General features: G+C 58.8%; 47 protein-coding genes and 1 rRNA gene (1 of these 48 running past the window's edge). 25 read left to right on the top strand and 23 right to left on the bottom strand.

Annotated features, from left to right (window positions below):
• The first annotated feature begins 75 nt into the window (after positions 1 to 75).
• The 3 genes from rrf to HMPREF2787_RS06025 all read left to right on the top strand — a co-directional run bounded on the left by rrf (position 76) and on the right by HMPREF2787_RS06025 (position 1705).
• Positions 76 to 192 (top strand): 5S ribosomal RNA (rrf, locus tag HMPREF2787_RS06015).
• A 208-nt stretch (positions 193 to 400) separates the two neighbouring features.
• A complete protein-coding gene (locus HMPREF2787_RS11410) occupies positions 401 to 1171 on the top strand; it encodes an SDR family NAD(P)-dependent oxidoreductase (protein ID WP_070858751.1) in 771 nt (256 codons plus the stop codon).
• A gap of 90 nt (positions 1172 to 1261) precedes the next feature.
• Positions 1262 to 1705 (top strand): DUF2871 domain-containing protein, encoded by a 444-nt coding sequence (locus HMPREF2787_RS06025; RefSeq protein WP_070642574.1) that lies wholly within the window; start codon positions 1262 to 1264, stop codon positions 1703 to 1705.
• A gap of 112 nt (positions 1706 to 1817) precedes the next feature.
• Here the strand turns inward: HMPREF2787_RS06025 and HMPREF2787_RS06030 are convergent, their stop codons facing one another.
• Genes HMPREF2787_RS06030 through HMPREF2787_RS06040 form a run of 3 tightly spaced genes read right to left on the bottom strand, consistent with a single transcriptional unit; the run spans position 1818 to position 6307 of the window.
• Positions 1818 to 4442 carry an ABC transporter permease gene (locus tag HMPREF2787_RS06030; RefSeq protein ID WP_070642577.1) on the bottom strand — a complete coding sequence of 875 codons (2625 nt, stop codon included), beginning with the start codon at positions 4440 to 4442 and terminating at the stop codon, positions 1818 to 1820.
• Between the two features lie 21 nt (positions 4443 to 4463).
• A complete protein-coding gene (locus HMPREF2787_RS06035) occupies positions 4464 to 5258 on the bottom strand; it encodes an ABC transporter ATP-binding protein (RefSeq protein ID WP_172954627.1) in 795 nt (264 codons plus the stop codon).
• Positions 5259 to 5275: 17 nt separating this feature from the next.
• Positions 5276 to 6307: a pseudouridine synthase gene (locus tag HMPREF2787_RS06040; protein ID WP_048731288.1), complete on the bottom strand. Its 1032-nt coding sequence runs from the start codon at positions 6305 to 6307 to the stop codon at positions 5276 to 5278.
• 297 nt (positions 6308 to 6604) lie between these two features.
• On the opposite strand from HMPREF2787_RS06040, the gene HMPREF2787_RS06045 reads away from it, so the two are divergent.
• The 3 genes from HMPREF2787_RS06045 to HMPREF2787_RS06055 all read left to right on the top strand — a co-directional run bounded on the left by HMPREF2787_RS06045 (position 6605) and on the right by HMPREF2787_RS06055 (position 9140).
• Positions 6605 to 7504 (top strand): universal stress protein, encoded by a 900-nt coding sequence (locus HMPREF2787_RS06045; RefSeq protein WP_005510554.1) that lies wholly within the window; start codon positions 6605 to 6607, stop codon positions 7502 to 7504.
• Between the two features lie 344 nt (positions 7505 to 7848).
• Positions 7849 to 8142, top strand: a complete 294-nt coding sequence (locus HMPREF2787_RS06050; RefSeq protein WP_049171710.1) for a GlsB/YeaQ/YmgE family stress response membrane protein — start codon at positions 7849 to 7851, stop codon at positions 8140 to 8142.
• Between the two features lie 377 nt (positions 8143 to 8519).
• Positions 8520 to 9140 carry a TetR/AcrR family transcriptional regulator gene (locus HMPREF2787_RS06055; RefSeq protein ID WP_048731284.1) on the top strand — a complete coding sequence of 207 codons (621 nt, stop codon included), beginning with the start codon at positions 8520 to 8522 and terminating at the stop codon, positions 9138 to 9140.
• A 53-nt stretch (positions 9141 to 9193) separates the two neighbouring features.
• Here HMPREF2787_RS06055 and yidC read toward each other — a convergent pair whose 3' ends face one another.
• The 4 genes from yidC to HMPREF2787_RS06075 all read right to left on the bottom strand — a co-directional run bounded on the left by yidC (position 9194) and on the right by HMPREF2787_RS06075 (position 14148).
• Complete coding sequence (gene yidC, locus HMPREF2787_RS06060) at positions 9194 to 10552, bottom strand: membrane protein insertase YidC (protein WP_049171708.1); 1359 nt, start codon at positions 10550 to 10552, stop codon at positions 9194 to 9196.
• A gap of 196 nt (positions 10553 to 10748) precedes the next feature.
• A complete protein-coding gene (locus HMPREF2787_RS06065; protein ID WP_069359719.1) occupies positions 10749 to 11102 on the bottom strand; it encodes a histone-like nucleoid-structuring protein Lsr2 in 354 nt (117 codons plus the stop codon).
• 348 nt (positions 11103 to 11450) lie between these two features.
• Positions 11451 to 13208 (bottom strand): alkaline phosphatase D family protein, encoded by a 1758-nt coding sequence (locus tag HMPREF2787_RS06070; protein ID WP_239272148.1) that lies wholly within the window; start codon positions 13206 to 13208, stop codon positions 11451 to 11453.
• A gap of 160 nt (positions 13209 to 13368) precedes the next feature.
• Positions 13369 to 14148, bottom strand: a complete 780-nt coding sequence (locus HMPREF2787_RS06075; protein WP_070595664.1) for a DUF6474 family protein — start codon at positions 14146 to 14148, stop codon at positions 13369 to 13371.
• A 173-nt stretch (positions 14149 to 14321) separates the two neighbouring features.
• Between HMPREF2787_RS06075 and HMPREF2787_RS06080 the strand changes: the two genes are divergently transcribed.
• On the top strand, positions 14322 to 16142 hold the full coding sequence (locus HMPREF2787_RS06080; protein WP_070858753.1) for a ribonuclease H-like domain-containing protein: 1821 nt from the start codon (positions 14322 to 14324) through the stop codon (positions 16140 to 16142).
• Between the two features lie 4 nt (positions 16143 to 16146).
• Here the strand turns inward: HMPREF2787_RS06080 and HMPREF2787_RS06085 are convergent, their stop codons facing one another.
• The 3 genes from HMPREF2787_RS06085 to HMPREF2787_RS06095 all read right to left on the bottom strand — a co-directional run bounded on the left by HMPREF2787_RS06085 (position 16147) and on the right by HMPREF2787_RS06095 (position 19871).
• Complete coding sequence (locus HMPREF2787_RS06085; protein ID WP_070858756.1) at positions 16147 to 16992, bottom strand: crotonase/enoyl-CoA hydratase family protein; 846 nt, start codon at positions 16990 to 16992, stop codon at positions 16147 to 16149.
• A 169-nt stretch (positions 16993 to 17161) separates the two neighbouring features.
• A complete protein-coding gene (locus HMPREF2787_RS06090) occupies positions 17162 to 17758 on the bottom strand; it encodes a superoxide dismutase (protein WP_005510435.1) in 597 nt (198 codons plus the stop codon).
• A gap of 136 nt (positions 17759 to 17894) precedes the next feature.
• Positions 17895 to 19871 (bottom strand): alpha/beta-hydrolase family protein, encoded by a 1977-nt coding sequence (locus HMPREF2787_RS06095; protein ID WP_070858758.1) that lies wholly within the window; start codon positions 19869 to 19871, stop codon positions 17895 to 17897.
• Between the two features lie 111 nt (positions 19872 to 19982).
• Here HMPREF2787_RS06095 and HMPREF2787_RS06100 point away from each other — a divergent pair, with 111 nt between their 5' ends.
• From HMPREF2787_RS06100 to HMPREF2787_RS06115, 4 genes are all read left to right on the top strand, one after another.
• A complete protein-coding gene (locus HMPREF2787_RS06100; RefSeq protein ID WP_070858761.1) occupies positions 19983 to 20930 on the top strand; it encodes an L-lactate dehydrogenase in 948 nt (315 codons plus the stop codon).
• Between the two features lie 138 nt (positions 20931 to 21068).
• Positions 21069 to 23030, top strand: coding sequence for a pyruvate kinase (locus HMPREF2787_RS06105; RefSeq protein WP_083326668.1), 1962 nt, complete (start codon positions 21069 to 21071; stop codon positions 23028 to 23030).
• 127 nt (positions 23031 to 23157) lie between these two features.
• The gene (locus tag HMPREF2787_RS06110) at positions 23158 to 24036 is read left to right on the top strand and encodes a hypothetical protein (RefSeq protein ID WP_070858763.1); all 879 of its coding nucleotides are present in this window, start codon (positions 23158 to 23160) and stop codon (positions 24034 to 24036) included.
• Positions 24037 to 24084: 48 nt separating this feature from the next.
• A complete protein-coding gene (locus HMPREF2787_RS06115; RefSeq protein WP_048731261.1) occupies positions 24085 to 25002 on the top strand; it encodes a DUF5926 family protein in 918 nt (305 codons plus the stop codon).
• Positions 25003 to 25106: 104 nt separating this feature from the next.
• Here the strand turns inward: HMPREF2787_RS06115 and HMPREF2787_RS06120 are convergent, their stop codons facing one another.
• Positions 25107 to 26510 (bottom strand): LCP family protein, encoded by a 1404-nt coding sequence (locus HMPREF2787_RS06120; RefSeq protein ID WP_306295414.1) that lies wholly within the window; start codon positions 26508 to 26510, stop codon positions 25107 to 25109.
• A 131-nt stretch (positions 26511 to 26641) separates the two neighbouring features.
• On the opposite strand from HMPREF2787_RS06120, the gene HMPREF2787_RS06125 reads away from it, so the two are divergent.
• Positions 26642 to 27451: a fructosamine kinase family protein gene (locus HMPREF2787_RS06125; RefSeq protein ID WP_049193137.1), complete on the top strand. Its 810-nt coding sequence runs from the start codon at positions 26642 to 26644 to the stop codon at positions 27449 to 27451.
• Here the strand turns inward: HMPREF2787_RS06125 and HMPREF2787_RS06130 are convergent.
• Entirely contained in the window at positions 27448 to 28836 is a 1389-nt protein-coding gene (locus HMPREF2787_RS06130) for an amidase (RefSeq protein ID WP_070858768.1), read from the bottom strand. The two genes, HMPREF2787_RS06125 and HMPREF2787_RS06130, sit on opposite strands and share 4 nt — an antisense overlap.
• 33 nt (positions 28837 to 28869) lie before the next feature.
• Here HMPREF2787_RS06130 and pheA point away from each other — a divergent pair, with 33 nt between their 5' ends.
• A complete protein-coding gene (pheA, locus tag HMPREF2787_RS06135; protein WP_070602311.1) occupies positions 28870 to 29805 on the top strand; it encodes a prephenate dehydratase in 936 nt (311 codons plus the stop codon).
• 3 nt (positions 29806 to 29808) lie between these two features.
• A complete protein-coding gene (locus HMPREF2787_RS06140; protein WP_070602313.1) occupies positions 29809 to 30600 on the top strand; it encodes a histidine phosphatase family protein in 792 nt (263 codons plus the stop codon).
• A 35-nt stretch (positions 30601 to 30635) separates the two neighbouring features.
• Here the strand turns inward: HMPREF2787_RS06140 and HMPREF2787_RS06145 are convergent, their stop codons facing one another.
• The 3 genes from HMPREF2787_RS06145 to HMPREF2787_RS06155 form a co-directional block, all read right to left on the bottom strand.
• Positions 30636 to 31181 carry a DUF1707 SHOCT-like domain-containing protein gene (locus tag HMPREF2787_RS06145; RefSeq protein ID WP_083296870.1) on the bottom strand — a complete coding sequence of 182 codons (546 nt, stop codon included), beginning with the start codon at positions 31179 to 31181 and terminating at the stop codon, positions 30636 to 30638.
• Between the two features lie 74 nt (positions 31182 to 31255).
• Entirely contained in the window at positions 31256 to 31600 is a 345-nt protein-coding gene (locus HMPREF2787_RS06150; RefSeq protein ID WP_016421667.1) for a metallopeptidase family protein, read from the bottom strand.
• Positions 31601 to 31631: 31 nt separating this feature from the next.
• Positions 31632 to 32879: a septum formation family protein gene (locus HMPREF2787_RS06155; RefSeq protein ID WP_246822179.1), complete on the bottom strand. Its 1248-nt coding sequence runs from the start codon at positions 32877 to 32879 to the stop codon at positions 31632 to 31634.
• A gap of 134 nt (positions 32880 to 33013) precedes the next feature.
• Between HMPREF2787_RS06155 and HMPREF2787_RS06160 the strand changes: the two genes are divergently transcribed.
• Positions 33014 to 33664, top strand: a complete 651-nt coding sequence (locus HMPREF2787_RS06160) for a LysE family translocator (protein ID WP_049181857.1) — start codon at positions 33014 to 33016, stop codon at positions 33662 to 33664.
• A gap of 47 nt (positions 33665 to 33711) precedes the next feature.
• Positions 33712 to 34983, top strand: coding sequence for a serine--tRNA ligase (gene serS / locus HMPREF2787_RS06165; protein ID WP_048731242.1), 1272 nt, complete (start codon positions 33712 to 33714; stop codon positions 34981 to 34983).
• A 319-nt stretch (positions 34984 to 35302) separates the two neighbouring features.
• On the opposite strand, the gene HMPREF2787_RS06170 is transcribed toward serS, so the two are convergent.
• The 6 genes from HMPREF2787_RS06170 to HMPREF2787_RS06195 all read right to left on the bottom strand — a co-directional run bounded on the left by HMPREF2787_RS06170 (position 35303) and on the right by HMPREF2787_RS06195 (position 42424).
• The gene (locus HMPREF2787_RS06170) at positions 35303 to 36145 is read right to left on the bottom strand and encodes a DUF5808 domain-containing protein (protein ID WP_070858771.1); all 843 of its coding nucleotides are present in this window, start codon (positions 36143 to 36145) and stop codon (positions 35303 to 35305) included.
• The gene (locus HMPREF2787_RS06175) at positions 36142 to 36477 is read right to left on the bottom strand and encodes a PadR family transcriptional regulator (protein WP_049190945.1); all 336 of its coding nucleotides are present in this window, start codon (positions 36475 to 36477) and stop codon (positions 36142 to 36144) included. Before HMPREF2787_RS06175 ends, HMPREF2787_RS06170 begins: the two co-directional genes overlap by 4 nt.
• Positions 36478 to 36735: 258 nt before the next feature.
• Positions 36736 to 37908 carry an alpha/beta hydrolase gene (locus HMPREF2787_RS06180; RefSeq protein ID WP_048732793.1) on the bottom strand — a complete coding sequence of 391 codons (1173 nt, stop codon included), beginning with the start codon at positions 37906 to 37908 and terminating at the stop codon, positions 36736 to 36738.
• Positions 37909 to 38050: 142 nt separating this feature from the next.
• Complete coding sequence (gene glpK, locus HMPREF2787_RS06185) at positions 38051 to 39607, bottom strand: glycerol kinase GlpK (protein WP_048732791.1); 1557 nt, start codon at positions 39605 to 39607, stop codon at positions 38051 to 38053.
• An 84-nt stretch (positions 39608 to 39691) separates the two neighbouring features.
• Complete coding sequence (locus HMPREF2787_RS06190; RefSeq protein ID WP_187404451.1) at positions 39692 to 40441, bottom strand: MIP/aquaporin family protein; 750 nt, start codon at positions 40439 to 40441, stop codon at positions 39692 to 39694.
• 246 nt (positions 40442 to 40687) lie between these two features.
• On the bottom strand, positions 40688 to 42424 hold the full coding sequence (locus tag HMPREF2787_RS06195; RefSeq protein ID WP_016421655.1) for a glycerol-3-phosphate dehydrogenase/oxidase: 1737 nt from the start codon (positions 42422 to 42424) through the stop codon (positions 40688 to 40690).
• Between the two features lie 428 nt (positions 42425 to 42852).
• On the opposite strand from HMPREF2787_RS06195, the gene HMPREF2787_RS06200 reads away from it, so the two are divergent.
• Together HMPREF2787_RS06200 and HMPREF2787_RS06205 are read left to right on the top strand one after the other, a co-directional pair.
• Complete coding sequence (locus HMPREF2787_RS06200) at positions 42853 to 44502, top strand: 1-acyl-sn-glycerol-3-phosphate acyltransferase (protein ID WP_070858774.1); 1650 nt, start codon at positions 42853 to 42855, stop codon at positions 44500 to 44502.
• A gap of 6 nt (positions 44503 to 44508) precedes the next feature.
• Positions 44509 to 45342 (top strand): HAD family hydrolase, encoded by an 834-nt coding sequence (locus HMPREF2787_RS06205; protein WP_049190951.1) that lies wholly within the window; start codon positions 44509 to 44511, stop codon positions 45340 to 45342.
• A gap of 52 nt (positions 45343 to 45394) precedes the next feature.
• Here HMPREF2787_RS06205 and HMPREF2787_RS06210 read toward each other — a convergent pair whose 3' ends face one another.
• Both HMPREF2787_RS06210 and HMPREF2787_RS06215 read right to left on the bottom strand, forming a co-directional pair.
• A complete protein-coding gene (locus HMPREF2787_RS06210; RefSeq protein ID WP_070858779.1) occupies positions 45395 to 47848 on the bottom strand; it encodes an N-acetylmuramoyl-L-alanine amidase in 2454 nt (817 codons plus the stop codon).
• A gap of 85 nt (positions 47849 to 47933) precedes the next feature.
• Positions 47934 to 49439: an N-acetylmuramoyl-L-alanine amidase gene (locus HMPREF2787_RS06215; protein WP_070602322.1), complete on the bottom strand. Its 1506-nt coding sequence runs from the start codon at positions 49437 to 49439 to the stop codon at positions 47934 to 47936.
• A gap of 329 nt (positions 49440 to 49768) precedes the next feature.
• Between HMPREF2787_RS06215 and glf the strand changes: the two genes are divergently transcribed.
• The 7 genes from glf to HMPREF2787_RS06250 form a co-directional block, all read left to right on the top strand.
• Entirely contained in the window at positions 49769 to 50965 is a 1197-nt protein-coding gene (gene glf, locus HMPREF2787_RS06220; RefSeq protein WP_042388989.1) for a UDP-galactopyranose mutase, read from the top strand.
• A 36-nt stretch (positions 50966 to 51001) separates the two neighbouring features.
• Positions 51002 to 51931, top strand: a complete 930-nt coding sequence (locus HMPREF2787_RS06225; protein ID WP_246824229.1) for an EamA family transporter — start codon at positions 51002 to 51004, stop codon at positions 51929 to 51931.
• 182 nt (positions 51932 to 52113) lie between these two features.
• Positions 52114 to 53127 carry an alpha/beta hydrolase gene (locus tag HMPREF2787_RS06230; protein ID WP_049171829.1) on the top strand — a complete coding sequence of 338 codons (1014 nt, stop codon included), beginning with the start codon at positions 52114 to 52116 and terminating at the stop codon, positions 53125 to 53127.
• A 200-nt stretch (positions 53128 to 53327) separates the two neighbouring features.
• Positions 53328 to 55388: a glycosyltransferase gene (locus HMPREF2787_RS06235; RefSeq protein ID WP_070858781.1), complete on the top strand. Its 2061-nt coding sequence runs from the start codon at positions 53328 to 53330 to the stop codon at positions 55386 to 55388.
• Complete coding sequence (locus HMPREF2787_RS06240) at positions 55372 to 55962, top strand: phosphatase PAP2 family protein (RefSeq protein ID WP_049190962.1); 591 nt, start codon at positions 55372 to 55374, stop codon at positions 55960 to 55962. The genes HMPREF2787_RS06235 and HMPREF2787_RS06240 overlap by 17 nt, the downstream gene beginning before the upstream one ends.
• Before the next feature lie 29 nt (positions 55963 to 55991).
• Positions 55992 to 57011 (top strand): decaprenyl-phosphate phosphoribosyltransferase, encoded by a 1020-nt coding sequence (locus HMPREF2787_RS06245; protein WP_049193199.1) that lies wholly within the window; start codon positions 55992 to 55994, stop codon positions 57009 to 57011.
• A gap of 470 nt (positions 57012 to 57481) precedes the next feature.
• On the top strand, positions 57482 to 57671 hold the beginning of the coding sequence (locus HMPREF2787_RS06250) for an alpha/beta hydrolase (protein ID WP_049193152.1). It continues 854 nt past the right edge of the window; 190 of the gene's 1044 nt are visible here — the first part of the coding sequence; it begins with the start codon at positions 57482 to 57484; its stop codon lies off the right edge, out of view.

Here is a 57671-nt window from a genome sequence, read left to right on the forward strand (position 1 = left end):
CGCGTCCGTTATTCAGTGTCTGGCATGACACCTCCCACCCAAAGTTGTGGTGGGGATGGTTGTTGCCTGGTTTTTGTCGGTGGTGTTAGCGGTGGGGTCACGCCCGGTCCCATTCCGAACCCGGAAGCTAAGTCCACCAGCGCCGATGGTACTGCACTCGGGAGGGTGTGGGAGAGTAGGTCGCCGCCGGCGTAATAATCTTGTTTTGTGGGTCGTGGTAGCCAGTTCCCGTGTGGGGTGGGCTGCTGCGGCCCACTTTTGTTTTACCCACAAGTAAACAACATAAACTAGCGTAAGTGTTTTAACGCTGTATCTTTTTGTCGGCATGTTTATTCCCATACAGCACTCTTGGTCGGCGCCGTTTTAATTGCCTGAGCCAGCCAGCTGTATCTTGGAAATCATGCGAGTGGGAATCGTGACTGGAGCATCTCGGGGCATAGGTGCCGTCTTCGCCGATAGGCTCGGGCAGCTACGTCCAGACCTAGATGAAATCTGGTGTATCTCTCGTAGCTACAACGATGATTCTTCCAGCGAGGCCGCTGAACACTCTAGGACCCAAGGTTCGCGTCTTCGATATCTTCGTCTAGACCAGTCCGATGATGATTTTGGCGATAAGCTCCGGAATCGTGTTGAGCGCCATCACGCGACGATAGTTTATTTAATCCTCAATGCCGCGTACGCGAATTATGGCGATGTTAATACCCAGGACTTTTCGCGGGCTGATCAAATGATACAGACGAATATTCGCGGAACGGTCGCAGCGGTTTACTCTCTAAACGATTTATTCGAAGAGAATGGCCACATCATTCTCGTTTCATCGATCTCAGCTGTAGCACCAACTCCAGGGCTAGCAGTATATACGGCATCGAAAGCGTTTATTCGGCATTGGGGTATCAGCCTTAGGGATGAATTAAAGCCTAATGGTGTAACTGTAACTATTTGCTACCCGGGAAAGGTTAAGACCACCGCTCTCCGGGACGTCGTGAAGCAGGCGAAGTCGGTGAAGTTGCGTCTTATGCCGGAGCAGAATCTCAATTATCTAGTGGTGCGCACGTTACGTGCAGCGGAAAGGGGTCGGGCGGAGGTAGCGCCCGGCCTATATGGCCTGGTGATGATCCTTTTTAAGGCTGTGCCGACACGCATGCTGGCTCGATTCGCGCGGTTAGTTTGAGGCCGTCTAGATTCGCGGAATCAAACTTTCGTTTAACCCCTTGGGTTTGGTCCGTTTAGAAGCCAGCGTTATCTGAGTAGGCTACGAAGTATGCGTAAGTTATTCACAGCTGCTTCGGTCTATCTTGGTCTTGGTCTGTTTTCTGGCGTTTTCTATCGTGAATTTACCCGTGCGATGGATTTTGGGGATAAAACGCAGCTCAATACGCTGCACACGCATTTCCTTGTTCTTGGCATGATTTTCTTCTTGGTTGCGCTGGCATTGGATGGGCAATTCAATATTTCAGCTGTCAAGGGCTTTGATCGCTGGTTCATCGTTCAGAATGTCGGCATTGTTTGGACGATTGGCATGATGGTGGCTAACGGTATCGTGCACGTTGTTTCAGGCCCGGAGGCCTGGGGTGCGATGTACTCGGGAATTGCAGGGCTCGGCCACATTATCCTGACGGTCGGCTTTGTGTGGTTCTTTATGCTTCTCAATAAGGCGCTGAAGAATCGAGAACGCGAGGTTCGCAAGGCCAACGCGACCGTATAAATTGCCAGCGGAAATGCGTGAGCCGGATAGCTGATTCAGCGTAGGCGATAAGGCGAAATAGAAACCCCGTGCAGAAACAATATCTGCACGGGGCGGTTTCATATAACGGCGACTATTCGTTTGCGATAGCGGCCAGGGGCGGTGTCTTCGCGGCCTTCTGACCAGGGCCGAGAGCAGCAATAATGCCCACAAGCGCAGACCCAAGCAGCATGAGAACGATCTGCAGCCACGGTACCGCGATAGTATTCAGGCCCTCATCCTTCAGCACGGTTAGAAGTGACCAGCCGAGGAACAAGCCGAGGACAATACCTACAACCGCGCCGAAAATGGAGATTTCCACAGATTCCAGGCGAATCATCCGGCGAATCCCCGAGCGTTGCAGGCCGACGGCCCGAAGCATGCCAATCTCCTGGCGGCGCTCGACAACCGAGAGCGCGACAGTATTGATAATTCCCAGAATCGAAATGATGACCGCCAGGGCCAGCAGCGCGTAGACGATTCCCAGCATGACATCGATAGAGGCATTAGCCAGACCCGCAAACTCCTTAGCAGTCATCACCTGTACTACGAGGTAGTCCGCAACTGCGTCGCTAAGCTTTTGCTTCATTTCATCCATGGAGCCGCTGTCTGCCGCGATGGAATCAGAAATATCGACGTAGGTCTGGAAAGGCAACAGGTGGCTGCTTTTGACATATTTATGGGCGGCTTCGTCGGAGACCATAATCGACTGGCCTGGATCATTCGTGTCAGCAAAAATGCCGGTGACGGGGAGCCGTGTTATGCCGCCTTTGGAAACCACTGCGAGCTCAGTGCCAACGTTCCAACCATTCTTTTTCGCTGTTGATTCGCTGATGACAATTCCCGCATCCGGCTTGGCCAGATCGAGGGAGCCCTGTATGGCGCGAGTGCCGTACCATTTGCCGACGTTGGAGTTGAAAACTGACGCATTACTAGATTCCGGTCCGACTTCAGTTTGTTCGCCGTCGGAAGCTATCATCGTGCCGGCTTCTTCAGGCGGGATCACCAGCAGCGCGCCAATCGACAAGGTTGCGGTGTCGTCGACACCATCGATATCCTTCACCGCATCCTCGACCCCAAGCGGCAGGGCCGAATGTGCGGTCAGAGGTGGCGAGAGCACGAAGTCAGCCGTCAGATTGGTCTCTGACCACTCATTGACCGCCTCCTTCATGGACACACCGAACATGCCAATCACAGTCACCAGCGCAAGCCCGAGCGTCAGTGCAAACGATGTGGTTCCCGTTCTGCGCGGATTGCGGTGGGAGTTCGTCGCCGCAAGCTTGCCGACGGTTCCAAAAGGCGCACCTACGACGCGCCCCAGTCCTCCGATCAGAGGCATGGACAGCGCGGGGCCGACAAGCCAGACGGAGGCTACGGCCATCACTGCACCGACACCAACGAAGACGGCACGAATCTTGGTTTCTGCGTCGTTCCACTGCAATGCCCAGGCAATGATTGCGATCGCGGCGGACGCCAGCACAGTACCGGTCCACGTCCTAGCACTGAGGCTATTGCTGGTTGTTTGATCCCCAGAGCGCATGGCTTCTACAGGAGGGACCGCGCCAGCGCGGGCGGCCGGCGTCCAGGCGGCGATCATGGTGATGGCCACGCCGACAAGGAGAGGAACGATGACTGCCACCGGTTCGAATGTCAGGCCATCGCCGGGCATGGAGATACTCATGGCATCGAGAAGCATGAATAGCCCCTGGCTCAGCCCAAATCCCGTGATGACACCTAGTGCGGAACCGATGAGGCCAACAATGAATGCCTCCAAGAGGACGGACGCAGTGAGCTGTCGTCGTGAAGCACCGAGGGCGCGGAGGAGAGCGAATTCCTTCATGCGCTGAGTGACCAGCATGGTGAAAGTATTGGAAATGATGAAGATCCCGACCAGCAGCCCGATGAGCCCGAAAGCGATGAGGAAGTAGTTGACAAAGCTTAAGGCAGAGGAGACACGTTCGGAGGCCTCGTCGGCGAGCTTAGAGCCTGCCTCTACCTTGAGCTCGGGGAATGCTTCTGCGACATCACGGGTAAGCGTGGCAGCGTCAGTGGTGGAATCGGCGGCGAGGGTGAACATGTCCATATGGCTGTCCGCGCCGTAGAGCTCTCGCCACTGATTCTGGGTGAAAAAGACCGCGAGGTAGCCGGTTTCGTCGATGGAGGTATCGGCGATGCCGACGACCTTCACCGTCGCCCGCTCGAGACGGGTGGCCACCTTGATTTCAGTGCCGACGTGGAGGTTGCCGAGTTCGGCGGTAGTGGAGTTGACGACCACCTCACCTGGTGTTTCCGGCGCGTGCCCCTCGGTAACCGTGACCTTGTTGCCCACCGCTTCGGCCGCTGGATAGTAGGGAAGACCCATCGATGGCGAACCATTGGTTTGAATCGGCTTGCCGTCGGCTCCCGTGGCCGTAATGCTGTTGTTGGGATCGCCAATGTTGAGGGCTCGGACCCCGGGGAAGCTTTCGATTTTCTGCGCGGTTTCTTCGGTGAGAGCACCGGGATTGTCAGCTGGGGCCGTCACCACCACGTCGACACCGTCATAAGCGGTACTCATTGCGCCCTTAAAGGCCTTGTCCAGCGATGATGTGAACACAAATGCGCCGGTGATGAAGGCTGTGCCCAGCACGACCGAAATAATTGTGAGCACGAGGCGCAACTTGTGCGAGGTGATATTACGCCAGGCGACGCGGCTTAGCGTGGAAGACGATGATGCCATGGGGAGAGATGACCTGCCTTCCTAAAGATTCTCAATATCTGCCATGCGCGCCAAGATATCGGCGGGCGTGGGGTTGCGAAGCTCGTCAACCACGCGGCCATCCGCGAGGAACACAACACGGTCTGCGTAGGAAGCGGCGGTGGCATCATGCGTCACAATGACAACGGTCTGGCCGATGTCATCAACCGCATCGCGGAGAATCGTCAACACCTCACGGGATGAGTTCGAGTCCAAGTTGCCCGTCGGCTCATCTCCAAAGATGATCTCCGGCCGGCTGACAATGGCACGCGCACAGGCGACACGCTGCTGCTGGCCACCGGACAGTTCCGAGGGGCGGTGCGTAAGCCGTTCTTTAAGCCCGAGGCGCGTGGTGATTTCCTCGAACCACTGCTTATCCACCTTACGACCAGCGATATTGATAGGCAGGGTGATGTTCTCCGCCGCTGTCAACGTCGGCACCAAGTTGAAGGACTGGAACACAAAGCCCAGGCGGTCACGCCGCAGCGCCGTAATCTCCTTGTCCGACAGCTTCGACAGTTCCGTCGTGCCGATGTACGCGCTTCCCGACGTCGCGGAGTCCAAGCCGGCCATGCAGTGCATCAATGTCGACTTACCCGACCCGGACGGCCCCATGATCGCGGTGAACTCACCAGCGGCAAAAGAGATATCGACATGGTCCAGTGCAGTAACAGCGGCATTGCCGACACCGTACTTCTTGGTGAGCCCCTCAGCGTAGGCCGCCGCTGGTGGGGCGGAATGCTTCAAAGAAGACTCAGCGGATGATTTGGTGGGGCGTTTTGCATGCTTGGCAGACATGGGGGAGGGGCTCTCTTCTAATTAGATTTGATTAACGGCGAATTAATATCCGGCAGCGAAAGCGGATTGAAAACGCTGCGACGGGAATGGAACGTTCGTTGTTCCCCAGTCACGGGGTCAGCGAAACTCATTTCAACACAGACCAGGTGCAGGGGCTCCGAGGTATTCTCGGCCTCCAGCGGCAGAATCTCCGGGTAGTACTGGTCACCCAGGATGGGAAAGCCCAGTTCACTCAAGTGCAGCCGCAGCTGATGAGTGCGTCCGGTGATGGGCTTCAATTGCCACAGCGCAACGCGACCACTGTCGGCAGCGAGGCCGTCGGCGTCCGAAGGCACGTCGACAAGCGAAATGCGCTCGATGATGGTGTGGGCGTTTGGCTCGCCCTCGAGAGTATAAGCCTGCATCTGGCCAGCAATTTTGTGCTGTCGTGTGCGCAATTCCAGTGGGGTCTCGGGCAGGGCTTCGCTGGCCGCGCCAGCGATGGGTGTGGGCGACGTCAGCGCGTGATAGCGCTTAGTGACTTCCCCCGATGCGAAAAGTCCCTGGTAAGCACCGCGAACTTCGCGCCGGGCGGTAAAGATGAGCAACCCCGACGTCAGCCTGTCGAGGCGATGCGCGGGAACCAACTCCGGATTACCCAGCTCCCGCCGCAGACGAACCACAGCAGTTTCCGTAATGTGTCGGCCGCGCGGCATCGTTGCCAAAAACGACGGCTTGTCGACGACCACAAGGTTGTCATCTTGAAAGACAATCGGCATCGGCCCCGCGATTGTGCGCTCCGGTGCCGGGGTGCGGTAAAACCACATTTCCGCGCCGGGCTTCACCATGTCATCCGGACTGTACGGCACTGAGTTGGCGCGAACGACGAGCCCATCTGCAAAACGTTTGGCCACAGCAGCTTCATCATCGTCCGGGTGGCGGTGGGTTTGACCTGCGATAGCGCCTGCGAGCAGATCCCACGCACGGGTGGGGGCATCGCCACGACGCCCGGGAGCGGCGATGCGGGATGGGTTGAGCCCATCGCGAATGGGCAGTGGCATGCGACGCATACGGCTGACTTTAACAGGTGCCCCGGATTCACCCGGCGGGCAAGCGGAGCTGCTGGCGCAGGGCTGTGTTGGTATCGCCCCTAATGGCGTAGGCGGACAACATTCTGCCCTGTCGGTCGCAACATAATGGGGGTAGGGTGGAGGTGAAAGTAATAAAAGGGTTGGCTCGGAAGAGTTGACTAAATAGCAAAGCTTGTCCATTAAAATGGCGTCCAAGCAGGTGCGATAGGTGTAGCTGCGTTGCGGTCGGGCCGCAGAGAGCCAATTTTTATGGATCGCATAATAAGGAGGCAATCAATGCCAAGGCAGAACATCATTGTGTGCGCGGTCGATGGCTCGGAGGCATCCAAGACCGCCGTCAAGTGGGCCGCTAACACCGCAGTGAAGCGCGGTGAGCCGCTCCGTCTGGTCAGCAGCTACTCCATGCCGCAGTTCCTCTACGCAGAGGGCATGGTTCCGCCGCAGGAGCTTTACGACGATCTTGAGGCCGAGACCCTGGAGAAGATTAACGAGGCCAAGAAGATTGCCCTCGACTTCGCACCGTCGGTAGATGTCAGCCACCAGATTGAAGAGGGCAGCCCGATTGACATGCTGCTCGACCTGTCTGAGCAGGCAACCATGGTGGTTATGGGCTCTCGCGGCCTGGGCGGGCTCTCTGGCATGGTCATGGGTTCGGTTTCCGCCGCTGTTGTTTCCCACGCATCGTGCCCGGTTGTTGTTGTCCGCGAGGACAACCTGGTAACCGATGAGACCAAGTACGGTCCTGTCGTTGTCGGTGTCGATGGCTCCGATATTTCCGAAAAGGCAACGGAGTACGCATTCCGTGAGGCCGATGCCCGTGGTGCCGAGCTGATTGCAGTTCATACCTGGATGGATATGCAGGTACAGGCTTCCCTGGCTGGCCTTTCTGCAGCTCAGAGCCAGTGGCAGGTTGTGGAAGAGGAGCAGAAGGCTCTGCTCGGCCACCGTCTGGAGAAGTACGCTAAGAAGTACCCGGAAGTGGCCATCAAGAAGGTTGTTACCCGCGACCGCCCGGTTCGTGCTCTGGCTGATGCCTCGGAAGGCTCGCAGCTGCTGGTCGTCGGCAGCCACGGCCGCGGAGGTTTCAAGGGCATGCTGCTCGGCTCCACTTCGCGTGCACTCCTGCAGGCGGCTGCTTGCCCGATGATGGTCGTCCGCCCGGAGACTGACGCCTAAAGCGCCCTTCGAGGGGGCTGAGAAAAGACGCCGGCGGCGGTCGTCGAGGCGCGGTTAGCGCCGAGAGTAGAAACCGTTACCGAATATTTATAAGTAGAACCTAGCCGGTTTCCGACAGGTGTCGGGGCCGGCTTCGGTTTATCCAAATGAGGCCTCTCGTCTGCATAAACCCTGTTTTCATGCAGAAAGTGCAGATTTTATAAGAGTTTTCCTGTGGCTATCCGACTGTTATCTCGCTAGTTTCTCAGTGGCCGAAATGGCCTGATAGTGCTTGCAGTGTATGCAAGAGTTTTCGGAAAGACTTATAGTTGAGTCAGAACGATTTCGGGAAAGGAATATCTATCATGAACGAGATTCTTCTTGCTGCCTCCTTTAGTCCCACGATGGGCTTCATCAGCTGGATTATCATCGGTGGTCTTGCCGGCTGGATCGGCTCTAAGATCATGAACACCGATGAACAGATGGGCGTCGTCCTGAATATCGTCGTTGGTATCGTCGGTGGTTTCTTGGGCGGTTGGCTGCTCACCCTGTTCGGCGTTGATGTCGCCGGTGGCGGAAAGTTCTTCAGCTTCCTCACCTGTCTGCTCGGCGCCGTGATCCTGTTGTGGATTGTCGGCCTGGTTCAAAAGCGCAAGTAAGCCAAGCAAAACAGCGCGACTATGCACGAAGCGTCGTAACGCTGCTATCTACTGGATAGTGAGCTAGAGCGCGGGGCATCTCATCAACATTGAGATGCCCTTTTTTTGTTGTGCGGTTGTCGTGAAGTTGGCGTTCTGCGATTGTCGCGACATCTGTTGGGGGCGGCAATCATCGCACGCTAAAGTAGGACTAGAGGCTGAAAGACTGACTAGTTTGTTCTTTTACAAAATCACAGTCGCAGATACGCCTACAATGGAATATCACAGACTATGAACGCCCTGTTCAGTGCTCTGAAAGCAATGGCGCTAATGCCGGTGTTTGCGAGTAAGCAGCTGTTAGAACGGGGTGTGACTTTGGAAGGACGAGAGGTACTGCCGTGGCAGAAGCGACAACGGGCAAGGGCGCAAAAGGCGGCCGCGCTTCCTCTCGCCGTCGTAACCGCCCCAGTCCGCGGGAGCGCCTCCTGGCATCAGCGACAACTCTGTTTACAACAGAGGGTATCCGCGTTGTCGGCATTGACCGCATCCTGCGGGAAGCTGATGTGGCCAAAGCCAGCCTGTATTCGTTGTTTGGATCCAAGGACAAGCTAGTCATTGCATATCTGCAAGACCTCGACGCCAAATGGCGGGAGGCTTGGGAGCAGCGAGTGGCCTCGTTGGATACCCCGGCGGAGAAGATTCTCGCGTTCTTTGATCAGTGTATTGCGGAGCAGCCGGCAATCGACTTCCGTGGTTCACACTTCCAGAATGCGGCTAGTGAATATCCGCGGCCGGAAACGGAGTCGGAGCAGGACATCCGTCAGGCCGCAGCCGATCACCGTTCCTGGGTTTGGCAACAGCTACACACGCTGCTGACTGAAAATGAATCTAGTATGCCGTCTGCTCACGCAAATATGCTGTTGCTCTACCTCGACGGCGGCCTCGCGGGTGCCAAGATGTCCAAAGACCTGAACCCGCTGCAGATGGCGCGCGACCTGGCCCGTGACCTGGTCACGTAAATACTTAATTCCCTTTTTTAACGCGTCGTAGTTCTTGCCTTTTTACTCACGGGCTAATCTCGGAAGCGTTTCCAGTCCGACTCCTTTGAGCCGGTGGCTTTCTTAACCATATTCTTCGTATTCTGGCCGAGTAGCATTCCCAGGTTCTTTGCAATCAGAATTGGCTTCGGCCGTTTCTGTGCTTTTTGCGCTTTCTCGGCTTGTCGTTTCATGTCGTCCCGCACTTTAGCCAGGCCGGGAAGCGGCGGAACTATACCCGAGGAAATCTTCATATCCTGCGTCAGGGATGGCAAATTGTCCTGAGCACCAGGCCGCATCTGGGTCACCATGTAGCGAACCTTCGCAATTTTCAAAGCCTGGGCATATTCTTCTTCCTGCTTTGCTTTACGGCGGTCCCGCGATTCCTTCTCAATAGCGGCATATTCGCTCTTATGCTGCTTTATCTTCCACGGAGCGAATGCGGATTTGATATAAAAGTGACGCTTGGCCTGCTTTAACTTCTTCTTTTCTTCCCGCTCCGATTCGTATTCACCCTTTTGGTGGTTTTGAAGAGTTCGGAAATCGTCCGTGAGCGGGTAGGTCTTTTCCACATAGCGGGTGAGAATGATATTTTGGGTCAGTGTCCAGAAGTTATTGGTGACCCAGTAGACAATTAGAGCCACAGGTGTTGGGCCAAAGAAACCCGCGAAGAGGATCATCAGCGGTGCGTAGATAAGCATTACGCGCATGAATTTGCTGAGGAATACACTGACGCTATTGGAATAGTCGAGAGTGCGCTGCAACCGGCGGTAGGAAACGACCAAGTTAAAACCGGTGAAAAAGGCCGCTGCCACGATGCCGATAATGCAGAAAGTTAACAGCGAATCATGATTGCCCCCGAGGATTTGCAGTTGCTCCGGGTCCATGCGCAGATATGCGGGTAGAGGCTGTCCCAAGAATGTCGCGCTCAGAAAGTCGGAGATCTCATCCTTAGAGATGAATCCGACATTATGAGACGCAGGCAGCCCAGGCCCCTCAGACGCCCGCAGCATGTGCCTCAGCATGCGAACAAGGCCCATAATCACGGGAATCTGGACGAAGAGGGGCGCCAGCATTACGGAGGTCTTAATCCCCTCTGCTTTGCGCATTTCCTTGCTGGCAAAGTTTACGTATTGTGGCGAGTTCGGCTCGATGCTCCTGCGGTAGCGCTCCTTGAGCATAAAAAGCTGCGGCCGTAGGTTGGCTGTCTTGCGCGCCGAGATAAATTGCTGGAACGCGAGAAACGCTAAAGCGCCACGCACCGTAAACACCAGCAGGAAGAGAGAAAGCGTCCAGGACAGAGAAGACGGCAGGTGAAACACTGAGGCCAGTAAAAGGTGCCACGCCTTAAGGACAAACGAGACCAGCCAAACGAATGGTTCCAAAATGACCACGGGCCGACTCCTCCATGTCAAGGATAAGAAAAGTAAGACAACCGGATGAGGCCGGTGTGCCAATTCCAGCCGCTATCCTAGCGACTCGAATTACCTGCCCCAACTTTAAAACAGGGCCCCGCTGTGGCGGGACCCTGTTTTAAAGATAGTAAAGCTGGGTGAAACCCAGTGGAAGGCAAACGGACCTGGGTGAGAACTAGTTAGCGCTCTCGTACTTTTCAATAATGTGCTTTGGCAGCGCACCACGGTCTGCAACATCCATGCCATTCTCTCGTGCCCACTGGCGAATCTTGCGATTGCGATCACGGGCCTCAGCGGCATTGGGATTAGCGGAAGAGCGCTTACGCGGAGCTACAACCGTGCTGTGATCAATGGAAGCTTTCGCAATATACGGTTCTAATACCTGCTCGAACTTCTCTGCATTTTCCTGAGAGAGGTCGAGAATGTAGTTCTTACCGCGGAAAGAGAAACGAACGACTTGGTGATCTGCGGAATCAAGCGGAGTCCCATCGAGGTCGTCGATGTACTGAATTAGTTCGCGGCGTGCCATAGAATCCCTGCCTAAGCTTGGTGCTGAACTTGTAATAATGAAGAAGGCTTACAGTGAAACTTCAATACGGTGAAACTTCAAATTAATATCGAGCCCTTTTTTCTTTCCCCCACAGTATAAGTGCAAAGAAATTTAATGTCTATTGACGATAATTGAGCTCGATTGTGCAACTTATATTGAATACATGGTTTGTTAATAATTCGATTAATTGTGCACAAGAACTTGGGGTAATAAAAAGACGGCCCTGCATGTTGTGCAGGGCCGTCGTGAACAGCAACTACGCCACTGAGGGCGCAATGCGGGGTGCGCTCTCGGTAGTCGTCGTAAAGCGAAAGGACGAGAAGGCGCTTAAGCCTGGGTCATGCCCTGACCCGGCTTGCCGCGGTAGGTAGCGGCGACGAAAAGCGGCTGGTTCGGTTCTTCCTTGACCTCGACAAGGCGGTACTCAGAGGTAACGTCCTCGCGGCCGAAGTAGACGGCAGTGTAGCCGTGGCGGTCGAACTCGAGGTAGTTGACGTACGGGTTCGCAGCCTTGAGTCCAGCGGTAGCAGCCAAGGAAATCGGGTTGTCCTGAGGCAGCTTCACAATGTCATCGATATTCGGGGCGCTGACGGAAGTACAGACAATCTCAATAGCGGCAATGCCGGCACTCGGGTACTCGCCCGGGACCTTCGGTACGTTGCAGTTCCAGGAGGAGTGAATATCGCCGGTGAGGAAGACAACGTTGTCGTAGCCTTCCTTATCCATGATGTTGATCAGCTTACGACGCTCAGCAGCGTAGCCATCCCACTGATCCAAGTTGTACGGCAGGCCGTCCTGAGGCAAGCTCAGCAGCTCGGTGACAGCGCGGGTGGCCTCCGGATCCAGCGGCGGAACCAGCACCGGAGTGAACATGACGGAGTTGCCCACGACACGCCACTTTGCGCTCGAGGAACGCCACTGGCCGAGCAGGTAATTGAACTGCTCAGAGCCGAGCATGGAGCGGTTCTCATCATCGGTCTCGCCAGCGCGGATGAACTTCAGCTGCTGGTCACGGTAGGTGCGCAGGTCCAGCATGGTCAGGTCGGCGAGATCGCCGAAACGGAAGCTGCGGTAGAGCTTTCCGCCCTGGGAGAACGGGACCGCGCGAACCGGCAGCCACTCCAGGTACGCCTGGATAGCGGCGTCGCGGCGGGCAATGTAGTCGCCTTCGGTCTCCGGGTCGTGGTTCTCAGCGCCACTGTGCCAATCATCGTTGGCGACCTCGTGGTCGTCCCAGGTCACAATCCACGGCTTTGCGCGGTGAGCTTCCTGCAGGTCCGCATCGGTACGGTAGGTGGCGTAGCGCAGGCGGTAGTCAGCGAGAGAAATGATCTCGTGAGCCGGCTTGTGGTCACGAACCGGGCCCTTGCCGGAGTAGCCACCGGCCTCGTACTCGTAGATGTAGTCACCGACACACATGATGATGTCGATGCGGTCATTTTCCGCCATATCGCGGTAAGCGGAGAAGAAGCCACTTTCCCAGTTAGCGCAGGAAGTCAGCGCGATGCCCAGGTGATCTGGCGAGGAGTTCACCGGCGGCGCAGTGCGAGTCTGGCCAATCGGGGAAACCTGGCCCGCGTGATCACCAGCGGTGACGGTAAAGCGGTAGAAGTAGTAGGAATCAGCGGAGAGACCCTTGACATCGATCTTGACAGTGTTGTCAGCATCCGGGTCGGTGTTCAGGGCGCCAGAGGCAACGATGTTGCCGAAGCCCTCATCAGAAGCGACTTCCCACTTCAGTGCAACAGGACGGCCCTGGTTTGCACCTGCGGTATCGCCTGGGTGTGAGGTCACACGAGTCCAGATAAGAACCGAGTCCGGCAGTGGGTCGCCAGAGGCCACGCCGTGTTGGAATACCTGAAAACCACCGGAACCGCCAGCATTAGCTGGGGACTGTGACTCAGGATTTGCCCCCGCACTGGTAGCGGGTGCCAGGCCGATGGCTCCGGCAGCAGCACCGGTAGCGCCGGCACGCAGTACGGCACGACGAGAAGGGGTGAATGGCTTTTGGGCTGTTGCGTCGCTGTTCGAGACCGCACCGTTCAGATTCGAGGCTGCAGTCTGAGATTTATCTGAAGATGGCATAGCCTTCATTACAGTAGTTCTCAGTCCGTAGCGCCATCGGTGGGAAAAAATAGCCCGATACGGGGGTAATAAGAGCAAAAGCGCGACTGTTGCTGTTCAACAACAGTCGCGCTCAATTCGATGAATCTCGGCGAGTGGCCTCAACCCGAAGCGACCGGGTTTACGCGCCCAGCTCCGAAATGATCTGGCGGTCCAGCGAATCCAGCTCTGCGGTAATGGAGTGGTGCGCGCGACGGCGCTGCTCCGGGGTCATCTTCTCGGCAGTATTAATAGCATCAGTCATGACATCCAGACGCGAGTTGGCGTCCTTGATAAAACCATCGGTGCCCTTGGCGCCCGACTTACGCAGTTCCGTCAGCGAACCGCGAGTGGCCTCAATGCGGGCCAGCAGCGGTGCACCGTGCCCCTGGTAACGAGCGGCATCATTAGCGGAAACACCGAACTTCTGCGCGGCCGACGAGTGTTCACGGCGCTGGAGGGCAGTGATGGCGCGGTAGGCCAGCGGAACCAGCACGGGTACCAGCAGGCGTGCGCCGCCGATCCACGACTTTGCCTTGTCCTTGTTGAAGCCCTGGCTGCGCTGCTGTGCCAGGATCTTCTCGGCCATCTTGGTCTGGTGACGCTGCTTGGCGGCCAGCGCCTTCTTCTCGTCCTTGGCACTTGCCTTGCGGATCTTCTCCGCGCGCTTCAGAGCACGGTTTTCCAGCTTGAGTTCCTTCTTACCGAGCTTTTCCTCAGAACGAACGCGGCCAGCGGCCTCCTTCAGCTCCAGCTTGTGCTGGTGCTTCTGGTCGCGCTTAGCGGCCTTGACCTCAGCCTTGTGTGCCTTGCGATTAAGTCGAGCTGCGTGGCGAGCCTCTTCCTTGGCCTTCGCCTTGGCAGCCTTCACCTGCTTGGCGGTTTCGCGCCGACGCTCACGGATGTCACCCAAGAAGCTCATTTTTTCCTTCGCCTAGTTGCTCGCAGATAGTCCCTCCGGAAAAGCGGGGCGGAAAACCCTTAAACCCCACCGCGCCGGAGTGCGCTTGCCAGATGCAGTGGCTGCATCACGATTCTTGCTATCCAAGCTTAACGTGAAACTTCCTACCGAGTGGCGATACGCTAATTCTCATTGTGACTGATTCATCCGTTTCGCGCCCGCTTCTCCACGCGAGCGACCTCATCGGCTGCCGCTACCGGCTGAGCCTCGACCTGCGCGAGGGGCGGCTAGTCGAACCTGCTTCTCACCACGAGCACCGCTTGCCGACGTCCATCGCGTCCATCCCCGGCCTGTACACAGTGGCCTCGGGGCCGGACGCTCACCTGGATACCCTTGAGGCCATCGCCCGTGGAGAAAGCGTCATCGCCGGTGGCGTGCTCATGCATGAGCGCCCGATTCCCGGCGGGGTGTACTCGGGAATCGACGAGATTTGCCACCCTGATCTGTTGGTCAAGGTCGATGATTCACCGCAGACGACCTCACCGACGTACATGCCGGTCCTGGTTGTCACACGGCACCTGCTCTCTGCGCGCAAACAGGGCCGGCGGCGTAAGCCGTCGTCAAGCAATGCGGCGCGTGCGGCGGCGATGCAGGTGCGACTGCTGGGCGTTGACCGGCTCGGGCGTGATGGCGTGATGGGTCGGACCCTGCGTCAGGCGATGGTTGTCACGGATGAGTGGAAGCTACGGCATTACGGACCCGATGCTGTGAAGCTGGGGCAGGCGGCGGCGATGCTGCACCGGCTGGGCGTGTCCTGTGGTCTGGTGGGGGCGATTAGTGCCACCGGAATGAACCTGGATACACGGCATATCGTCATTGCTGATGAGGGCTCGCGCGTCGCCTCGTACCGGATGGCGTTGCGGGACGCGCGTGATGCCGTCGCTGCCACTCAGGGGCGACCGTCACGGTTTACGCCGGGCACCTGGCCGCTGGCGCCGCGGCGCATCCGGGAGTGCCGAACCTGCCATCACCACGACCGTTGCTTCGATGAGCTGACCGCAAGTGACGACATTTCCCTCCTTCTACCTGGGGATAAATCCATGCGGTTGCGCAGTGTGGGCATCGACACGGTCACGGCATTGGCGCAGGCGAGTACCAACACTCCGCACGTCAGCAAGGAGCAGGTGTGGATGGCGAGGGCGAGGCTTGCCGACGTCGACGCGCTCCGGGTAGCCGCCAAGACATCGGCCCCGCGTGGCGATGTCGAGATGGACATCGATATGGAGGCGTATCCCAACGATGGCGCCTACCTGTGGGGAACATGGGTGCCCGGGGAGGACTACCGTGGCTTCATCACCTGGGAGCCACCGGGGCCAGAGGGGCTCGGCGGCACGGCGGAGGCCAGGAACTTTGCGATTTTCTGGGATTACCTGATGCGACGTCGAAATGCGGCGCATGAACAAGGCAAGACCTTCCGCGCCTATTGCTGGGCGGCAGAGGGCGAGAACTATTGGCTACGTCAGAGCGCTACCCGGTTCGGCGGCCAGGAATTTGTGGTGCCCGCAGATTCGGCGGATTTGGCCACGGGCGATGTGGCTGGTTCCGGTTCCGAGGCAGCTGGCCCGACAAATATTGTGCGGGTGCCGACCCGCGAAGAAGTGGACAAGTTCATTGCCTCGGAGGACTGGGTCGACATGCTGAAGGTTGCCCGTCGCCAGATCCTCTCCACCGTCGGCATGGGGCTGAAAGTCGTGGCCCCGTGGTCGGGCTTCCACTGGCGCGACGCCGATGTTGACGGCGAGGCATCGCTGGATCTGTATCGCATTGCGACGGCCACTGACCTCGACTTTGTCGCGGAACAGTCCTTTGAAAAGCTCACGCAAGCCGAGGCGCGCGCTATGCTACTGCGCTACAACGGCGATGACTGCCGATCGGTAGCCCACGTCCGCGACTGGCTGGATTCACAGCGCGCGGCCGCGGACCTGCCGCATGGGGATGACCTGCCGGTTCCTTAGCGCGCTAACCACGCGTCCACGTGCCGCGCCGGGCGAACTTAGGTGAGACCTTCTTCATCGCAGCATTGCGAATGATGGCCGTGTTCTTGCGGGCTAACAGCAGCAACTGTTGTGTGCGCTCGGCACGGAATGTTGAGCGAGGCGATCGGTGCACATCGCGGAAAAGCCGCTTGGTCGCCGCCAGCTGATCCGGCGAGCGCGTCGCCAGCTGTGCCAACTTCTCCTTGGCCAGTTCAAGCGCAGCGTCCTCCGTGTCCACGGCCCACGTCGCCAGACCAATCTCAGTTGCTTCCTTGCCGTTGAGTTCTTCGCCAGACATAGTCAGCCAACGTGCAGTATCGGCGCTGACCTCGTCGAGAATGGTTCGCATACCGGACATATCCGGAATCAGCCCCCACTTCGCTTCGAGGATTGACCACTTGGCATCGCTCGTCGTAATGCGGAAATCAGCACCTAGCGCAATCTGTAGACCACCGCCGTAACAGTGCCCATGCACCGCCGCAATGACCGGCACCGGCAGGCGTCGCCAGTCCCAGCAGGCGCGCTGGAACAGGTTCGTGCCGTGGATATCGGGGACGAATGAGCGCAGAATGCGCGAGGGCTTCTTAAATGCCGACGCGAAATCGAGCCCAGCGCAAAACGATTTGCCCTCGCCACGGAGGATTACGCCGCGCAGATCACGGTCAGCTGCCAGTTTCCGGGCGACGGTGGACATCTCGGTCAGCATCTCAAGTGTTAGACCGTTGAGTTTGTCTCCGCGGTCCAAACTGACGACAGCGATTTTCGCCGCCTCTGAATCAGCTACGGCGAGGTGTTCATAGGTGACGTTGACATTGTTGCTGGTGCTCATGGGCACTAACGCTAAACGACGGCTACGTGTGCCGCCCGGGAAATACCAAAAGTGGTCTCAAACAAGACATAAAAAACCGACCCGCTGAGGGTAAGCCCCGTCAGCGAGCCGGTAAGCCATCTTTAGCGCGCGGCAGGGACGCGTAAAAGTCGCGCGCTGTTAGCCGAGATTACTTGGCAGCTGCGAACAGCTCTGCAGCGTAATCCCAGTTGAAGACGTTCCAGACAGCCTTGACGTAGTCAGCCTTGACGTTCTTGTACTGCAGGTAGAAAGCGTGCTCCCACATATCCAGCAGCAGAACCGGCTTCAGGTTGATGGACAGGTTGCCCTGCTGATCAGTCATCTGCTCAATAACCAGGCGCTCTGCAATGGTGTCGTAACCCAGAACAGCCCAGCCGGAGCCCTGCAGACCCAGAGCAGCAGCGTTGAAGTGAGCCTGGAACTTCTCGAAAGAACCGAAGTCGCGCTCGATAGCCTCAGCCAGCTCGCCGGTCGGCTGGCCGCCACCGTTCGGGGACAGCAGCTTCCAGAACAGGGAGTGGTTGGTGTGGCCACCCAGGTTAAAGGCCAGGTCCTTGGACAGGCCGGTAACAGCTGCGAAGTCGCCGGACTCGCGAGCAGCAGCGAGCTTCTCCAGAGCAGCGTTGGCGCCGTTGACGTAATTAGCGTGGTGCTTGCTGTGGTGCAGCTCCATAATCTCGCCGGAGATGTGCGGCTCCAGAGCGTCGTAAGCGTAATCCAGCTCAGGAAGTTCGTACTTAGTCATTAGGAAAATTCCTCCTCAACACGTTTTTAGGTTGTGCCGTCGATGGTACTCAAGATGAGTGGATGCGCAACCATTTAAGCAATACAATTAATGCGAAATTCATAAAAAATGCTGTTCAGGGATATCTGTCACAAGTTTATGAACGCGGCGGCTGAGTGCGGCGAATCCATTTACTCACGCGCTTGAAGCGCATTCCGGCTGCGCCACCCAGGTCGTCGTCAAGCGGAATGTCGAGGATGGAAGCCCACGTTGGCAGCATTTCTTCCTCGTACCGGTGGCCGTGACCACCGGGGACGGTGACGGAGGCGAGGCCGTCGATAAGCACCTGCCAGAAGGTGACGAACGGGTGCCAGCGCATGGAGGGGAGGACATCGCGGCCGACGCGCTCTGCAAGCCAGTCGGGGCGGCGCCAGGCCAGCGGGTAATCCCACCAGACGATGGGGTCAGAGGCATGCTGCAGGAATGCGACGCGCGGGAACTCCCACGGCCCGAACTTGGTGCCATAGAACGAGTGGTACAGCTCGTCGGGGCGCGTAGCGAAGCGGATGTTTCGACCCTCGTCGATGACCGGAGCGATTTCTGGGGACCCCTTTGTCCGGCGGTGCGTCAGCTCTTTCCACATTGCGGAGAACTGCGGTGTGCCAGTCCAAACAGCACCGTCGACGCGTGCGAGCATGTCGGCGGAATTCTCGAACGCGCCGAGACCGCCAAACCCGCCGAGGGATTCACCGGCGACGTAGACCTTTGGCCGGTCGTTTTCCGGCATTTTGTCGACTTCCTGCAACACCCGATGGATAAGAGTGTGGCCAGCTGCGATTGGGGTTTCGTGGTCCGTTAGCCACGCCACTGGGGAGGGCAGGTCAGAGTACTGCAGAGCGACAGTGGCGCAGTTGCCAAGGGTCAAGAACTCTGCAGCCTGTGCCGACCACGGTGGCACCCAACCTGTGCCGGTGGTGGTGAAGACAACCAGGTGATCGCGCCGGAACGCGCCGGTGCGGTGCATCTCGCGGATGATGAGCTCCGCCTGTTCCCGCAGAGAACGGCCTTGCACCTTGCCCGCATAAATGCGGATGGGTTCCTGCAGTTCGGAGAGCGGCTTGCCAGTAACCACTGCCAAATCTCGGGCACGGGGGCCTTCGGCGACGAAGACGCGACCCTCGGCACCGAGTGCGTACCACGGCTCCAGAGACCATGGGCTTCCGGAACGTTCCGGCTCCCACGGCTGCATGCGACCTGGAACGACCAGGGTATTCAGGTAGCGGGACTTCTTGGCGATGGACTCCAAAGTCCGACGGATAAGCAGTCGGTCAATGCTGGCGGCCACGGCACCACCGACGATGGCACCACTGAGAACCGGGGCGAGACCGCGAGGAAGCCAGGGGCGGAGGTTGTCCCGCAGTAGGTCATAGCCGCGGTTGGCCAGCGCGGAGAGCCCCCGAGTGGTCAGGTAGAGACCACTGGCAATCATTGTGGAGGCGAACTGGCTGCGTGCGGATTCCTGCTCATCCTTGCCCACCAGGCGACCAATTTCGCGCTGCTGGGAAATGGAGCGCAGCCACAGCGCCGCGGTGGTGGCCGTGGTGGCCACGTGCCAGGTCACGGCCAGTGCGCGTTCGTGACGAGGTGCCAGCGCAAAGCGGCTGAGTGAAGTGCTGGCCAGACGCCGCATCGTCGTGTTGTAGCCATAGCCGATGGCCACCCCGGTGACATGGCCCGCCAGCTGTGCCAGGAAGGTCACAGTAACGGTGGCGGTCCGAGTGCGCGGCATCAGCGAGGGGCTAAAGGCAGCCCATGACGCAATTTCTGCACCAATTAGACCGGGGTTGGAGGGGATGCCGGCCCGCAGTGCGCTGCGGATAGTGCCGGGGCCGGTACCTAGGAGGCGTTCGCGAAAGACTTTCGCGGCCATCAGGCTGCCGGTGCCGACTGCGCCCAGCGCTTTGGCCATGCCAGCTGTGCCAGCGACTCCTGTAATTCCTGTTCGTGCTGCTCGTGCAGCTCGCACTGTCCTGGCGGTTTCGATTGGCTGAGCTACAGGTGTGTCGCCCGTAGACGCAATCGAGGGCGCAATCGAAGTAAATGCGCGACGCAGGAATCCCATGACTCCCATCATGACAAAATTTTTTCCACGGGGGTTATTCATCCCGCGCCAGTTTTCCGCACAAAGCGTAGCCTGTGGGGTGTCGCAACTTTTTCCGAATCGGTTGAGAAGGATCCGAGGGCTATGAAGCTATCCACAGGAAATAAGGTCGTGCTGATCGGCGCTGGCGACGTCGGCGTTGCATACGCGTACTCGCTGGTCAACCAGGGCACTGTCGACCACTTGGCAATCATTGACATCGACGAGAAGAAGACGATGGGCAACGTCATGGACTTAAACCATGGCGTGGTGTGGGCGTCGTCGCGCACCAAAGTCACCCAGGGCACGTACGCCGACTGTGACGATGCCGCGCTGGTGGTTATCTGTGCAGGTGCGGCACAAAAGCCGGGCGAGACTCGCCTGCAGCTGGTGGACAAGAACATGAAAATCATGAAGTCCATCGTCGATTCCGTTATGGACAGCGGTTTTGATGGGCTCCTACTGATTGCTTCCAACCCCGTCGACGTACTCACATACGCTGCGTGGAAGTACTCCGGGCTGCCGCACAACCGTGTCTTCGGCTCCGGCACCATCCTGGACACCGCACGTTTCCGCTACATGCTGGGTGAATACTACGATGTTTCCCCGATGAGCGTGCACGCATACATCATCGGTGAACATGGCGACTCCGAGCTGCCGGTGTTGTCCAGCGCCAACGTTGCAGGCGTCAGTCTGTCCAAGCGCCTCGCCGCCGACCCAGCGCTTCACGACGAGCTGGAGGACATCTTCATCCGAACCCGTGATGCCGCCTACGAGATCATCGATGCCAAGGGCTCCACTTCCTACGGAATCGGTATGGGTCTGGCCCGCATCACGCGCGCCATTTTCCAAAACCAAGAGGTGGCTCTGCCGGTCTCCGCATACTTGCAAGGTGAATATGGCCATGAGGACGTGTTCATCGGAACACCAGCCATTGTGAACCGCCGAGGAATTCGCCGCGTTATCGAGCTTGAGCTGGACGAATACGAAAAGAAGCAGCTGGACAAGTCCGTTCAGACGCTCCGAGATGTGCAGGATCCATTCTGGAAGTAACTGCTGGTAGCGAAAGCGCATGTCTTCTCGACATGCGCTTTCGGCCGTCTCATTTGAGAATGAGAATGCCCACCTTCTATTGGCCCGCGTGGCCGACTCTGGCCAACGCTTCGTCTTAAACACAGGAGTGCCTTCTCTATGGCAGCGCAGAGCCCTCAAGACACAGCAACTGACAACACTGAAAGCGGCGCGGATGTACCGCGTCTGGATGACCTCATCAGCAAGGTCACCGATTTGATTACAGAGTTGGACGACGTCTCGGTGGAGGCATCTGCACTGCTCGCAGAGGTGCCGGAAGAGCGCCGTCGGCACGCGGAAAACCTACTGCACTACGCGCACCTGCGCACAATTGACATCCGTGAGCTGCAAAACAGTTTGCACGACCTCGGCGTGACCAGTCTGACCACGGTGGAGACTTTCACCCGGGGGCGCCTTGAACTTGCCCTCAACGCGCTGTTGGCCCTGGCGGGGCGCACCTCAGATATCGATGTCGCCCGCATTATTGCCGATGATGAGCGCGCGGATATTGCCCTGGATAACAACGCCACCGAGCTGTTCGGTCAGGAGCGCGCGGATGTCACTTCGCACATTATGGTGACCCTGCCCGCCGAGGCCGCCGACGACGCAGAGTTGGTGGAGAGCTTCGCTGCTGCCGGCATGGATCTCGCTCGCATCAACTGCGCCCACGACGGCCCTGAGCAGTGGAGCCGCATGATTGACAACGTCAATGCTGCAGCTGAGAAGGCCGGTCGCCGCATCTTCGTGTCCATGGATCTGGCTGGCCCGAAGCTGCGCACAGGCGATATCGAACCGGGACCGCGCGTGGGTCGCGCCCGCGTTGTGCGTGACGACGCCGGCACGGTCATCTCCAAGTCCAAGATTTGGCTGACTCCACGTCTGGATGAGCACCCCAAGCCAGTTCCGAACGATTTGCCGGGGCGTCCTGCTCTGCCACTGGAAGCAGATCAGGGGTGGTTGGAGCAGCTGCAGCTTGATGATGTCATTACGCTGCATGACTCCCGCTCAGCGAAGCGTCACTTCACCGTTGTGCGCATCGACACCGACGTCGAGGGCGAGGTCGAGGCGGTGCTCGCCGAGGGTGAGAAGAACGCCTGGATCGCCGAGGGCACACACCTGCGCAGCAACTACGAGGTCACACGTGCTGGCGGCGTGCCACCGACCGTGCAAAAGCTGCGTTTCCACACTGGGGATGAGTTCATTCTCACCAGCCGCGAGGAAATCACCACCATTCCACGCACCGAGGATGAAATTCCACGAGTCTCCTGCTCGCTGCCGTCTGCCGTGGCGGCTCTGAAGCCGGGCGATCCGGTGCTTTTCGACGACGGTGCACTCGGCGCTGAGGTGGTTGAGGTCTCCGAGACGTCGTCAAGCGAAGATAGCCACGTCGATGCCCGCTTGCGTGTCCAGCGCACCAAGCCGAACGGACAGCCGTTGGCGGCGCATAAGGGCATCAACCTGCCGAACACCGACCTGCCGCTCAATTCGCTTACCGACGAAGACATTGAGCATCTGCGCTTTGTAGTGGAGCATGCGGATATTGCTGCGGTGAGCTTTATTCGCACGCAGGAGGATGCTGAGTACGTCTACAAGGTGCTCGATGAGATTGCGGCAGAACATGAGGCTGCAGGCCGCGAGGATCTGGCATCGCGGGCTCGGGACCTAGGTGTTGTGCTGAAGATTGAGACTATTCCGGCATTCCAGAATCTGCCGGGAATCATCATCGCCAGCATGAAGCGCGCCAAGTCCGGTCTGATGATTGCTCGTGGTGACCTGGCTGTGGAACTGGGCTTCGACCGCATGGGTGAGGTCCCAGGCCAGATTCTGACGCTGGCGCAGGCAGCCGGAGTTCCGACCATTCTGGGTACTCAGGTGCTGGAGAACATGGCCAAGGCCGGCCTGCCGTCCCGCGCGGAGATTACCGATGCGGCCTTCGCCCTGCGTGCCGAGTGCGTGATGCTGAACAAGGGGCCGCACATCACCGAGGCCATCGCGATTTTGAACAACCTGGCTCGGAAGATGGGCCGTTCGCAGCGTAAGAGCCGCATCATGCTGCGGAAGATTCGCAGCTGGTCGGACTAGTGGCGGGGTTAGTGGCCGGGCTAGTTTAGGTAGGTTAGGGGAGCGCACCCAAAAAACGCCGTTGGAGAAAAGACTGCGGAAGAAGCCAGCCGCGCGAGAGAGACGCGAGAGAGGAGCCCTGCGGAAAATGTCTAATGAACAGGCAGAAAACGCGGGGTGGGCTGTGCCGCCGCAGTCTCCAAAGCAGCAGCCGCAGCAGTCCCCACCTCAGGTGGTGCTGCCATCGCAGCAGAACTGGCAGCCGACTGTCTCGGATTCGACTATCACGGGTGCGACGCCGCGCTGGAAGGCCGATGAGATTGTTCGCAAGCGCGCGGACAGCGTCTTTCGATGGGCGATGAGCGGCGCCGGAGTATTCGCCGCATTTACCGTTTTCGTCTGGATGAGCATCCTGAGCCCCGGTCAGGACCTAGTGGTTTCCCTCCTCGGTGAGTTTGGAGCATGGGCTTTCGGTCTCTGTGGAATGGTTTCCCTCATTGGGCTGGGTTTTTCGGTCTACAAGACCCTCCAGGTGCTGCGTGACCGCGCAACGTATGCTCGCCCACTGCTGTCGCGCACGGCAACGGATGTGCGCACGATGCACATGTGGCCAGTGCGCAACATCACGGGGCCCGTGGTCGCGTTGGCTGAAACAGGAGTCACTGCCGTAATGGGGCCAGGTCGCTTTATCTGGTACCTGGCCTGCGTTTTGTGGCCACTTGCAGTGGGGTGGTTTATCGCAGCCGACGTGTCCCGGACATACTTCCAGGCCGGAATCATCACCGTTCTAGCTTGTGTGACGACTGCCCTTACTGCGCGGCTACTCGGCTACATATTGGCTCCCGAGGAAGTGCATCGCAACATCCCCGTTGGGGCCGGTCGCGAACGCACCCAGCCCGGTTTCTGGTCCAAGGGCTTCATCCCCAGCGAAGCTACCGATGAACAAGGGGAGACGGGCGCAATGGCCGTCGACAAGCAGCTTTTCGAAGGAACGGCGAGCGAATTCGTCGACGATTTTTATAAGTAGCCCAGGCAGTCGCGAATTACGGAGAGCGAATAGGTATTCTGTGGCCTTGTGGGAAAGAAATCTCGTAAGAAGAATAATCAGGCCCCGGAGGGCATGAGCCGTCGTCAGGCGAAGCTGGCAGCCCGCGCTGCTGAGCGTGCAGCGCTGCTGGGTAATCCGCGTCCGTTCAAGGACTTCGACGAAGAGGCTGACATCGTGGCTGTCCGCGAGTTCGCTCCGGCTGTGGTCATTCCGGTCACGGTCGCTGACGCCGAGCGTGACATCAAGCTCTGCACCGTGCTGCCAGGCGGCGTTGCTGCCCTGACGCGTGCCGCTGACCAGGGCAATGAGGCTTTCGTCGCGCTGCAGACGCAGGCGCGCACCAATGACGGCGCTGCGGATCTCTCCCGTGCGCTGGCATGGGCCCGTGACGCAGAGCCGGGCCAGCAGCTCTCCTCCGCCACTGACGGCGAGGCCGCACCGCTTACCGACGTCCTGACCGCCGTGGATCTCGACAACCTGGAGGTCCACCAGGACTTCGAGTGGTGGATTCCCAAGGGCATTGAACGCACCCCGATGATCGAGCAGAACCTGGCCGTGGCTAACGACGCGATTCTCCCGTCGTACCGCCTGGATGCGAAGGTCGCTGGCGCTGTGTGGTGGATTGATCCGGGCGAGCGCGCTCACATCCGCTGGGTGCGCCGTGAAGATGAGAAGCCACTGCTGGATGCCTTGGCACGCGTGCACGCTGCGGACAACCTTTCGCTGGGAGAGGGCACTAAGTTCGCTGGTGTCTTCCGCACCGATGGCCTGCTGGTGCCGGTCTGGGACCTGGATAACACCAAGCCGCACGACCACTGGATTGCTGCTGTGGAAGAGGCCGATAAGCGTATCGCTGAGGCGCTGGCCAGCGAAGAGCCGCTGACCGCCGAGGAGCGTAAGTCCCGTGAGACCATCGTGTCCCGTCAGGTGACCATTCGGAACTAGGCGTAGCTGGTTTAAAAACTAACGCGTGTGGCTCAGCAAAAAGCTAAGTCACACGCGTTAGTTGTCTCGAAAGCTATCTGAAGCTGTTTTAGCTACCTTCTTGACTATCTCAGCTCCGCAAAAAGTGCTGGCGCTTCGATTTCGTCCCAGAGCAGCACATTGCCCGCATAACCGGTATCCATGGCGCCTGAGGTGGGCACGGTAAGGGAATCGGAACCGAAGAGCATGCGCAACATCAGCCAGGTCAGATGCCAGACATGGTCACCATCGCCGACGAACACGGCCTTAGTGCCAGCATTGGCCAGGCGAATCCAGCGGTAGGGGTTGAGCCATACCGCAGGTGATTTCAGGCGTCCCATCAGCGCGCTCATGAACTCACGCTGCCGCTCTACGCGGTCCAAGTCTCCCTGGGCGGTAGCACGCGTGCGCACGTAACCCAGGGCGCCCGCGCCGTCGAATTTCTGGCAACCGGCCTGGATATTCAGGCCCGCCAGCGGATCGTCGATGGCTTCTTCAGGGCACATCTCGATACCACCGACAGCATCGACGACACCGGCGAAACCGCCAAAGCCAATTTCGGCGTAGTGGTCGATGTGGATTCCAGTGTTTTTCTCTACGGTATCGATGAGCAACTGGGGGCCACCAAATGCGAATGCCGCATTGATCTTGTTCTTGTCATTGCCCGGGATATCCACGAAGGAGTCACGCGGGATACTGACCAACTTCGGCTTACCGAGCACCGGAATGTGGGCAATCATGATGGTGTCGGTGCGCTGGCCGAAATCACCACTGCCCGTCGACAGCTTGGCGGCATCTTCCTCTGACAAGCCCGTACGAGAGTCCGAACCGACAAGCAACCAGTTGGAGGACATCGTATTGGCAGGGCGATCTGCCAGACCGGAGAACGCATCGACCCTGGTCAGGCGGATGTCGACAAGTGCCATTGTGACGACAAGGAAGATGACGAGAAGCAGGATGATGGATTTAAAGCGCAAGCGTGGCAGTCGCAAGCGTGGCATGCGGAACCCAGACCTGACGCCGGCGCCGCCACGACTGCCACGGCGTCCACCACGGCCAGAACTCGCTGCTTGTGGGGCACTGTAGTAGTCCTGTGACGAGCCGTGCGAGGAAGATTGGAAATCCGCATCCGGGTTATATCCGGGCGGGGGAAACCGCGGATCGCTGCCAGCGCGTCCGCTACCGGCCCGGTTCACCGGTGGACGGGACTCAATGCGCGTTTCGTTCAGTGGCGCCTGCCGACGTTCCGGTTGCGGCCTAGACCTGCGCGGAGGCATAGGCGCTGGGCGGGCTGCCCCTGCCCTAGATGGGCGGTCGGAACGGGGCGGGATGGGGCGTCGTGAAGCGCCACGCGAATCGGCCTCACGGGGGCCGGCATGCTTCGGCGACGCCTCGTCCACACGGCGGTAGATGGGGCGGCCATAGCGATCTTTAAGCGGCCTACCGTATCGGTCGCGGGCAATGCGCGAGTCGTCGAAGTTGCCTTCCATACCAATAAAGAATAGGCAACGACAGTGGACTAAGAGAACCGAGACAGCAATACAAGTCTTGGTAGCGCTGGCGTTACCCTGCATGCGACGTGCTGAAAGGGGTTGGGAACGAAGAAGAATATGCTGGAAATATGTCCGCAATGAACCAGAACAACGAACGTGCAGTCAACGACTCGGATGTTTACGTCAAGAGCCGGCATGGTGTCCCTAGGGATTTCTTCGCCTGTGAGGCGGCGGGGCTGGGTTGGCTGCGCGAGGGCGAACCTGACGGCGGTGCGCGCGTAGTGGATGTGCTGGGCGTGAGCGGGCATGCGCTGAAATTGCGTCGAATTGAGTCGACGGCGCCGAATCCACAGGCAGCGTACGAGTTCGGAAAATCGTTGGCCATTACCCACAATCTGGGCGCTGCTGGCTGGGGTGCCGGCCCCGATGGGTGGGAGGGGCACGGCTACTTCGGTCCACTGGATCAGCCCCTGCAGATGGACCTGACTCCACGGGAGAGCTTCGGTGAATACTGGGCGAAAGGGCGTCTGCTGCCCACACTGGGAAAGTTGGAAAGCTCCTACAATAACCGTCAGCTAGATATCTTTGACCAGCTCATTGACCGGCTCTTGGCTGGAGGTTTCGACAACGAGCCAGACGCTGCGCGTGTCCACGGTGACCTGTGGTGGGGAAACCTCATGTGGGATGCAGACGGCGCGATCTTGATTGACCCCGCAGCGCACGGCGGAGCCCGCGAGGAAGACCTGGCACTGCTGGCGCTATTCGGGGCAACGCACTTCAACGAGATTTTGCGTGGCTATGAAACCGTACATCCCCTGCCGGATTTCGCCGAGAGCTGCGAACTCCATCAGCTCTACGCCGTGCTTATGCACGCGGTGCTATTTGGTGGCGGATACGCCGGGCAGGCGGCGGCAATGGCGGCGAAGTACGTGCGCTAGTTGGCGTTAGCAGCCTCCAGCACGCTAGCCATCTCCAGTAGCTCTGCCTCGCCGCAGCGCACCGCACCGATATTGACGCTGGTGACGGGGAGCTTCGCATTGGGCGTACTGCCGCTAGTTCCCGGCACAGCAATTGGCACGGACACGCTTGCCCACCCAGTCAGATTCCACAGCGACAGCCACGGCGTCCACCGGGTTTGCTCGTCAAAGTCCTCCGACGGCGCCAACGCAGAGAAATGCCCAATACGCGGCGGATCAAACGCCAGCGTTGGTGTAATCACCGCATCGACTTCCCAACGCGACCGAATCGCGCCGGGCAGAGCCATCCGCTGCTGATGTGTCGCCGCCGCCTCCGCTGCGGAAATCTCCTGGCCACAGGCTCGAATCCACTGCACGATCTCGGAGTAGTCCGCGCGCGGTAATTTCGTGGACATTCGCGTGATGGTCCGTCGAAAGATCTCGAACACGTCCGGCCCCGCAGGATCGTAGGGGCTGGGCACTTCCACCACGTCGTACCCGGCGTCGGCAAGACGGTCAGCCGCCGCCCACGCACCGTTTGCCCAGCGCTTATCGACGTCCACCTCAGCATGAAAAGGGCTGACAGTGACACCGATACGAAGGGGGCGCTGGGGCCGTCGTAAAGCATGTGGGGTTGCGGAAAGTGGCACCCCGGCCAGCAGTGCTGCGTCATCGACTGTGCGAGTGAGGAAGGCGGGCGTGGAGAGATTTCCACCCGCAATATCATGTGCTGGCTTCAACCCAACGAGGCCACAGCAGGCGGCAGGCACGCGGATGGAACCGCCGCCGTCAGAGCCCAGAGCTGCGGGAACGACACCACTCGCGACAGCCACCGCGCTGCCGCCCGAGGAACCACCGGGAGTGCGTGGCGTGGTATCCGGCTGATTGGACAGCTGATTGGGCGCGGCGAAGTAGGGGTTTTCCGGGGCCGGGTAGCCAATCGGTTCGGTGTAGGCCGTCATCCCGACCTCGGAGGTATGCGTCGTCGCCGTGAGGACCGCGCCGCGAGCCAGCAGTTTCGCCACGGGTTCCGAGGTTTCGGTGGCGGTGAAAGCCAAGTTGGTCGAGCCCATCGTGCATTCGACCCCCGCGATGGTGAATAGGTCCTTGATTGCCACTGGCAGACCTAGGAGGTCACGCGGGAGTCCGTGGCTAGCGTGCCGGGCGGGTTCGGATTCGGCAGTGAGGCTGCGCGCGCGGTCGACAGCGTGCTCGGCCAAGGACGTGGCAATACCGAAACGGGCGGGATTGGTCGCGGCGTCGTCGGCAAGCGTGGCGAATTCCGAAACGATTTCCGATACCGAGATTGCGCCACTGCGCACGGCTTCAGTGAGGGCGCGGGCGGGCATCTCGGAAGAAGAGGTCATGCAATAAGTGTAGAAGCCCTCTAATCTGAGCTTATGACGACGGTTACTTATTTGGGTCCTGCGGGCACATTCACCGAGCAGGCGCTGTGGGACATGGCGCGTGCTGGCGAGATTGATCCGGCAGGGGAATCCGCGGTCAATGCGGTGCCGGTGGATAGCCCCGCGGCTGCGCTTGGAGCCGTGCGCCGAGGGGAAGCGGACTTTGCCTGCGTGGCTATCGAAAGCAGCGTGGACGGTCCCGTTACACCAACTTTTGATGCCCTCGCTGCTGGCCCAGAGCTGCAGGTTTTCCGCGAAACCGAGGTCGGGGTGGTGTTCTCTATCCTGGTCCGTCCCGGGACGACGGCGGAACAGGTGCGTACTTTTACGACACATCCCGTAGCGTATCCGCAGGTCAAACAGTGGGTGGACGCCAACCTTCCGGGCGTGGAAGTTCACCAGGCCAGCTCCAATGCGGCGGCGGCCCACCAGGTCGCCGAGGGCACGCACGACGCTTGCGCTGCCCCTGCCCGCGCGGGTGAACTGCTCGGGTTGGAGGCGCTGGCCACTGAGGTCGCCGACGTGCGCGGCGCCCGCACTCGTTTCCTGCTGGTGGGGCGCCCCGGCGTGCCGACGCCACGCACCGGCGCCGACCGCACCTCGGTCTCCTTCACGCTGCCGAACCAGCCCGGCACATTGATGCGCGCCATGAACGAGTTCGCAGTGCGACAGATCAACCTCACCCGCATTGAGTCACGCCCAACGCGCGAGCTCTTCGGCCTCTACCGCTTCTACATCGACTGCAACGGCCACGTTGATGATGCACAGGTTGCCGCGGCTCTCGCGGCACTGCACGAATACGCCGAAGACCTGCGCTATCTGGGGTCTTGGCCGGTCGCTGAGGGCGGTCGCCGCAGCATTATGACCCCGCCACCGGACATTTCCCAGTCAATTGAGTGGGTCGACGCGCTTAAGGAAGGACGAAGGTAAAACATGACACCCGCCGCGCCCGAAAATCCAGTTGGACAGCTGCCTTTCCTCGATGACCGTCCAGACCGCCCTGAATCTGTCATGCCGGTTGATTCCCAGCGCATCATTTTCATCCGCCACGGGCAGACCACCGGCAACATCAACCGCCGCCTGGATACCGCATTGCCGGGCGCACCGCTCACCGACCTCGGTGTGAGGCAGGCGCGCAGTCTGGGACGTCTTTTGCTTCCCGACGTGCACAGAATCGGTGACATCGTCACATCCCATGCCCTGCGTGCCCGCCAGACTGGTGCAGGCGCGGTCGCGAGTTTGCACCACCTGGGAGAGACTTCCGCTCGCATCCGCCATGAGGGTGGCCTCCACGAGATTCAGGCCGGCGACCTCGAGGGGCGCAATGATCGCGATGCGCACATGGAGTACATGCGTGCCTTCTACCAGTGGCTCAATGGGGAGCTGGAGTACCGCCTTCCCGGCGGTGAATCCGGTGCCGACGTGCTGAGTCGCTACCTGCCGACGCTACAGCAGCTGCTGGAGCAGGCAGGAGCGACAGGTGGTGAATCCAAGGAGTCGAAGGAGGGCGGCAACAAGGATGTCGTCATTGTCAGCCATGGCGCGGCTATTCGTCTGATTGGGCAGTATCTGACCGGGGTGAATCCGGAATACGCACTGCGACACCGCATTGCCAATACTGAGCGAATCGAGCTGGTTCCGAGCGCTGTGGACGTCGGCAAGCGTGCCGGCATTGAACCGGGCACGTGGGATGTGCGCCGCTGGGGCGACAGCGAGTTGCCTTAGACAGGCAGCTGGGCGGCGACTGTCACCGCTGGCCGTTATTGCTGGCCTTCCTGAATCTCGCGGCGCTTCTGAGCTGCCAGGCGTAGGCGTTCCGTGCGACGCTTGGATTCCTCTTCGTTGATTTCGTTGAGGAGTTTTTCTTCGTCATCATTGATGTTCAGTGCGGCGCGCCCGATGAGGGCAACAGCCGCAGCGGCGACGAAGCCGAACCACGCGTTGTCGATATCGGTGAAAATCATCAGAACGATAGAGACAGCGACGATGATGCCTGCAGCAGAGTCAACAATGTTGAGCTGGCGGCCCTTTTTCATCAGAGTCTGCAGCTCTTGATCGACACTTTGGTGCTGCGGTTTAGCCGGGGTGCCCTGTGAACTCTCGGGAGAAGTCTCAGCGGGCAGGTCTGCGAAGAGTGTTTGTAGTTGGGAGCGGGTTTTAGCGACTGCGGCAGCTTCGGCGCGCTTGGAGAATTCATCGACATCCAAGTAGCCGTCAGCGAAATGATTGCCGAGACGCTCCATGGCAGCGTTGCGCTCCCTATCGCCGACCCTGATTTCTGGCTTCTCGCTCGAGTTGTCGCTCATAGTTGCCAAGGCTACAGGGAAGAAAGCTGCCGTGAAGAAGTCGAGAGGGGCGAGGCCGTGCAGGAGAGCCGAACTTATCCGTAGCCGAGTCGGTCCAGATCCTCCTCCTCGAGGCCGAAATAATGCCCGATTTCATGCAGGAGAGTGACACGAATCTGCTCTACCAGCTCCTCTTCGGTGTGGCTGATGCGGCAGAGCATGTCGCGATACAAGCTGATTTGGTCAGGCGGACCCCAGTGGTTGTTAGAACGCTCGGTCAGAGGAATGCCCTCGTAGAGTCCCAGCAGTGTGGGCTCGTCGAGGTTATACGGGTGGACCTGGATGATGACCTGATCGAGCTGATCGAGAAACTGCGTGGGGATGCGGTCGATGGCCTCATCGACAAGCGCATCGAACCGCTCCGGGCTAACGTCAACCATTTATGGTGCTGCCTCGCAATGTCCTGTTGTTCTACTGTCCTGCGGGAGCGACTGCGTTATCCACAGTGCCTGCTTCTGCACCAGTACCGTCGGCACCGACCGCACCGACGTCACCTGTGCCAGCGCCAGCGTCACCCTGCTCCTCCCGCAGCGGATTGCGCGGCGGCGGAGCCACGGGCGGCTGGCCGTCGATAGTGAAGGACTCGTTAGCGTGTCCGTTGAGAGTGGAGAACCCGCCCTGGCCATTGTCCTTAATCAACCAGCAGTTCACACTGCGCGAGCCAGCATTGAGCGACTCCTGCGACAGTGACGTCCAAAATGGCAACAGCGTCGAGTTATACAGCGGGTCGTCACCGCCGAGGTAATTCTGCGCGAGAGTCACACACTGTTCCGCGAGCACATCATTTTGCTCCTGGTCAGTGGGGACGTTGTCACCGAAATGGTCGCGGAGATTGACAATTCCCGTCGACTCCATCAGATGATCTTCCACGCACGGCACCTGGCGGATGGCGCCGTTTTCATCCAATGTCACGCAGCGGCCGCCCTCGAACACGCGGGACTGGTCCTGCCCGGCCGCAGGACCGGACATGTGCGCCGTGTTGCCGTCTTCATCGACGACCTGGATACCGCACAGGAAGGTTCGGTCACCCTTTTCCCACTGGCTAGGCGAAGGAATAATCGGCGCCGTGATAAATCGACCGTCCGGATCGTACTGGCCGCCCAGGTATTCAGTCACAGTGTCACGACACACGCCATTTTGCAGAGCCACCAAATTGTCCGCTGTCGGGTAGTTGGCAGTTTTTGCGTATTGCCCCGGATGTTCCTCGTAGTCGGCGAGGTTCAGTTTCTTGGCGACCTCATAAGCGTGTGGCTGCTCACAGGGCACGACGCGGAAGTCAGAAACATTCAAATCTTCTGCCAGATTCCAGTCCAGACAGTTGCCCGCGGTTGCGCTGGTGAACGCCGTCGTCTCCTTGTCAACGATGGTCGTCGTTGTCGACGATGACGCGCTTGCCGACGAGCCCTTGCCCCCAAGTGGCCCACTCGGTGGCTCGATGACTCCCGCTTGCAGCGCGAATGCCATTCCCGCGGCGCCGACCAGCATTGCCGTCGACAAAGCGCGCATTCCCCAGCTTCCACGCGAGTTACGGGAAGCGTTGGCATCGTTGCTGGCTGCGGAGGATGCACCAGCGCTGGCATCTGCGCCAGTACCTGCACCGGAATCAGTGTCTGTGGCGGCAGCGTGCTCGCGATTCTGGTTCATATTGTCATCAGCCATAGTGACCCCATTGTGCACCGCCAATGAGCCTGTGGACAAGGTAACGCTCTGTCCGAGTTTGCGGTCCGAGTTTGCTCAATAACTTCAGGCACTACAATAGTCCGGTATTTGTTCGCTACCCGAGGACACGAGTCTTGACCTGGACTGCACTACTCAGCCTGCTGGGCGTCCACATTATTGGTATGGCCTCACCAGGGCCTGACGTCTTCTTAATCCTGCGCCTTGCCACCAAATCCCGAAAGCACGCCATCGCAGCGGTTGCGGGTATCAGTACTGGCGCCACTATCTGGATGACCCTCACAGTTTTTGGGTTCGCAGCTGTCATCACCGCCAATCCTTTGCTGATGGGCGTAATCCAGCTCGTCGGTGGCTGTTATCTCATTTACATGGGTATCAGTATGGCCAAGGCGGGCATCAATACCCTCCGCGAACTGCGCGCCGGTGCCGCACCAGCCTTGGGAAGTGAGGCGCTCCGGTCGCCGAAGGCGACGTTCCGCCAGGGCTTTTTCACCAACATGTCGAACCCGAAGATTGTTCTCTTCCTCACGGCAGTGCTTTCACAGTTCATTCCCGCAGGCGCATCCGTGGGGACGCTCGTGCTTTGTACGCTGGTGCTAATCGCCTCCCAAATCGCTTTCTTCCTATTTATCGCAATCGTGGTGTCGACGGATGCCGTCGTCAAGCGAATGGTGCTGGCAGGGCCGTGGATTGACACTGTCGCCGGCGTGATCTTCCTCGTCCTCGGCGCGCTGCTGGTCGCCTCAGGAGCGGAAGCGGCACTCTAGCAAGCCTTGTGCCTGCTTGCCGACGTAAACCAGGTACTCTAGGTGACGTGATTGATCTCAAATTTCTCCGCGAAAACCCTGAAGTAGCCCGCGAGTCCCAGCGCACCCGTGGTGAGGACCCGGCATTGGTCGATCAGCTGCTGGAAGCTGACGCTAAGCGCCGTGAGGTTATTGCCTCCACCGACGCGCTGCGTTCGGAGCAGAAGGGCTTCGGTAAGAAGATTGGTCAGGCGTCGAAGGAAGAGCGCCCGGCCATGCTGGAGAAGGCCAAGGAGCTTTCCGACGCCGTGAAGGCAGCCGAAGCGGAGCAGAAGGAAGCCGAGGCTGAGGTCGAGCGCCTGCAGTACCTGATTGGCAACATCGTTACCGGTGCGCCCGCCGGCGGCGAAGATGACTTTGTCGTGCTGGAGGAAATCGGTGAGATTCCGCAGTTCGACTTTGAGCCTAAGGACCACCTGGACCTCGGTGAGTCGCTGGGTCTTATTGATATGGAGCGCGGCGTCAAGGTCTCCGGTTCCCGCTTCTACTTCCTGACCGGCTACGGTGCCATGCTGCAGCTGGCCATGATGAACCTGGCTGCTCAGAAGGCAACTCAGAATGGCTTCCAGCTGATGGTGCCGCCGGTGCTGGTTCGTCCGGAGACCATGTCGGGTACCGGCTTCCTCGGTGCGCACTCCGATGAGATCTACTACCTGCAGGAAGATGACCTCTACCTGGTCGGTACCTCGGAAGTCGCGCTGGCCGGCTACCACTCCAACGAGATTATTGACCTGTCGGAGGGGCCGCGTCGCTACGCTGGTTGGTCTTCCTGTTTCCGTCGTGAAGCGGGCTCTTACGGTAAGGACACCCGCGGTATCCTGCGCGTGCACCAGTTCGACAAGCTGGAGATGTTCTCCTACTGTCCGCCGGAGCAGGCGGAGGCAGAGCACCAGAAGCTGCTGAACATGGAGCGCGAGATGCTGGCCGCGGTCGATGTTCCGTACCGCATCATCGATGTTGCTGGTGGTGACCTGGGTGCATCGGCTGCCCGCAAGTTCGATACCGAGGCATGGGTGCCGACGCAGAACACCTACCGCGAGTTGACCTCGACTTCGAACTGCACGACTTTCCAGGCTCGTCGTTTGAAGACCCGCTACCGCGATGCCGATGGCAAGTCGCAGTACTGCGCCACCCTCAACGGCACGCTGGCCACGACGCGTTGGCTGGTCGCCATTCTGGAAAACCACCAGCAGGCCGATGGTTCTGTGGTGATTCCGGAGGCGCTGCGCCCGTTCATGATGGGCAAGGAAGTTCTCGAGCCGGTTAAGCGAGCCGGTTAAGCAGGTGCGGCCCCGCCCCAGTTCATCCGCGACTTCACGACACCTATGTCACCTCATGCCACCTCCACAGCTGGCACGAGGTGACATAGGTGTCGTGAAGTGGCTTTTTCGGGCGTGAGTCGTGTAATTGCGCTAAAAAATTAATTGGGGGATTGAGAAGGTAAAAACACCGGGAAGGTTGAGTGTAGAAACACAACCGAAAACACACCTGAACCAGGGGGATAGCCTCACTCGAGGTGGTAGAGGTTGTTTACAACATTCGGATTACAACAATCTTTCTGATGAGTCTTTCACCTGCTGATGTCTCCTGCACCGTGATCTAGGCCACCCCAGCTTTCTTCCACGTAGCCTTCAGCCCAGCGAAGAGAGGAAGGGCAAGGCATGCGGCCGAAGCCGCGACCGATGCCACGGCAACACCAGCTTGGACTAATGCCGGATTGGTCTTGGAGTTTTCTTCCGTGAGGACTCCGATCAGCTGAGATAGTGCAATTGTGCTTGCGAGCGCGCCTAGGGACGCAACGCGCAGAGTATCTTCGCGGTCATCTGCCTTGAGCAGCGAAGCAGCTGAGAATCCAGCTCCGACCGTAGAAACCACGAAGGGAAGAAGCAGAGTTTCCTTCGGTGCTGTCTTCTGAACTGCCTTGCCGTTTAGCTTCCATTTCGTGTGGACTTCTGCAGGCAACTGCTTCCAGGACATAGCCAGCGCGACTCCGTGCGCAACCGTCACGGCCGCGGGGAGAAAAGCGGTCGCCTGCAGCGCGCGAGCTGGAATTTCAGAGATAACCTCACCGTCAATATCGTCTGGTCGGACAATCCCCAGCTTGGTCGCTACTGCAGCCCAATTGATAGACCAGCCAAAACCCAACAGGTGAGGTTGGAGGATTCGTGGGTCGTCCATGTTCCACAGGGAAGCGCGACCGCTTTTGGTAAATACCCGAAGCGGTTTGGAGAGGTACCTGCGCAAGGTGCTTGGTTCACCAACTTGTTCGGCTACGCAATTTGCGTAGTCGGTTGCCGTTCCCAGCTCTTCGGCCAGGTCCGCGTGGACGTCGTTAAGCTCTTGCAGAAGACTCTCCTGCTCGGCGATGATCGCCTTGCGTTGTGCGTGCGATATGCCGATTTCGCGCAGTTTGTGGTCAATGGCAGTGAGGTAGGTGTTCATTGGGGCTCCTCGGAAAATAGTGCGGTCATGTCGGCGGATAGATCGATGAAGTCCTGATGTAGTTGCGTGAGTGTTTGCTTTCCTTTGGCTGTCAGTGAGTAGTACTTGCGAGGCGGTCCCTTGGGGGATTCCTCCCAGCGATTGCTAATCAAGCCGTTGGTGGTCAGACGCGAGAGCAGGGGGTAGACGGTTCCCGCGGGCGCGCTGAGGTGGGGGTAGGCGTTGAGCTTTGCGACGAGTGCCGCGCCATAGAGCTCTTCGCGAGAAATCAGCTTGAGAATGGCGAGCTCAAGTACCCCTTTCTTCAGTTGTGTTTGTGGACGTTTGGGCATAGCGTTGTGCTTTCTTTCCGGCGGTATGGAGGAATCTGCCCGGGCAAAATGCTTTTCATACCTAGTACCTTGTAATACCAACTATACGCACAGTAGTTTGTATTGCCAAGTACTGCATGCTTTATACGGCGCGGAGAGGGCAGGGCAAAGAAAATGAGGGGCAATTGTCAGAAGACAATCGCCCCTCATTCCACCGGGTTAGCTCTATGGAGAACTCGTAACTGCTAGGAAGCGGTTCGGTTCCTATTTGGCGTTCATTTAGATGCGCGCATCAAGCCAGGCAATAGCCGTCGCAATGGCCTCGTGCTGTGCCGGCTCGTTGAAGGTCTCGTGGAACTGGCCTTCGAACTCGATCAGCTGCTTGTCGGTGGACGAGATGCCGTTGTACCAGTCGCGCGAGAAGAACGGCGGCACAATCTCATCCTGGCCGCCCATCATGACCAGGGTCGGCTCAACAAAGTCGACGGAGTTGGTGCCGTTGTAGGTGGCGGCAAAAGCCATCTGCTGAGCCATGCCGAGCGAGAGCTTGGAGTTGTTGTACGGATCAGTTTCGTACTCATCACGCACTGCCTGCGAAGAAGAGGTCTTCGAACCCAGCGGGTTGCCAAGCTGAATCAAGTCGCTGCCGGGTAGTGATGGCACGCGCATCTCGGTGCGGTTCGGCACTTCCTTGAGCATGCGAGTGTTGAATGTGGTCATGTCCTGGAATGGCAGGCGCTGGTAAATCGTCGGCTGCGCCTCGCGCTGGACATCGGTCATGGCCTCTGGGGTGATGGTTTCGCCCTCGTCCGTGCCACCGTAGGGGTTGAAAAGAGCGCCACCACCGTTGGCGACAATGCCATCGACACTGCCCGGGTACTTGATGCCGTGGAAGTCCACGGCAAGGCCGCCCATGGAGTGGCCGAGCAGGAAGGTCTTCGTGCTCGGGTTCTCCGCCTTGGCCTTTTCGACGAGCATGTGCAGGTCATCGACAAGCGAGTGGAAATCATCAATATGGCCACGGGCAACTGGGGTTCCTTCGACCTGGCCCGAGTGGCCGTGCCCACGGTGGTCAATGCGGTAAACGTTGTAGCCGGCGTTCAGCAGCTTGCCGGTTACCCACTCGTAGCGACCCAGGTGTTCTGCAGCGCCATGCACGACGACGACAGTGGCTTTGGCATTCGGGATGGTGTTGGACTTCCAGTAAATCTGGGTGCCCTTGCCATCCTGTGAGGTCATGTAGCCGTCGGTGACCGTAACGTGGCGTCCGTCAACCGTAGTGGTTGGTGCCGGGGTGGTGGGCAGCTCGACCATTGCAGTGGACTGCGGGTCGGGAGTTGGTTCCAGCGGGTTCTTGATGAAGTCCGTTGGGGCTGCTGATGCTGCCGGGGTGGCCAGGGCCAAAGTCAGGGCGGTGGTCACACTCGCAGTGAAAATTGATGCGCGACGCATGATTGCTCTTTTCTGTTTTCAATCGAGGAGTGGATGATAGTTATAATAATTTTATTATAACAAACAAGCCCTGAATTTATAATAAAAATAGCCCGGAAAACCGAATAGGTTTTCCGGGCTATTTTTCGGCTCTTACGAGGACTTATTCAGGCTTCGGTGCCTCCTCAGCATCCGTATCCTCGACCCAACCGTAGGTGCGCTCAACGGCACGGTTCCACTGGTGGAACAGGCGATCGCGCTCTTCGGCCTCCATCTTCGGACGCCACTTCTTGTCAATCGTGATGTGAGCCTTGACCTCATCCAGGTTCGACCAGAAGCCAATGCCAAGGCCCGCAGCGTATGCCGCACCAAGGGCCGTGGTTTCAATGTTGTTCGGGCGTGTGACAGCGACATTCAGGATGTCGGACTGGAACTGCATGAGGAACTCGTTCATGGTCATGCCACCATCAACGCTCAGCGTTGTGATGTCCGTGTCGGATTCTGCGACCATGGCGTCGAGGACCTCGCGGGTCTGGTACGCAGCAGCCTCCAGCACAGCACGGGCAATGTGGTTTCGGTTGACGAAACGGGTCAAACCGACGATGACGCCACGAGCGTCCGGCTGCCAACGAGGAGCAAAAAGACCGGAGAAGGCCGGCACGATGTACACGCCGCCGTTATCCTTGACGCTCTTTGCCTTGTTCTCAATGGATGCCGCATTCGGAATCATCTGCAGCTCGTCACGCAGCCACTGAACAAGTGCGCCGCCCATGGAGACGGAGCCCTCGAGAGCGTAGACCGGCTTCTCTCCCTCGACCTGGTAGCAGACGGTGGAGATGAGTCCGTGGTCAGACCACTTCGGCTTCTCACCAGTATTCATTAGCATGAACAGCCCAGTGCCGTAGGTGTTCTTGGTGTCGCCCTCGCCGAAGCAGCCCTGGCCGAACATGGCGGCCTGCTGGTCGCCGAGGATGCCAGTAATCGGTCGCTCCGCAAGAGAACCGCGGGCGCGGATACGGCCGAAGTCGCCTACCGACGGTCGGATGTCAGGCAGCATCGACATCGGAATGCCAATTTCACGGCAAATGTCCTCATCCCACTCGAGGGTCTTGAGGTCCATCAGGAGAGTACGGGAGGCGTTGGTGACGTCGGTTGCGTGAACTGCGTCTTCGCCGTTGTCGCCCTCTGCACCACCGGTGAGATTCCACAGCAGCCAAGTATCGATGGTGCCGAAGAGTAGATCGCCAGCCTCAGCCTTTTCGCGAGCTCCCTCGACGTTGTCGAGAATCCAGCGCACCTTCGGGCCAGCTGGGTAGGAGTTGATACGTAGGCCCGTGGTCTCACGCCAGCGGTCAGCGCCTTCATCCCCCATGAGTTCCTTGCAGATCTCATTCGTGCGGGTGTCCTGCCAGACGATGGCATTGTAGACCGGTTCACCAGTGTTCTTGTCCCAGACGACAGTGGTTTCACGCTGGTTGGTGATACCGATGGCATCAATATCCTGGGAAGCAATGTCGACATCGGCGAGAGCTTCGCTGACTACTCGACGAGTGTTGGTCCAAATCTCCTGAGCGTCGTGCTCGACCCAGCCCTCTTCCGGGAAAATCTGCTTGTGTTCCATCTGTGCAACAGTGACGATTTCTGCGTCATGGTTGAAGATGATGCAGCGGGTGGAAGTAGTTCCCTGGTCAATGGCGAGGACGTATTTGCTGTGCGTCATGGGGGATACTCCTAGCGAAATTGTGTGTAAATGTGAGTGTTCAGGCTTGCGATATTTTATTGTGCGATATCTCTCATATTCCCGTTATCCGATGGCAAAGGCAAGAGCGCCTGCAGCCACGGCTGCCAGCATCGGTGCGACAATCGGGACCCATGCATAGGCCCAGTTCGGATTGCCCTTGCCCTTAATCGGGAGCACGAAAGCGTAGGCCAGACGGGGGCCGAGGTCACGAACCGGGTTGATAGCGTATCCAGTCGGGGAACCAAGGGAAAGACCAATCGACACAATGATGAACGAGACACCGAAGTAGGTCAGCGGGCCAAGCTCGCCGCCGGCTGGGCCGAACAGGATGAATGCGAGCAGAACGAAGGTCGCGATGAACTCGGTGACGGCATTCCAAAAGTTATTTGGATGAACCGGCGCGGTGAAGAAGTTGCCACCAGTTTCGGCATTCGCATTGGTCGGATTGCCGTTGTCGTCGACACCATTGGCATCGAACAGCTGCTTAAACGCGGCCCATGCCAGGATTGCACCTACGAATGCGCCCAACAGCTGACCTGCGGCATAGTAGGGGACCAGGCTCCAAGCCAGGCTGCCTTTGACTGCCAGGGCAACGGTTACCGCTGGGTTCAAGTGCCCGCCGGATACGTCAGCAATAGATGCGCCAGCGAAAACGGCCATACCCCAACCGAAGGCAATGCCCAACCAGCCTGCATTTGCAGCGCGGGTAGTCCGGAGGTTGATAGAGGCACAGACTCCGTTACCGAGCAGAATTAGAATGGCGGTTCCGAAAAACTCCCAGAGGAATGCCTGGGATCCTGTGATTGTCTCCATGAGATGTGAAACTCTCTGTGCGTCGTGACCGGGAAAGGCCACGAGGAATCGTGCAACGTAAACTTTTAGGTATAAGAAATGCCGGCGAGAACTGATTCTTTTCGCCGGCACTTTTATTTCGAGCCCATTAGCCCCTTGAAGTGCAAAGCCGTTTTCCCAAGAGGGAAAGCTATTTCGTTGTGGCTACAGCGTTGGTGGCCATCTAAGAACTAACTAGTACGGCCACCGGGGGCGGGGAGGGGCAAACTAGCGGTCGAGGCTGACGTCGACATCCGCGCGAGTCTCCACTGCATGAGCAGCAATCTCGTTAGCGGCCTTGTCAGTCAGCTCACGTTCAGCTGCCAGAGTTGCTTCGACACGCTCGATGAAGACCTTAATCTCCTTCTCCATCGTGTCCTTGTCCCAACCCAGAGCTGGGGCAACCAGTTCAGCGGTGGCCCGGGCGCTGTCGACACCGCGGTGTGCGTACTCCATGGAGACACGCAGGCGGCGCTCCAGGATGTCGTCGAGGTGCATTGCGCCTTCGTGAGTCACGGCGTAGAGAACCTCAGCGCGCATGTACTGCTCAGCAGCCTCCAGCGGCTCGAGCAGGGACTTGTCCTCGGCTGTCGGAGCCAGAACCTCGTAGATGAGGGAGCCGTAACGGTTGAGCAGGTGCTCGACCTGCTTCTCGGTGATACCGAACTGCTTGGCCAGGGCTGGCTTCTGGTTGTTCAGTGCGTGGTAGCCGTCAGCGCCGAGCAGCGGGACATCTGCAGTGACGGACTCCGGTACCTTGCGGGGGACGTCCTGGACTGCAGCGTCGATGGTGTCAGCACCGATGACGCGGTAGGTGGTGTACTTACCGCCTGCGACGGAAACCATGCCCGGGGCAACGTGGGCAACAGCGTGGTTGCGGGAGAGGTTGGTGGTGGAGTCGGAGTCGCCTTCCACCAGTGGACGCAGACCCGAGTAGACGCCGACGATGTCGTCGTAAGTAATTGGACGGCGAACCTTGGCGTTGACGTGATCGAGGATGTAGTCGATGTCAGCGCGGGTAGCTGCCGGGTTGGCCAGGTTCATGGTCCAGTCGGTGTCGGTGGTACCGATAATCCAGTATTCACCCCACGGGATAACGAACAGGACGGACTTCTCAGTCACGAAGGTCATTGCCACCGAGCCCTCAAGAGCGGACTTCGGAATAACAATGTGGACACCCTTGGAGGTGTGGACGCGGAACTTGCCCGTGACGCCAGCCAGCTTCTCAATCTCATCGGACCAAATACCGGTGGCGTTGACGAAAACGCTGCCGCGGATGGTGGTGGTGGCGCCGGTGTCGGTGTCAAGGAGCTTCGCGCCGACGATGCGCTCGCCTTCCTTCACGAAGTCGACAACCTGAGTGGAGGTGCGGACGTCAGCGCCGAAGTGAGCAGCGGTGCGCAGGACAGTCATGGTGTGACGGGCATCGTCAACCAGGGTGTCGTAGTAGCGAACGCCGCCGACCACGGCATCTTCCTTCAGGCCCGGAGCCTGCTTCAGGGTGCCCTTGCGGGAGTAGTGCTTCTGCATCGGAACCTGCTTGGCGCCACCCATGACGTCGTAAAGGAAGAAGCCCGATGCCATGAACGGGCGCTCCCACACGCGGTGGGTCAGCGGGAAGACGAAGCGCAGTGGCTTAACCAGGTGCGGTGCCAGGTGCGACATGGACAGTTCGCGCTCGCGCAGGGATTCAGCTACCAGGCGGAAGTCCAACATCTGCAGGTAGCGCAGACCGCCGTGGAACATCTTGGAGGAGCGGCTGGAGGTACCGCCTGCGAAGTCACGAGTTTCAATGACCGCAGTCTTCAAACCACGGGTTGCGGCATCGAGCGCAGCGCCAGCGCCTACAGAACCGCCGCCGATAATGACGACGTCGTATTGCTCGGTACCGAATTTCTCCCAGGTCTTTTCATGCTGTTCCTTATTTAGAACTGCAGATGGGGCGAGAGATGAAGAGGACGACATTTTCCAATCCTTCCCGGTGGGGGCGTTGATTTTTCGTCGAAGAGAATTTCTCGGCTCACGGCTCAGGTTACCAAAAATCGGCTTACTTGTAAGCGGTAACTTACGGTTACGTAGATATAAACAATGGGTCAAAAAGCCAAGAAAACCCGCCCCAAAATGTTGTCTGGTTTTCCGCAGGTAGATAGGTATGTTAATAGAGGTTTACTACTTTTAGAATGAATACCCACCAGCGGAGCCCACCCCATAACGGGGGTAGTAAAAGCGACTATGGGGTGTACCGGGACTGTATGGCAGGTGCGCAGTACGTGCAGGGGGATGTACCTGGTTTTACACATGGATATGGGCCTGTAACGACATTTATTCATGGGTCTCAGATACCAGTACATATCGCCCCGCTAAGGGGTGCGAAAGATTGTAGAGTAAAGGCCATGTTCAAGGATCCTGTGTACTTAACGATTATCGGATTGGCGCGCACCGTCTTCTTTGCCCAAGGTTTGAAGTTCACCGTTAAGGGCTGGGAAAACGTGCCGAAAGACTCTGGCGCCGTTCTCGTTACTAACCACACCGGATACATGGACTTCACCTATGTCGGTCTTCCATTCCGCAAGCACCGCCGTTTTGTCCGTTTTATGGCGAAGAAGGAAGTTTTCGACCATTCGATCGCAGGACCAATCATGCGTGCTTGTAAACACATTCCGGTCGATCGCACCGACGGCTCCAAGTCTTTCGAAGAGGCCTGCGAGAAGCTGGAAAACGACGAGTTGGTAGGCATCTTCCCGGAGTCGACTATCTCTCGCAGCTTTGAAGTCAAGAATCTGAAGTCGGGTGCGGTGCGTATGGCGCAGCGCACCGGCAAGCCCATCATCCCAGTGCTGATTGTGGGATCCCAGCGCGTGTGGACGAAGGGGCACCCCAAGCATCTCGGCCGCAGCAATACTCCGATTCATATTACGGTTTTGCCGCCGTGGACCCCGGAGGGCGATCCGGCAGAAGCCACCGAAAAGCTACACGAAATCATGGATCAGGGTGTCCGTCAGCTCTGGGACGAGTACGCAGCTGAAGAAGGTCCCCTGCCGAAGGGCGCCTACTGGGTACCGGCTCGCCTTGGCGGCGGCGCACCGACTTTCGAGGAGGCCCAGGCAGAGGACCTGAAAGTCGAAGAAGAGCGTCAGCGTATCCGTCATTTGCGCGGTGATCTGGCCGCATTCAAGGAAAAGCTAGCCGAGTCGGCACGTGAATTCGGCGATAGTGCGCGTGAGTTCGGCGATCAGACCAGGCAGCAGTTCCTTGATGCCTCGCAAACGATGAGCGCGGAGTCTGCTCGCCGAAGGGAACAGACGACCGCCTTGTTGGCGCAGTTCCGTCAGTCTGTGGAACAGATGGCTGATGATGTTGTCGCCGGTGCTAAGGAGAGCAAGGAGTCCGTGCGTACTGCCACGGATTCGATGCGCGTGACCTTCCGCGAAGCGTACGTGCAACTAGAGAAGGCCTCCGCCTCCGGTGTCGAACAGACGCAGCAGACCGTTTACCGTCTTATCGGCCAGTCGATGATGATCCGCGACAAGCTTCCACAGCGCTTGAACAGGCTCATCACCGCTCAGCCGGAGACGTTCATCTTCGATTACCCCGCATCGCTTGCCGACGACGCGGGCAATATCAGCGAAGAAAACATGAAGGCCTTGCAGCAGCTCGGCGATGCCGGAGCCACAATCGTTGTTCTGCACGAACCGGGAGATAAGCCGAATCTATCGGCTTTGGAGTCGGTTGACCTGCAGGTCGTGAAACTCCCGGAGGGCGCCAGCAAACTGGACGTCACAAATGCGGTGGTTAGCACGCTGCGCAAGCAGGCTCGCAAGGAAGAAACCGCGATTCTTTTTGCCGGTCGCTCGAACTTTGAGGAAGCCACACAGCGTGTCGGCATGCCGGTAGTTACGGCCGATGCGGACTGGTCCCTGCTGAAGAACGCGGATTGGGTAATCGACACTGTCGAGCATGGGGGAGTAGCCGCAACGCTGCAGTTGTTGCACGACCGGTTCTGCGATGACGGTGAAGATGGCAACAGTGAGGACGGCAAGTAGTTCGAAGTGACCGAGAGACTACATCCACTACTCGTAGCTTCGGATATTGACGGGACGTTCATCGACTCGCGGGAGCGGGTAACTCCCCGCCTGCGACAGGCCGTCACGCGAATGCTACGCCGCGGAACCCCGTTGGTGCTGGCCACAGGAAGGCCGGCTCGGTGGTTGCAACCAGTGCTCGAGCAGCTGCCGGTTCAGCCGTTGTGCGTGTGTGCCAATGGCGCCGTGATTTACGACTCCGGCCGTGATGAAGTGGTTGCCGCCAACACACTGAAGCCGGAGACGCTGCGATACGTCGTCAAGCATGCGCGCGAAGCGGCGCGATCCATCGGTGGAATCGGCATTGCGGCAGAGCGCGCTGGGACGTCGGCGAATGATGCCATCGATGAGCTTTTTGTGGTGGCGCCGTCTTATGACCATGCCTGGGAATCGGATGAGCACGGTGAGCTTGCTGAAGAGGCCGTGTTGTCGGAACCCGCGACGAAACTCTTGCTGCGAAACTCAGATGTGAACAGTGCCCAGCTATATGAGCTGGTCGCTCCCGCAATTGACGCGAGCTTGGCGCACGTGACCTACTCCATGCCGGACGGGCTTTTGGAAGTGTCCGCGCCGGGCGTGACTAAGCGCGCCGGGTTGGAATACGTGTCTGAACTGGTCGGAGCGACCGCGAAAGATGTGGTCTGCTTCGGTGACATGCCGAACGATATCGAGATGCTGTCGTGGGCGGGCACGGGTGTGGCCATGGGCAATGCGGCTGACAACGTCAAGGAGATTGCAGACGAAATCACCGCCACCAATGATGATGACGGTGTTGCTCGTGTGCTGGAGCGCTGGTTCTAGCTAGCCTCGAGGTTTTCCCGCGCCAGCTAGCTCCTCCAGCGCTCGAGGGCGCTTACTTCAGCTCGGTCTTGACTTCGCCGGTGGTGCGGTCGAAGGTGATTGAACCGTTCTGGAACTCAGCGCGCTCGATGTTTCCATCGACCACCTGGGTCTTCGTCGGGGCACCCAGCTTGCCGACCTCGAAGCCCTGGCGGGCCCACTCATCAGCAATCTTGCCCCAGATAGCGTGCGCGCCGGTGGTGTCGGAGTCGGTGATTACGCCGTTGGAGAACTTCACGTAGCGCAGGGCATCGGCCTGGCCAGCATTGTTCGCCACGGTAGAACCGCTCTGGATACCGGACATTGCGTAACCGAGAACGGAGCCCATTTCCTCGGAGACTTGGCGCCATTCGGCAGCCAGGTCGTTCTGCTCATTGATAGTGATGATCTGGTCAATCAGGACCGGCAGGTCAGCAATCGATGGGCCGTTTTCGATGGAGCGTCCAACGGCACCCAGAATCGCATCGGCGGTCTGTCCGAGCCCCGGTGCGCCGAGCATGCCCAGCGCCGAGGCCAGCATCGAACGTGCGCCCGAGACTGTCTCCAGAGCTTGTGCCTTCTGCTGCTCGTCGGATGCGCTCGGCGAGGAGGAGTTGCTCTGCTCGCTTGCCGACGGTGCGGAGGAGTCAGCCGTAGCAGTGTCACTGGTGTTCGTGGCGTCGGTTGGCTCCGAGGTATCCGAAGTGCCCGAGGTGGTCGAGTCGGAGCTCGACGTTGTCGACGAAGTGGTGCTCGATGCGCTCGATGCGCTCGAGGACTTCTCGGAGGACGAGGTCGTGGACGTACCCGTCGATGCCGAGGTGGTCGAAGTGGTCGAGGTAGTAGAGGTCGACGTGCTCGACTCGGTCGATTCGCTCGACTGCGAGTCTGTGTCCTCGGCGGTCTTATCGTCCTTTTCATCCTGCGGAACGAGGAGATCAATCAAGCCGTCAGGCCCCTCATTATCAATCTTTCCGCTGGTGAGTGTGTTGTACTTCTTCTCGGCAATCGAGCGGATCTTGCTCATCTGGGCGTAGCCAGCATCACCTGGGCAGGTGGTGTTACCAACGTCGCGGTGCGCGAAGATTGTCGGCAGAGTGACCTGCTGACCGTATCCGTACTTGGAGTAGCTGGTGCCACCCGAGGTCATCTGGATCTGGCCGGTCGGCTTAATGCCGGCGACCTTCAGGCGCCAACCAATCATATTGCCCACCGAGTTCAGTGCAGCCTCACTGGGAGCAACCGAAGAGTAGTTACCCATCATGGAGATGCCGAAAGTACCGGTATTGAAGCCACCTGCGTGTGCGCCCTGGACATTCTTATCTAGCCCACCGTAGCGGCCCTCGTAGATGTTGCCGTACTTGTCGACAAGGGCGTTGTATCCGATGTCGCACCAGCCCAGAGTCTGTGCGTGGTACTGGTAAATGCCGCGGACGATACCAGCGGACTGGCCCTCGGTGTAGTTGTTTGAACCGGCAGTGTGGTGCACGGTGGCACCGACAAGCTTGCTGTCGTAGTCCGCGCCCTTACAGCGGCTATTTTCGTTGGCTCCCCAGCCGGCACGGGTAATGACCTTCGGCATGCCCGTGACATTCTTGGCATCGACAATTGGGTCGATGCCGGATGCAGCAGCCTGGCCGTCGATTAGCACTGCGTCGACCTGGTCGATCGGCAGTTCATCGGCGACCGGCTCGATGTCCGTCCACTTCACTGGGAGATTCGGCGAGTCCAGATCTGCAGCGTCGTTAGCGCTCGGAGCAGTCGGGTCATCGAGTGCGTCCCCAGGAGCTGCATCCGGAGTCTGCTGGTAGTCGGAAGTGGCATCGTCAACGGCCTCGGCGACATCCTTGGCCGCATCCGTAGCGGAATCCTTTGCATCCTCCACGGCCTTCTTGGCGCCCTCGGCATTAATCTCGTCGAGGTTGAGCTTGGACAAATCCAGCTTCTCAGCGCCCTTGATGTCCTTCAGATCCACGCCGGAACCCGGACCGAAGATGTTGAGTCCGTGGGTGGAAACCTGAACACGCTTGGTTGGCTCGATGTAGATGAGCTCCGTTCCGTTCAGGCCGTTGCCATTGCCTTCAGCGGGGTAGTCCGGGTCAACGCTGAACCAGTCGGACCAGGAGCCGTCTGCTCGCTCGGCGCGGACGAAGCTGGCGATATCAGGGTCACCGGCCCACGTCAGCGCAAACTGGGAAAACTCAGTATCGGAGGTAATTTCCTTGACGACACCGCGGTTGGGATGAGCTTCGTCGGCAAGCGACTGCGTTGCGATTGCTGCATCTTCGACGAGAACGGAGACGCTGTCTGCAAGCGACTTGCTCTGGACAACGGGGTCGATGGGGCCGGCGCCGTTTTCCTCAATGAGGTCATAAGCGGCACCTGCGCCGACAACGGCAACGGGTGTCAGGGCAAGGGTCGCCACGGCAGCGAGTACCAAGGATTGCTTGGCACCTGCGCGGCGATTGATGCGGCGGCGACTAAACACGGTAATAACTCCTGGGTGATTACGAAAATCTGGTGTTACACCACAAATGTGATGTGGTTATGCCTGGATTGGATAAGCGGGGGACTTAGTTCTGAGGTGCGAACCAGGCCTGCGTAGCTTCGGCAGGGTTGGTTGGCAGGGATTCAGTTAGAAACTCACCAACAACCTCGCCTGGCGTGGGCGTTTCCACGTTTCCGAGGGAACCGCCGTTGTCGCCCGACTCGCCGGCGCCCGGAATCGGCGGAAAGCTGGCGGCCTCTCCGTCCTGGTTGTTCGGATCCGTCGAGCGGCCGGCAATATCCGCTCCACCGGCACCATCAAACTTGGCTTTGGCTGCAGCGCGGATGGCATCCATCTGCTGGTAGCCGAAGTTGCCCGGGCAGGAGGTGTAGCCGGTGTCGCGGTGACCGAAGATGGCCGGGAGGTTCACGGTCTGGCCGGAGCTGTAGCGTGCCTTCGAGTAGCCGGCGCTGGTCAGTGCGGCGGTGGACATCGGATCGACGCCGCCGACCTTCATGCGCCAGCCGACCATCTCGCCGAGTGCGGTGACGGCCGCATCCGGAATCTCCAGCTGGTCGTGATTGCCCATCACCGAGATACCGAAGGTGCCGTTGTTGAAGCCACCTGCGTGTGCGCCCTCGATGTTCTTGTCCAGGCCACCGTAGCGGCCCTCGTAAATGTTGCCGTACTTATCGACCAACGCGTTGTAGCCAATATCGCCCCAGCCCAGCGTATTTGCGTGGTAAGCATAAATGCCACGGACAATGGCTGGCCCCTGGGACTCTGAGTAGTTATTGGAACCCGCGGTGTGGTGGATGCACGCGCCCTTGAAAGTGCTGTAGGAGCTCGAACCGCTGCGGATGGACTCATCTGCGCCCCACGCTGCACGGCTGATTACATTTGGCGCACCGGAAATCGACGACTCGTATGCAACTGGCTGAATAACCTCGCCGGCCTGCTCTACGCCGTCGATGAAAACTGCCTGGACGGCGTTGAGGGACAACGCGGCCGTAGCGCTGACGAGGTCCTGCAGGGAACCGCCGATAGTGGCGGGGTCAAGGTTGTCGATACCAATGATGTTGCGGGGATCCAGACCTTCGAGGAGGTTCAGGCCGACAGTCGACACCTGCACGCGACGGGTGGGCTCAACGAACAGCAGCTCGGTGCCGGACTGCCCGGAGTTATTCATCGGACCGTGTGAATCAGCGTGGAACCACGGGCCAAAGCTGCCGTCTTCGCGCTCGGCGCGAACGTAAAGCTGCAGATTGTCATCGCCCGGCCAGGTGAGTGCGAACTGGGAGAACGGTTCGTCGCGGGTGATGTCCTTTACGAATCCGCGAAGCGGGTGCAGGGCATCGGTAATGGCATGCGTGCCGACGGCTGCGTCGTCAATCATCATCGTGACAGCGTCAACCAGCGGTGATGTCGAGATCTTGGCTGCGATGGGGCCTACGCCTGGGCTTTCAACCAGGGTAGGGGCCTGGCGAATACCCCATGTTGCTAGCGGAGCTGCGGCAGTAGTAGCTGCCAGTCCATAGAGGAAGGTGCGACGGCCCATCGACGGGGCATTGATGCGACGGCGAGTTGGCACGGTAAAAGCTCCAAAAAAATGGGGTACAGGGTTATCGACCCGAGGTCTACCCGGGGTCGAAGGGAAGGAAAGTTGCAAAGCAACAGAAAATTCTGAGGAGGATGTTACCAGTGTGACTAAAAAAATCTAGTGAGACATCTGTGTTTCCTCGTTAATTTTGGGAAAATTATCAAATAATGTGACCAAACGAACGTTGGGCTGGGCTCACGTGGACGTCGTAAAGCCCGCGTGTACACCCGCAAACCGGATGGAAATGCAATAGGTTTTAAGGCGTGAGTAGCGAAAAGAACACCACTGCCAATGAATTTGCTCCGAAGTCCCTACAGGACATCAAGGACAACACCTACGACCTCATCGTGGTCGGTTCGGGTTTCTTCGGTTTGACCGTTGCTGAGCGGACCGCCACTGAGCTGGGTAAGCGCGTGCTCGTTGTCGAACGCCGCAACCACATCGGCGGCAACGCCTACTCGGAGGCAGAGCCGGAGACTGGCATCGAGGTGCATAAGTACGGTGCGCACCTGTTCCATACCTCTAATAAGAGGGTGTGGGACTACGTCAACCAGTTCACTGACTTCACCGACTACCAGCACCGCGTGTTCGCTATGTACAAGGGCACCGCATACCAGTTCCCGATGGGGCTGGGGCTGATCAACCAGTTCTTCGGCAAGTACTACAGCCCGGACGAGGCTCGTCAGCTGATTAAGGACCAGACCGATGGCCTGGATCCACGTGACGCGAAGAACCTTGAGGAAAAGGCCATCTCCCTGATCGGCCGTCCGCTGTACGAGGCCTTTGTCAAGCACTACACCGCCAAGCAGTGGCAGACCGACCCGAAGAACCTGCCGGCTGGCAACATCACCCGCCTGCCAGTTCGCTACACCTTTAATAACCGCTACTTCAACGACACCTACGAAGGTCTGCCTGTCGACGGCTACACCGCCTGGCTGGAAAACATGGTGACCTCCGACAAGATTGACGTCGTTGTCGATGCCGACTGGTTCGAGGTGCGCGACGAACTGCGCGCTGTCTCCCCGGACGCCCCGGTCGTCTACACCGGCCCGCTGGACCGCTACTTCGACTACGCAGAGGGCAAGCTGGGTTGGCGCACGCTGGACTTCGAGATGGAGGTTGTCAACACCGGCGACTTCCAGGGCACTCCAGTGATGAACTACAACGACGCGGATGTGCCGTACACCCGTATCCACGAGTTCCGCCACTTCCACCCGGAGCGCGATTACGTCAAGGATAAGACGGTAATTGTTAAGGAATACTCCCGCTTCGCCGACGATGGCGACGAGGTGTACTACCCGATCAACACTCCGGAAGACCGCGAGATGCTGGAGGCCTACCGCAAGCTCGCCGCAGCAGAAGCGCAGGAGAACAAGGTTCTCTTCGGTGGTCGTCTGGGCACCTACCAGTACCTGGACATGCACATGGCGATCGGCTCCGCGCTGTCGATGTTCGACAACAAGATTGCGCCGTTCTTTAACGACGGCGAAGCGATCGAGCAGGAGCGCGGGCACTAATTTGCCGCTTCCGGCTCCCGCGCTAGTATTGCGCGAGTGTCGCGTGAGAAAAGCCAAACCGAAGTTCCCCAACAGGGGCCATTGCTGCAGCGTGTGAACAAGTTTCTCACCCTGCCAGTGGCACCTGTCATTCTGGTTCTTATCGGTTCTCTTGGTACCCAGGCTGCAGCCGTGCTGGTCACTGGCATGCTTTCCACGGTCGGCGCGCCGGGCATATCGGGCCTGCGCATGACCGCCGCCGCCATCATTATGGTGGTTCTGTTCCGGCCAAAACTGTCCGGGATGACCCGCGCCCGCGCCATCAACATCGTGGTCTACGGCATCGCCATGGGCATGATGAGCATGATGGTGTACGCAGCCATCGCGCGCCTCCCGCAGGGCGTCGCCGTCACCATCGACTTCCTCGGCCCCTGCGTCGTGTCCTTCCTGGGGCTGAAAATGTGGCGCTCCCGCCTATGGGCCATCGTCGCTTTCATCGGCGTTGCCCTGATTGCCCAGCCCTCCAATGACCTTGACATTATCGGCATTGGTTACGCCGCAATCGGTGCAATCTTCTTCGGCGCTTACACGCTCTTCTCCGCCCGAATGGGCAGCACCGAGGGCGGCGGCATGCCCGACCTGGCGCTGTCAGTGGTCGTCGCAGCAATCGTGCTCGCGCCATTTTCTGTTTCCGCTGCACCGCTTGTCGACGGTTCGATGTGGGCCACCATCGTTATTTCCGGGTTTATTGGCGCTGTTATTCCCTACGTGATGGACACCATCGCTGCGGGGATTGTCTCAGCGGCGGTCGTCGGCACGCTCTTTGCACTGGACCCGGTCATCGGTGCAATCCTGGGCTGGGCGTTTTCCGGTGACCGAGTGACTTGGTCCATGGCGCTGGGCATCGTGCTAATCGCGGCGGCTGGCGCGATTATTACCTGGCGCGGGGCGCGGGAGTCGCGCGAGCTGCGGGGGCTTGCGCAGTAAAAATGCGGATACCAGAACCCGCCGAAAAGTGGGGTCTCGACGTGTTTTGCTGGAAAACGACAGTGAATGCGGGTAAGTTTGTCGAAGATTTATTGTTTCTTAAGGTAATTCCCTGAAGCGGAAACACGCCTGATAGTTCCCACCGGCCGTGGGGAATCGCACATTGTGAGGAGAATGCACACGTGAAAATCACCTCTACTTTCCGTGGTTGGCGTCGAAAGGTTGCAGCCGTTGCGTCCGCAGTAGCTGTGGCCGCGTCTGCATTGACCATGGCGCCGGCCGCGAGCGCGGCGGGTGACCGAGGCTCGCTGCGCCCGGGTTGTGAGTGGGATTCGTACCAGTACTTCACCCAGAAGTGCCAGGTTTATTCGCCGGCCATGGACCGTAATATTCCGGTTCAGATTGTGGCCTCTGCCAATGGTGGTAACAAGGCTCTCTACCTGCTAGATGGTCTGCGTAGCCCGGCTGATGCCTCTGACTGGGTGGAGCACGGTAACGCCCCACGTACTTTTGAAGGATCCAACGTCAACCTGGTTATTCCAGGTGGTGGCGGCGGTAGCTTCTACACCGACTGGAAGCGTCCGTCGGTTAGTGTGCACGGTCCGTTTGTAAACATGTGGGAGACCTTCTTAACTCAGGAACTGCCGGTTTACCTTGAGCGTGAGTTCGGCATTTCTCGCACTGGTAACTCCATTGCAGGTCTGTCCATGGGTGCATCTGCTGCACTGTCGCTGGCATACAACCACCGAGACCAGTTCGGTCAGGCTCTTGCCTTCTCCGGTTACCTGCACACCACTGCGCCGGGTATGACCACGGCAATTGAGGCTGCTCAGCTGTCGGCTGGCTACAGCTCCTTCGACATGTGGGGTGCGCCTATGTCAGCGGAGCGTGTCCGTAATGATCCGTACCTGAATGTCGAGAAGATGAAGGGGCTGGATCTGGTTATTACCTCGGCAAATGGTGTTCCGGATGAGGTTCGTGACCCGAAGAATCTCTACCGGGTCGTCCCGAAGGCCGGCGGCGTTGCGCTGGAGTCGCTGTCCCGCTTGTCCACCCGCGAGTTTGAGTTGCGTGCTCGTACCTCCGGTCTGGATGCCACGTTTGAATACGAGCAGACCGGTATCCACGATTGGCCGACCTGGGATCGTAACCTCCAGAACTCCAAGGCCCGCATCGAAGGTTTCCTCGGAGCTTAAAACTACAAACTGAACGAAAAAGCCCCTATGTGCAGCAGATAGTCCGCAGCGCGTAGGGGCTTTCACATTCTGGGCTGTCGCTAGCGTGGCAACAAGAGGCAATCCGCCACGGGCACTAGGATGCTATGAGATAGAAACGTCGGTAACTTATCGGCGGCAACACCCCCGGTAGACCTTTCGGAAAGTGGTTGATACGTCTCATGGCATCACAGCCTGAACAAAAGCGGACACATACCCCGACAACGTCGTCAAGCCTTGCCGTTGAACGCCTGCAGCGGATTTTGCTGCCAAAGTTGGGTGAGCCCCGTGATGTCCGCTCGCTCTACTTGGTTGAGCCGGAGACTAATGCCGGTCGTGTGCAAGCGCATTCGCGCACGTCAGCCACTGTTCCGGCGGGTGATGAAGTTAGTTTTGAAACCTACTTCAATGCTTTTCCGGCCAGCTACTGGCGCCGGTGGACGAATCTGGACAATGTTGTCCTGCGCCTGGAGCTGTCCGGTACTGCGCGCGTAGACATCTACCGTTCGAAGATTGACGGTGCGCGCATCGCCGTGACCGGCGAAGTTGTCGGTGATCTGGGTGCGGCGGCTGAAGGCGCGGAAGCCAAGGTGGACGGCAAGGATGTGCACGTCTGCGAAATCCCAGTACCGCTGACGCAGTTTGAAGACGGCGGCTGGATTTGGTTTGACCTCACCTGTGAGACGGACGTGGTAATCCACTCCGCAGGTTGGTACTCCGATATCGAGGCACCGAGCCAGACGTACCCGGACGGCACAGAGCATCCGGCGCCGGAGGGGCGCGTCACTATCGGTATCCCGACGTTCAATCGCCCGACCGATGCAGTTGCTGCTCTTGAGGCGCTGTCCTCGGATTCTGAGGTCGATGCCATCATCGATGCTGTTTTGATGCCTGATCAGGGCACTAAGCACCCGGCAGATGAGCCGGGCTTCGATGCTGTCGCCGAGCACTTTGGTGACCGCCTGCGTATTTTCCCGCAGGGAAATCTCGGTGGTTCCGGCGGGTACTCCCGCATTATGTATGAGGCCCTGGGCGGTCCGGATTCGGATTCGAAGCGTGCGACCGATAGTCCGTTCATTCTCTACATGGATGACGACATCGCCATCGAACCGGATTCCATTCTGCGTGCGGTTGCTGTCGGCCGGTTCGCGAAGTCCCCGATGCTGGTCGGCGGTCAGATGCTGAACCTGCAGGAGCGCAGCCACTTGCACTCGATGGGTGAAGTCATCGGCCGCCATGACTTCATGTGGACTTCCGCTCCGCACGTCCACTATGACCACGACTTTTATGCGCACCCACTGCGCGATCGCGGGGAGCACGGCACTAACGCAACCGGTGAGGTTGTCGATTCGAAGGATCTTCACCGTCGCATCGATGTTGAGTTCAACGGCTGGTGGATGTGCCTGATTCCGCGCGTCGCCGCTGAGACAATCGGTCAGCCACTGCCGCTGTTTATTAAGTGGGACGATGCCGAATACGGTTTGCGCGCAGGTAAGGCAGGCTTTCCGACGGCCACGTGGCCGGGCGTCGCAATTTGGCATATGGCCTGGTCGGACAAAGACGATGCGATTGATTGGCAGGCGTACTTCCACCTGCGCAACCGCTTGATTGTCGCGGCTCTTCAGCACGAGGGCGATGCTGCCGGTATCGTGCGTTCCATGCGCAAGGCCACTTTCAAGCACCTTCTGTGCCTGGAGTACTCCACTGTTGCCATCCAGAACGAAGCCATGAAGGACTTCCTGGCAGGCCCGGAGCACCTGTTCGATATTCTCGAGTCCTCGCTGCCGCGCATCAATGCCCTGCGCAAGAGCTTCCCCGACGCGGTTGTGCTGCCGAGCGCAGGCGATCTGCCAAAGCCCTCCGGTATTCCGGGGGTTCCGACAAAGGATGTCGGTGGTCGTCTGGGCAAGCTGAAGAAGGTCGGTTGGCTGGCCAAGGGTCTGCTGCACAGCGTGCGCCCGGAAAACTCCGAGCACCATGCGGTGCCGCAGGCAAACCTGGCGCCGCTGGAGGCTCGTTGGTTCTCCCTGTCGCGTCTGGATGGCGCAACGGTCACCACCGCTGATGGCCGTGGCGTGGTGTATCGCCAGCGTGACCGCGACAAGGCCAAGGCTCTGCTGGAAGAATCCTGGGAGCTGCAAAAGCAGGTTGAGGAGCGGTTCGAGCAAATGCAGGCACGCTACCGCGCAGCCTATGACGATCTGACCAGTAGGAAGGCCTGGGCGAATGTCTTCGAAAATTAAAGGCGATCCGTTCGGCGAGTCCGACGTTCTCGTTAATATTCAGCACACGCTTAACGACGTCCCGGGTGTGCTGCCCACCGCGCGTGCCATGAGCTATTTCGGTGAGCACGCCCTTGGGTGGATGGGGCTCGCTGCCCTCGGGGCGGCGGTGGATAAGGAGCGACGCATTAGCTGGGCAAAGGTCGGTGTGGCCGCCTTTACCTCGCATGCGGCATCGGTGGTGCTTAAGCGCATTGTCCGTCGCCCGCGTCCCCATGACCGTCGTATAGCAATCGGCGTTGGTACGCCAAGCAAGCTGAGTTTCCCGTCCTCGCACGCGACGTCGACGACGGCGGCGCTGGTGGGGATTGCAAAGTTGGGTTACCCGGCAGCACCGGCCGTGGGCGTGCCGGCGATTATGCTCTCCCGCCTGGTGCTGGGAGTTCATTACCCAACCGATGTCGCTCTCGGAGCAGCGCTGGGTACAGCCACTGCTCTTGCGGTGGACAAGATAGGTGATAAGGTCATCGAGCCGAAAAAGGCGCAGCATAACCAGGGTGGACAGCCCTCCATTGCGGAAAGGAATGCACAGTGACACAGGCGGAGAACGACAACTTGGCCAATGTGTCGGCCAACCAGCGGCAAGCTTCTCAATCAAGGATTGGGTCCGAGCCGCACACTTCCGGTATCGATGAGCCTGCGCACCCGCAGGGGCATCCGCCGAAGAATCTGTTGGACGGCATGATCAAGGCGCTTCGCCCGAAGCAGTGGGTGAAGAATGTCCTGGTCATTGCGGCTCCACTGGCAGCCGGCAACGAGATCATGGACTCGGGACGTTCGATCGGTACGCTGACCGTCGACATCCTGGTGGCGTTTGTGGCCTTCTGTTTGGCCGCATCGTCGATTTACCTGATTAATGATGCCCGCGATGTTGAAGCTGACCGGGCGCACCCAACCAAGCGCTTCCGCCCAATTGCCGCTGGCGTACTGCCGGTGAGCATGGCGTACATTATGGCGGTCGCACTGATTATTGGTTCGATTGCGGTGTCCTGGTTTGCCTCTGAGGGGCCGGGGCTAGCAATTGTTGTGGCTGTATACATTGCACTGCAGCTCGGTTACTGCTTTGGCCTGAAGCACCAGCCGGTGATTGATATTGCGCTGGTGTCCTCGGGTTTCATGCTGCGTGCAATGGCCGGCGGTGTTGCTGCCAACATCAACCTGTCCCAGTGGTTCTTGCTGGTTGCCGCCTTTGGTTCGCTGTTCATGGCAGCCGGTAAGCGTTACGCTGAGCTGCTGTTGGCAGAGCGCACGGGTAAGAAGATTCGAAAGTCGTTGCAGGGTTACACCGCGACTTACCTGCGCTTTGTGTGGACCCTCGCTGCGACCGCCGTGGTGCTGAGCTACGCGCTGTGGGGCTTTGAGATGGGCCGCGCGCCGGGCACTTCATCGACTTCGGCTATTTGGTACGAGATCTCGATGGTTCCATTCACTGTGGCCATCCTGCGCTTCGCCGCCGACGTTGACCGTGGTGATGCGGGAAGCCCGGATGAGATTGCGCTCAAGGACCGACCGCTGCAGGCACTGGCCGTCCTGTGGCTGCTGTCCATTGCCATCGCTGTCTACGCTGTCCCGACTCTGGGGTAGTTCCCAGTTCTTATCCCTTTAAGCGAACTGCGATTTCCGTCGGGTTCTCGTCGGGTTCTAGTCGGGTTCGGTTGGTAGCTGAAAGCCCATGCACCGAGGGGTGCATGGGCTTTTTTGTGCCTAGCTAATACTTACGTTGTGTTTGGGGTTCTTGTAGGCGTGTTTTAGGTTTCTCAGTCAGTCCTACGGATTAGTCGGGGCGGAATTACAATTTTGTAATTCCATGCTGGTAAACATTGTTTCTCCTTGTGGTGGATAGTTTTGAGGGGAAATGTGAGAAATATTACGGAATGATTACGATTTAAACTTGGATGTAGGGAAACGATTGAGTATCGTTACATACTCGAGATTCTTTTGTGGGGTCTCCAGTTGTCGCGTCACAACTGGAAGCAGAAAAGCGAAAGCTCGCGTAAGCGACTGCCTCCGAAAAGTCTGGCGCGGAGGTAAGTCCGAAAGTAAAGAGGAGAACGATGAGCTTTACTGCAGTGAGTCGTAACTTCACGGTGAAGGTCGTAGCTGCCCTTGTGGCTGTTGCAATGGTGTTTGGTGGCATCATGCTCGCATCCGCGAAGGATGCGAGTGCTGATCCAAACCGTGATCGACTGCGTCCAGGCTGTGAGTGGGATCCATACAACTGGTGGGTTCAGTACTGCCAGGTCT

The sequence above is a fragment of the Corynebacterium sp. HMSC061H03 genome, from assembly GCF_001838215.1.
Taxonomy (GTDB): domain Bacteria; phylum Actinomycetota; class Actinomycetes; order Mycobacteriales; family Mycobacteriaceae; genus Corynebacterium; species Corynebacterium jeikeium_D.

Coding starts and splice junctions, on each gene's coding strand:
- HMPREF2787_RS11410 (WP_070858751.1), top strand. CDS start 401: ATGCGAGTGGGAATCGTGACTGGAGCATCTCGGGGCATAGGTGCCGTC.
- HMPREF2787_RS06025 (WP_070642574.1), top strand. CDS start 1,262: ATGCGTAAGTTATTCACAGCTGCTTCGGTCTATCTTGGTCTTGGTCTG.
- HMPREF2787_RS06030 (WP_070642577.1), bottom strand. CDS start 4,442: ATGGCATCATCGTCTTCCACGCTAAGCCGCGTCGCCTGGCGTAATATC.
- HMPREF2787_RS06035 (WP_172954627.1), bottom strand. CDS start 5,258: ATGTCTGCCAAGCATGCAAAACGCCCCACCAAATCATCCGCTGAGTCT.
- HMPREF2787_RS06040 (WP_048731288.1), bottom strand. CDS start 6,307: ATGCGTCGCATGCCACTGCCCATTCGCGATGGGCTCAACCCATCCCGC.
- HMPREF2787_RS06045 (WP_005510554.1), top strand. CDS start 6,605: ATGCCAAGGCAGAACATCATTGTGTGCGCGGTCGATGGCTCGGAGGCA.
- HMPREF2787_RS06050 (WP_049171710.1), top strand. CDS start 7,849: ATGAACGAGATTCTTCTTGCTGCCTCCTTTAGTCCCACGATGGGCTTC.
- HMPREF2787_RS06065 (WP_069359719.1), bottom strand. CDS start 11,102: ATGGCACGCCGCGAACTAATTCAGTACATCGACGACCTCGATGGGACT.
- HMPREF2787_RS06070 (WP_239272148.1), bottom strand. CDS start 13,208: ATGCCATCTTCAGATAAATCTCAGACTGCAGCCTCGAATCTGAACGGT.
- HMPREF2787_RS06075 (WP_070595664.1), bottom strand. CDS start 14,148: ATGAGCTTCTTGGGTGACATCCGTGAGCGTCGGCGCGAAACCGCCAAG.
- HMPREF2787_RS06085 (WP_070858756.1), bottom strand. CDS start 16,992: ATGAGCACCAGCAACAATGTCAACGTCACCTATGAACACCTCGCCGTA.
- HMPREF2787_RS06090 (WP_005510435.1), bottom strand. CDS start 17,758: ATGACTAAGTACGAACTTCCTGAGCTGGATTACGCTTACGACGCTCTG.
- HMPREF2787_RS06095 (WP_070858758.1), bottom strand. CDS start 19,871: ATGATGGGAGTCATGGGATTCCTGCGTCGCGCATTTACTTCGATTGCG.
- HMPREF2787_RS06100 (WP_070858761.1), top strand. CDS start 19,983: ATGAAGCTATCCACAGGAAATAAGGTCGTGCTGATCGGCGCTGGCGAC.
- HMPREF2787_RS06105 (WP_083326668.1), top strand. CDS start 21,069: ATGGCAGCGCAGAGCCCTCAAGACACAGCAACTGACAACACTGAAAGC.
- HMPREF2787_RS06110 (WP_070858763.1), top strand. CDS start 23,158: ATGTCTAATGAACAGGCAGAAAACGCGGGGTGGGCTGTGCCGCCGCAG.
- HMPREF2787_RS06120 (WP_306295414.1), bottom strand. CDS start 26,510: ATGGAAGGCAACTTCGACGACTCGCGCATTGCCCGCGACCGATACGGT.
- HMPREF2787_RS06125 (WP_049193137.1), top strand. CDS start 26,642: ATGTCCGCAATGAACCAGAACAACGAACGTGCAGTCAACGACTCGGAT.
- HMPREF2787_RS06130 (WP_070858768.1), bottom strand. CDS start 28,836: ATGACCTCTTCTTCCGAGATGCCCGCCCGCGCCCTCACTGAAGCCGTG.
- pheA (WP_070602311.1), top strand. CDS start 28,870: ATGACGACGGTTACTTATTTGGGTCCTGCGGGCACATTCACCGAGCAG.
- HMPREF2787_RS06140 (WP_070602313.1), top strand. CDS start 29,809: ATGACACCCGCCGCGCCCGAAAATCCAGTTGGACAGCTGCCTTTCCTC.
- HMPREF2787_RS06145 (WP_083296870.1), bottom strand. CDS start 31,181: ATGAGCGACAACTCGAGCGAGAAGCCAGAAATCAGGGTCGGCGATAGG.
- HMPREF2787_RS06150 (WP_016421667.1), bottom strand. CDS start 31,600: ATGGTTGACGTTAGCCCGGAGCGGTTCGATGCGCTTGTCGATGAGGCC.
- HMPREF2787_RS06155 (WP_246822179.1), bottom strand. CDS start 32,879: ATGGCTGATGACAATATGAACCAGAATCGCGAGCACGCTGCCGCCACA.
- HMPREF2787_RS06170 (WP_070858771.1), bottom strand. CDS start 36,145: ATGAACACCTACCTCACTGCCATTGACCACAAACTGCGCGAAATCGGC.
- HMPREF2787_RS06175 (WP_049190945.1), bottom strand. CDS start 36,477: ATGCCCAAACGTCCACAAACACAACTGAAGAAAGGGGTACTTGAGCTC.
- HMPREF2787_RS06180 (WP_048732793.1), bottom strand. CDS start 37,908: ATGCGTCGCGCATCAATTTTCACTGCGAGTGTGACCACCGCCCTGACT.
- glpK (WP_048732791.1), bottom strand. CDS start 39,607: ATGACGCACAGCAAATACGTCCTCGCCATTGACCAGGGAACTACTTCC.
- HMPREF2787_RS06190 (WP_187404451.1), bottom strand. CDS start 40,441: ATGGAGACAATCACAGGATCCCAGGCATTCCTCTGGGAGTTTTTCGGA.
- HMPREF2787_RS06195 (WP_016421655.1), bottom strand. CDS start 42,424: ATGTCGTCCTCTTCATCTCTCGCCCCATCTGCAGTTCTAAATAAGGAA.
- HMPREF2787_RS06200 (WP_070858774.1), top strand. CDS start 42,853: ATGTTCAAGGATCCTGTGTACTTAACGATTATCGGATTGGCGCGCACC.
- HMPREF2787_RS06235 (WP_070858781.1), top strand. CDS start 53,328: ATGGCATCACAGCCTGAACAAAAGCGGACACATACCCCGACAACGTCG.
- HMPREF2787_RS06240 (WP_049190962.1), top strand. CDS start 55,372: ATGTCTTCGAAAATTAAAGGCGATCCGTTCGGCGAGTCCGACGTTCTC.